Source organism: Microbacterium sp. bgisy189 (genome assembly GCF_965345345.1).
Taxonomy (GTDB): Bacteria; Actinomycetota; Actinomycetes; order Actinomycetales; family Microbacteriaceae; genus Microbacterium.
In genome coordinates, this window is sequence record NZ_CBDRMZ010000001.1 from 565,638 (window position 1) to 622,169 (window position 56,532).

Here is a 56,532-nt window from a genome sequence, read left to right on the forward strand (position 1 = left end):
GCGGCCAGCCGACGATGAGTCTCGTCCCGTTCGCGATCGGTGAGCACCCGTTCGGGCAGGACACGCTGGGCAAGGACGTGTTCGCGCAGGTGATGCGCGGTGCGCAGCAGTCGATCACGGTCATGTTCCTGGTCGGCGCCGTCTCGCTCGTCCTCGGCGTTGTGGTCGGCGCGCTCTCCGGGTTCTTCCGCGGCTGGGTCGATTCGGTGCTCATGCGCATGACCGACGTCGTGATCATCATCCCGATCATCGTCATCGGCTCGATCATCGGCAAGCTGCTCGGCGGATCGCCCGCCTGGGTGTTCGGCCTGTTCCTCGGGATCCTGAGCTGGACGGGCCTCGCGCGACTGGTGCGCGGTGAGTTCCTCGCGCTGCGTGAACGAGAATTCGTGGATGCCGCTCGCGTCGCCGGCGCCTCCAACAGCCGGATCATCTTCCGCCACATCCTGCCCAACGCGGTCGGCGTCATCATCGTCAACACGACGCTGCTGATGAGCGCCGCGGTCCTCATCGAGGCGGCTCTGTCCTTCATCGGCTTCGGGATCACCTACCCCGACGTGTCACTCGGTCAGATCATCTCGGAGTACCGCGAAGCGTTCCGCACGCGGCCATGGCTGTTCTGGTGGCCGGGCTTCTTCATCATCATCCTGGCCCTCTGCATCAACTTCATCGGCGACGGCTTGCGCGACGCGTTCGACCCGCGCCAGCAGTCGAAGGTGAGCAAGCGCAAGGCCGCCAAGGCGGTTGCGGCTGTGCCGTCGGTGCAGCCCGGTTCGGTGCTCGTGTCGGAGACCAGCGCTGACGACCCGCGCGGGGTCGCCTCCGATGCGCCCCCGGCGGCGCGCCGCGGGAAGGACGATCAGGCGTGAACGGACAGCACGAACAGCGACGCGATCGCCGCTCCCACCAACAGCACGGTGGTGCCCGCGGGCAGGACCGCCCAGCTGGTCACGGTGCCACCTGGCAGGCCCGGAGCGCCGGAGCGACGGTGACGCTCGAGACCGCGGTGCACAAGGGTCGCCGCGTCACCGGAGAGGGTGCCCTCGGCATCCGACGGCCGGCGCGTGTCGCCGTCTCCGGGCGCGCGGTGCACGTCTTCGCGCCGCGTACGCAGCGCCTGGCGGGCGCCGGGCGCAGGTGCCGCCCAGGCGCGCAGGATGCGACCGTCGACGGTGCGCACCGTGAGGGCGTAGCGCGACTCGACATCGGTGATGTCGCCCCACGGCACCCGATGCGTGCGCAACGGGTTGCGGATCTCGATGAAGCCCTCAGAGATCGTGACGGTCGGGCGGATGTAGAGCAGCCACGCCAACCAGCCGAACGCGATGATCGGCCAACCCCACTGCAGCACCGCCACGGGTCCGTCGGTGACGGCGAGCCAGATGAGGGCGACAGCGCAGACGGACATGGCGACGGCGGCGAGAACCACGCCGCCGCGCGGGCGGAAGACGACCGGATCGGGCATCTGCCCATCCTGACACGGGAGGGATCGCGATGAGCGCGACGGATCGGACGCCGAACAAGAAGCGCACCTACGTTCCCGGAGAGGCCTATGACGGCCCGGCACTGTCGGTCTCGGACCTGAGTGTCGAGTTCTGGGTCGGCGAGAAATGGGCGGCTGCCGCGAAGCGCATCTCGTACGACCTCATGCCCGGCAAGGTGCTCGCGATCGTCGGCGAGTCGGGTTCGGGCAAGAGCACGAGCTCGATGGCGATCATGGGCCTGCTCCCCAAGAACGCCCGTGTCACCGGCAGCGCGAAGCTCGCCGGGCGTGAGCTCGTGGGCGCACCGCCGGAGATGCTGCGGAAGGTGCGCGGTGAGGGGATCTCGGCGATCTTCCAGGAGCCGATGACGGCGCTGAACCCGGTGTTCACGATCGGGTTCCAGATCTCGGAGACGCTTCTCACCCACCGCCCCGGCATGACGCGCAAGCAGGCGAAGGCCCGCTCGATCGAGTTGCTCGGCCTCGTGGAGATGCCCGACCCCGAGAAGGCGTTCAACTCCTACCCGCACCAGCTCTCGGGCGGGCAGCGGCAGCGCGCCATGATCGCGCAGTCGATCGCGCTCGACCCGCGGGTCCTCATCGCCGATGAGCCGACGACGGCGCTGGATGTGACGGTGCAGGCCGAGATCCTCGATCTGCTCCGCAACCTCCACACCAAGCTGGACTCGGCCATCATCCTCATCACCCACGACATGGGCGTCGTCGCCGACATGGCCGACGACGTCATGGTGATGAAGGACGGCGACGTGGTGGAGCACGGACCCGTCGCGCAGATCTTCGGCGAGGCGAAGCACCCCTACACGCGGGCGCTCATGGCATCCGTGCCGCACCTCGGCCTCGGCGAGGCGACACCCGAGGAAGACCGGATCAGCGACGACGCCACGGCTGCGCTTCGTCTCGAGAACGTCTCGATCGAGTACCCCAAGCGCGGACGCGTCGCGGCGTTCCGCGCCGTCGAGGGTGCGAATCTGTCGATCCAGCCCGGTGAAGTCATGGGTCTGGTCGGCGAGTCCGGGTCGGGCAAGACGACGATCGCCCGTGCTGTGGTCGGCCTCGTGCCGATCGCCGAAGGCACGATGCGGGTCGCCGGTCAAGAGATGGTCGGGGTGGATGCCAAGCAGCTTCGCGCCGTTCGACGCAAGCTCGGCATCGTCTTCCAGGACCCGGGTTCCTCGCTGAACCCGCGCTGGCCTGTCGGCGTGTCCATCGGTGAGCCGCTCGAACTGTCGGACTGGGAGAAGGGCACCATCGGCAAGCGCGTCGAGGAGCTGCTCGACATGGTCGAGCTGCCGCGCGACTTCCGCAACCGCTACCCGCACGAGTTGTCGGGCGGTCAGCGGCAGCGCATCGGCATCGCCCGCGCGCTCGCCCTCGACCCCGAGGTGCTCGTCGCCGACGAGCCGACGAGCGCGCTGGATGTGTCGGTGCAGGCGCGCGTGCTGGAGTTGCTGCAGCAGATCCAGAAGGAGAAGCAGTTCGCGACCCTGTTCGTGACGCACGACCTCGCCGTCGTCGACATGCTCGCCGACCGGATCGCGGTCATGCAGCACGGCAAGATCGTCGAGCAGGGCACGAAGGAGCAGATCCTGCGCAGCCCGAAGGATCCGTACACGCAGCGACTCATCGCGGCGGTGCCGGTGCCCGACCCGGCCGAGCAGCGTGAGCGCCGCGAGGCTCGAGCGGCCCTTCTGGCCAGCCAACAGTAGCCTGACCTGCCGAAGCGGCTTCGGCTTGTAGAATGGGATGCACCCGGCTCCGGGTGCATCCCCTTCTCATTTCTCACAAGGAATCCTCATGGCGCGCGCCCTCCGTCCCGACCTCCGCAACGTGGCGATCGTCGCGCACGTCGACCACGGCAAGACGACCCTCGTCGACGCCATGCTCCGCCAGACCGGCTCGTTCGGCGAGCACGCGCACGTCGAAGAGCGCGCGATGGACTCGAACGACCTCGAGCGTGAGAAGGGCATCACGATCCTCGCCAAGAACACGGCGATCACCTACAACGGCGCGCACACCGACGAGCCGATCACGATCAACGTGATCGACACCCCCGGTCACGCCGACTTCGGCGGCGAGGTCGAGCGCGGCCTGTCGATGGTCGACGGCGTCGTGCTGCTCGTCGACGCGTCGGAGGGCCCGCTGCCGCAGACACGCTTCGTGCTGCGCAAGGCGCTCGAAGCGAAGCTCCCCGTCATCTTGCTCGTGAACAAGACCGACCGGCCTGACGCGCGCATCGCCGAGGTCGAGGAGGAGGCCCACGACCTGCTGCTGGGTCTGGCCTCCGACCTGCAGGACGACGTGCCCGACCTCGATGTCGATGCGTTGCTCGACGTTCCGGTCGTCTACGCCTCCGGTCGCGCAGGTGCCGCCTCTCGCACGCGCCCCGCCAACGGTGAACTGCCCGACAACGACGACCTCGAGCCGCTGTTCGCCGCGATCCTCGAGCACGTTCCCGCTCCGGCATACGACGACGACGCGCCGCTGCAGGCGTGGGTCACGAACCTCGACTCGTCGCCGTTCCTCGGCCGTCTCGCGCTGCTGCGCGTCTTCAACGGCACGCTGAAGAAGGGGCAGACTGTCGCCTGGGTGCGCCACGACGGCTCGCACACCAATGCCCGCATCACCGAGCTGCTGAAGACCCGCGCCCTCGAGCGGTACCCGGCGGAGTCCGCCGGCCCCGGCGACATCGTCGCGATCGCCGGCATCGAAGAGATCACGATCGGTGAGACGATCGCCGATCCCGAAGACGTGCGCCCGCTGCCGGCCATCACGGTCGACGACCCCGCCATCTCGATGACGATCGGCACGAACACCTCACCACTGGTCGGCAAGGTCAAGGGTCACAAGGTCACCGCACGCATGGTGAAGGACCGCCTCGACCGCGAGCTCATCGGCAACGTGTCCCTCAACGTCGTCGACATCGGCCGTCCCGACGCGTGGGAGGTGCAGGGCCGTGGTGAGCTGGCCCTCGCGATCCTCGTCGAGAACATGCGCCGTGAGGGCTTCGAGCTCACGGTCGGCAAGCCCCAGGTGGTCACCCGCAAGGGCGAGAACGGCCAGGTCCAGGAGCCCTTCGAGCACCTCACGATCGACGCGCCCGAGGAGTACCTCGGCTCGATCACGCAGCTGCTCGCCGCCCGCAAGGGCCGCATGGAGACGATGGTCAACCACGGCACCGGCTGGGTGCGCATGGAGTTCGTCGTGCCCTCGCGCGGTCTCATCGGCTTCCGCACCGAGTTCCTCTCGGTCACTCGCGGCACCGGCATCGCCAACGCGATCTCGCACGGCTACGACGACTGGGCCGGGCAGATCGTCGCCCGCCAGAACGGCTCGATCGTCGCCGACCGCTCCGGTGTCGTGACGCCCTTCGCGATGATGGCGCTGCAGGAGCGCATGAGCTTCTTCGTACAGCCCACCGAAGAGGTGTACGAGGGCATGGTCGTCGGCGAGAACACCCGCGCCGACGACATGGACGTCAACATCACCAAGGAGAAGAAGCTCACCAACATGCGTTCGTCGACCGCCGACGAGCTCGAGCGTCTGACCCCGCCGCGACAGCTGTCGCTGGAGGAGAGCCTCGAGTTCGCCCGTGAGGACGAGTGTGTCGAGGTGACGCCCGAGAAGGTGCGCATCCGCAAGGTGATCCTCGACGCGACCGAGCGCGGCCGCGCCGCGTCGCGCCTGAAGCGTCAGGATGCCAACGCCTGACCCGCGCCGGCATCCACCGCGAACCCTCACACTTTCCGCGAACCCTGACGGTTTGCTCGTGCAAAGTGTGGGGGTTCGCGCATTCTCTGAGGGTTCGGCGGGGTGTGTCAGCGCAGAATTTTCTCCATCGCCTTGCCGCGTGCCAGTTCGTCGACGAGCTTGTCCATGAAGCGGATCTTCTGCATGAGCGGGTCTTCGATCTGCTCGACGCGGATGCCGCAGATCACGCCCGTGATCTGGTCGGCGCGCGGGTTGAGCGTCGCGGCGGCGAAGAAGTCGGCCAGGGTCGTCTTGGCGTCGAGGTGTCCGCGCAGCGCGTCAGCGTCGAATCCCGTGAGCCACGTGAGGACTTCATCGAGCTCGGCTTGCGTACGGCCCTTCTTCTCGACCTTCTGGATGTAGAGGGGGTAGATCGATGCAAAGGGCATGCCGAAGATGCGGTGCATGCCAGCAGGCTAACCCGTCAGCGGACCTCGGACAGCAGCACCGCCGAGGTGCCCGGCTCGAGCGCCTCGAAGACATGACCCGCGTCGCCCGCATAGCGCAGGTAGTCGCCGACGTGCAGTGTGAACGGCTCGTCGGCGGGGCCGACGTTCGCGCTGCCGGTGATGATCACGACGTGTTCGGTCGTGCCGTGGCTGTGGGGTGCCGAGCGCCTGGGGGAGCCGGGTTCGGCGCGCAGCACGTACAGGTCGCTTCGGGCGTTCGGTGCACCGGCGGCCAGCAGCAGTGCCTCGTACGGTGCGTCCGCAGCCCGGACCGCGGAGCCGTCGGAGGCTCGGATGAGCTGCGGCGCGTCCAGGCGGTCCTCCACGAACACCGAGAACGGCACGTCGAGTGCGGTGGCGATCGCCCACAGCGTCTCGACGCTCGGGTTGCCGCTGCCGCTCTCGAGTTGCGACACGGTCGCCTTCGAGACGTTCGAGCGCCGGGCGAGCTCGGACACGCTCAGCCCCGCTCGCTCGCGTTCGCGTCGCAGCGCGGTGGCGATCCGGGGTCCGAGAGCATCCATCTGTTCATTATGACAAACACCCGGCAGGTTTGACGAACGACGTCACCTCGTTCATCATGTTGATCATGCGTTCGTCAGATCAGCCGGGGGAGACGCGTCGCGCGTGGCGTGACGCGATCGGCGTCGCATTGGCGACGAGCGCGTACGGGGTGTCGTTCGGCGCGCTGGCCGTCGCGGCAGGGCTCGACGTGTGGCAGACCTGCGTGCTGAGCCTGCTCATGTTCACGGGCGGCTCGCAGTTCGCCTTCGTCGGCGTGATCGCCGGCGGGGGACTGGCGGCGGCCCCCGCCGCGATCGCCTCGTCTGCGCTGCTGGGCGTGCGCAACGTCGCCTACGGGCTGCGGATGTCGCCCGTGATCGGCCCGGGCGCGCTGCGTCGTACCGCCGCCGCGCAGTTCACCATCGACGAATCGACCGCGGTCTCGCTCGCCCAGACGACGCCGCGGGCCCGACTGGTGGGCTTCTGGGCGACCGGGCTCGGCATCTACCTGGGCTGGAACCTGTTCACCCTCGTCGGCGCGCTGCTGGGCGACGTGCTCGGCGACGTGCGGGCGTATGGACTGGATGCCGCCGCAGCGGCCGCGTTCCTCGCGTTGCTGTGGCCACGGCTGCGCGAACGGCAGGCGATCGCGGTCGGGATCGCCGCCGCTGTGGTCGCCACGGTCACCACCCCGCTGCTGATGCCGGGGATGCCGGTGCTGGTCGCCGCGCTGGTCGCCGTCGTCGTCGGCTGGACGAACTGGCTGGGACGCCGCGAGGCACCGGCCCCGGAACCGGACGACGTCCCGGAGCGGGAAGGACTGCCGTGACCCTGTGGAACGCCGTGCTGCTGGCGTCGATCATCTGCGTGGGGCTGAAGGGCGTCGGCTACCTGATCCCACCGGCCTGGTTCGAGCAGCCGACCCCTGCGCGCATCACCGATCTGCTCACGGTGGCGCTGTTGGCGGCCCTCGTCGCCGTCCAGACGCTCGGCGTCGGGCAGGCCGTGGTCGTCGATGCCCGGATGCCGGCTCTGTTGGTTGCGGCGGGGCTGTTGTTGCTGCGAGCACCCTTCCTCGTCGTGGTCGTCGCGGCAGCCGCCGTCGCCGCACTGTTGCGCCTTTGGGGCTGGGCGGCGTGACGGGCGACCGCACGGCGCGCCGCGTACGATGGCAGGCGTGAAGGGTTCGTGGGCGAAGGTCGTGTCCTGGGTCGTCGCGGCCGTGATCGGCGCGGTGTTCGGCGTGGCGGGCACGATCGGGCAGTCGTCGTTCGTGGGCCCAGTTCCCGTCGGCCTGCTCGTCGCGATCATCGGCACGGGGGCGCTCCTGCTGGCAGTGCGGCTCCTCACGGAAGATCGCTGGGCCGCAGTCGCGACCGGTGCCGGGGCGATGCTCGCAACGCTCGTCTTCTCCGGCCGAGGGCCGGGCGGTTCGGTCGTCGTGCCGGCGCCCGAGTCGGGTGAACTGTCGACCGGCGTCATCTGGACGATCGCCGTTCCGCTCATGGTCGGCATCATCGCCGCATGGCCGTCGCGGGCGACACCCGCACCGGAGCGCACGAACTAGACTGGCCGGGTGACGTATGTGATCGCCCTGCCGTGTGTCGATGTGAAGGACCGTGCGTGCATCGACGAGTGTCCCGTCGATTGCATCTACGAGGGTGAGCGTTCGCTCTACATCCACCCCGACGAGTGCGTCGACTGCGGTGCGTGCGAGCCGGTGTGCCCCGTCGAGGCGATCTACTACGAAGACGACCTGCCCGACGAGTGGCAGGACTACTACACCGCCAACGTCGACTTCTTCGACGACATCGGCTCGCCCGGCGGTGCCGCGAAGGTCGGCGTCATCAAGAAGGACCACCCGATCATCGCCGCCCTCCCGCCCCAGGGCGAGTAGATGGGCGTCCGCGACCTCGCCGACTACCCCTGGGATGCCGTCGCGCCTTACGCGGAGCGCGCGCGCCGTCACCCGGACGGCATCGTCGACCTGTCGATCGGGTCGCCCGTCGACGCGACGCCGACGATCGTCGCCGAAGCGTTGAAGGCTGCGACCGACGCGCACGCCTATCCGCAGACCGTCGGAACCTCGGCGCTGCGAAGCGCCATCGTCGACTGGTTCGCCCGGCGCCGCGGCGTCCACGGACTGCAACCGGCCAACGTCCTCCCGACGATCGGTTCGAAAGAGCTCGTCGCGCTGCTGCCCCTGCTGCTCGGGCTCGGCCCGGGCGACACGGTTGTCCACCCGCGAGCCGCCTACCCGACGTACGAGGTCGGTGCGCGGCTGGTCGGGGCGCAACCGGTCGCGGCCGACGATCCCTCGTCGTGGCCGGACGGGACGCGGCTGGTCTGGATCAATTCGCCCGGCAATCCCGACGGCCGCGTCCTGTCGGTCGATGAGCTGCGTGCCGCCGTCGCACGGGCCCGCGAACTCGGCGCCGTGATCGCCTCGGACGAGTGCTACGCCGAGCTCGGCTGGGACGGCCCCTGGGCGCACGAACCCGTGCCGAGCATGTTGGATCCGCGCGTCGTCGGAACCGACCTCACGGGTGTGCTGGCCGTCTACTCGCTGAGCAAGCAGTCCAACCTCGCCGGTTACCGCGCCGCGTTCCTCGCGGGCGATGCGGCGATCGTCGCCAAGCTGCTGACCGCCCGAAAGCACCTCGGCCTCATGCTGCCGGCGCCTGTCCAGGCGGCAATGGCGGTCGCGCTCGGCGATGACGCGCACGTCGAACAGCAGAAGGAGCGCTACCGGACGCGCCGCGACATCCTTCGTCCCGCTGTCGAGGCCGCGGGGTTCCGCATCGACCACAGCGAAGGCGGCCTCTACCTGTGGGCGACGCGCGGCGAAGACGCGTGGCAGAGCCTCGATGTGCTCGCCGACCTCGGCATCCTCGCCGGTCCCGGCCACTTCTACGGTGAGCACCACCCGCAGCACGTGCGGTTCTCGCTCACGGCGACGGATGAGCGGATAGCCGAGGCGGCCCGCAGGCTGTCGGCATCCTCCTAAGGATCCTGCGATCCTTTGGCGTGGATCTGCATAGGACGATCGGCCCGATAGGCTGTAATCGCACCAATACGGACGACCGCAAGGAGGCTTCGTGAGCGACACGGGCACCCCCCAGATGGCTACCGTCGCAATCGGCGACAAGCGCGCCGAGTTGCCGATCGTTCCCGGTACGGGCGGCGTCCCGAGCGTCGACTTCTCGACCTTCACCCGGCAGACGGGCCACACTGCGCTTGACTACGGCTTCGTGAATACGGCGGCGACCAAGTCGGCGATCACCTACATCGACGGCGACCAGGGCATCCTGCGCTACCGCGGGTACCCGATCGAACAGCTCGCGAAGAACTCGACCTACCTCGAGATCGCGTGGCTGCTGCTCTACGGCGAACTGCCCACTGCCGACGAGTTGGCCGCGTTCGACGAGCGCATCCGCCGTCACACCCTGCTGCACGAAGACCTCAAGCGCTTCTTCTCGGCGCTGCCGTCGACTGCGCACCCCATGTCGATGCTGTCTGCGGCGACGGCCGCGCTGTCGACGTACTACGAGCACCAGTCAGACCCCAACGACCCCGAGCATGTCGAGCTGAACACGATCCGCCTGCTCGCGAAGCTGCCGGTGATCGCCGCGTATGCGCACAAGAAGAGCATCGGTCAGGCCTTCCTGTACCCCGACAACTCGCTCAGCTTCGTCGACAACTTCCTCAAGCTGAACTTCGGCGTCCTCGCCGAGCCCTACGAGGTCGACCCGGTCATGTCCCGCGCGCTCGAGCGACTGCTGATCCTGCATGAGGATCACGAGCAGAACGCCTCGACGTCGACGGTGCGACTGGTCGGCTCGACCGGTGCCAACCAGTTCTCGTCGATTTCGGCCGGCATCAACGCGCTCTACGGGCCGCTGCACGGCGGCGCCAACGAGGCTGTCCTCGACATGCTCGCGCGCATCCGCGACTCCGGCGAGAGCGTCGAGCGGTTTGTCGAGCGGGTCAAGAACAAGGAAGACGGCGTGAAGCTCATGGGCTTCGGGCACCGCGTCTACAAGAACTACGATCCGCGGGCCAAGCTCGTCAAGGAATCGGCGGACGAGGTGCTCGAGGCGCTGGGCGTCAGCGACCCGCTGCTCGACCTCGCCAAGCAGCTCGAAGAGATCGCGCTCAACGACGACTACTTCAGGGAGCGTCGCCTCTACCCGAACGTCGACTTCTACACCGGCGTCATCTACAAGGCGATGGGCTTTCCGACGCGCATGTTCACGGTGCTGTTCGCGATCGGCCGCCTGCCTGGCTGGCTCGCCCACTGGCGCGAGATGCAGAACGACCCGCAGACCAAGATCGGCCGGCCCCAGCAGCTCTACACGGGTGCCGCCGAACGCCAGTACCCGGGCGCCTGACCGCCCGGATTTCTCACGGTCCGAGACCTGATCCTCCGCACGCAGGCGTCGATAGCCTGTGCATGACGGCGCCGCCGTGCGTCGAGTGCGGGGGAGACGATGTGGGTTGCGCAGACTGATCCGCTCGGGAACGCGTGGCTGTCGGCCCTGCTGGCCGCGGCCCCCATTCTCGTGTTCCTGCTGTGCCTGGTGGCGCTGCGCATGCGCGGACTCTGGGCGGGAGTCATCGCTCTCGTGGTGCAGGTCGTGGTCGCAGCCGCGGGGTTCGGCATGCCTGCCTCTGCAATCACCGGTGCCGGCTTGCTCGGGCTGCTGACGGCCCTCTGGCCGATCGCGTACATCATCGTCATGGCGGTTTGGCTGTACAAACTCGCTGTCGCCAGTGGCCGTTTCGATGTGATCCGATCATCGATCGCCGGCGTCTCGCCCGACCAGCGCATCCAGGTGCTGCTCATCAGCTTCGGTTTCGGCGCGTTCCTCGAAGGCGCGGCCGGATTCGGCGTGCCGATCGCGATCTGCGCGGCGCTGCTCGTGCAGCTCGGCTTCCGCCCCGTGAAGGCGGCGATGCTCTCGCTCGTGGCCAACGCGGGTGCCGGCGCGTACGGCGCCATCGGCATCCCGGTCATCGTCGGTGCGCAGGTGAGCGGCATGGACGTGCAGGAACTGTCCCGCGCCCTCGTCGTCATTCTGCAGCCGCTCACGCTGCTGATCCCGTTCGTGCTCGTGCTGATCCTCGACGGGTGGCGCGGGCTTCGCGAGACGTGGCCTGCGACGCTGACCGTGACCGTGGTCTTCAGCGGGCTGCAGGCGGGTGTCCTGTGGTTCCTGGGCCCGGAGCTTGCAGACCTGAGCGCAGGCCTTGGCGCGATGGTCGCCGTCTTCGCGCTCGGCCGGGTCTGGCGTCCGAAGCGGATCTTCCGCGAGCCCGGCGCGCCGGAGCCTTCGGTTGCGAGGCACACGTTCCGCGAGGTCGTGACGGCGTGGAGCCCGTTCTACGTGCTGACCGCCGTCATCCTCGTGTGGAGCCTGCCCGCCTTCAAGACACTGTTCGCGGCTGGGGGAGCGCTCGGGTGGGCTGTGGCAGCGGTACCGGTTCCGGGGCTCACCGGCGCGATCGCGTCGGCGGCGGGGGAGACGGTCACAGCGACGTGGGCGTTCACCCCGCTGAACGCAACCGGCACCGCGATCCTCGTCGCGGCGGTGATCACGGCGCTCACGACTGCGACGATCACGTGGCGCATGGCGTGGCGCGAGATGGTGGCGACGGTGGGGGAGCTGTGGCAGGCGGTCGCACTCATCGCGATCATCCTTGTGCTCGCGAACATCGCCAACTACTCCGGCGGCTCCGCCACGATGGGGACGGCGATCGCCGCCGTCGGTCCGGTGTTCCCGCTGATCGCGTCGATCATCGGGTGGATCGGGGTCTTCCTCACCGGATCAGTGGTCAACAACAACACCCTGTTCGCCCCGCTGCAGGTCGTGACGGCGGGCGAGCTGGGCGTCGCGCCGGCGACCCTGGTCGCTGCGAACACGGCGGGCGGCACGACCGCCAAGGTGATCTCGCCGCAGTCGATCGCGATCGCCGCGGGCGCCGTCGGCCTCTCGGGCCGAGAGTCCGAGATCCTCCGAGCCGCGATCGGCTACAGCCTCGGCATGCTCGCGTTCCAGTGCGTGTGGACGTGGGTGCTCAGCGGCCTGGTTTGACGGCGACGGTCCCGCTCAGGCGTGGAGCGCTTCGTTGAGCGTGACGCCCACGCCCTGACGGCGGACGGCCTCGATGGCGCCGGTGAGCGAATTGCGGCGGAACAGGATGCCGGACTGCCCCGACAGCTCGCCACCCTTCACGACCGGGCGCGAACCGTCGGCGCGCACTGGCTCGTCGGCGAGGACGATCTTCGACCCCGCCGTGACGTACAGGCCCGCCTCGACGATGCAGTCGTCACCGAGCGAGATGCCGATACCGGCGTTGGCGCCCAGCAGCGTGCGGGCGCCGATCGCGACACGGTGGCTGCCGCCGCCCGAGAGCGTGCCCATGATGGAGGCGCCGCCGCCGATGTCGCTGCCGTCGCCAACGACGACACCCTGTGAGATGCGGCCCTCGACCATCGAAGACCCGAGGGTGCCGGCGTTGAAGTTCACGAATCCTTCGTGCATGACGGTCGTGCCGGGGGCGAGGTGGGCGCCGAGGCGCACCCGCGAGGCGTCGGCGATGCGCACACCGGCCGGCGTCACGTAGTCGACCAGACGCGGGAACTTGTCGAGGCTGTGCACCTGGATGCCGGCGCGCACGAGCGCCGGGCGGAGCCGCTCGGCGTCGGAGGGAAGGATCGGTCCGGCCGTCGACCACGCCACGATCGGAAGGTGCCCGAAGATGCCGTCGAGGTTCACCTCGTTCGGGGCGACCAGCAGATGCGACAGCGCGTGCAGGCGGAGGTAGGCGTCGGAGGTGCCGGTGGGAGCGGCATCCAAATCGATCTCGACCGTCACCACCTGCACGGACACGTTGCGTCGCTCATCGGCGACGGCGAAGGCGTCGAGCGCCGTCGTGTCGGGATCTGCAGGGGCTCGTCCCACCGTCGGAGCGGGGAACCAGGTGTCGAGGACCGTCCCGTCGCCGCTCGTCGTCGCCAGACCCGTACCCCACACCCAACGCTGCTCACTCATCCCTCCAGATTATCGGCCCGGGCGCCCTGGCTAGACTCGATGACATGCGCCTCGATCTCACCGCTTCGGCCGTCGACCTCACCCGCGCGATCTGCGACATCCCGAGTGTCTCGGGCGATGAGCAGGTGCTCGCCGATGCCATCCACGAGGCGCTCGCACCCCTCGCGCATCTCGAGGTGTATCGGGACGGCGACACGATCGTGGCCCGGACGTCGCTCGGGCGCGCGCAGCGCGTCGTCATCGCCGGCCACATCGACACCGTGCCGATCAACGCGAACCTGCCGCTCCGTGACATCGAGATCGAGGGCGTTCCGCACCTGTGGGGGCGTGGCACCGTCGACATGAAGGCGGGGGTCGCGGTACAGCTGAAACTCGCCGCCGAACTCACAGACCCCGTCGTCGACATCACCTGGATGTGGTACGACCACGAAGAGGTGGATGCCGAGCTCAACGGGCTCAACCGACTCTCCGCGGCCCGACCTGACCTGTTCGAGGGAGACTTCGCAATCCTCGGCGAGCCCTCCAATGGGGAGGTCGAGGGAGGCTGCAACGGCAATCTGCGTGCCGTCGTGAGCACGACCGGCGTGCGTTCACACAGCGCGCGGTCGTGGATCGGTGAGAACGCCATTCACAAGGCGGCGCCGATTCTCGCGCGCCTCGCCGAGTACCGTCCCCGCGAAGTCGATGTCGAGGGACTGGTCTACCGCGAAGGTCTCAACGCGGTTCGCATCAGCGGCGGTGTCGCGGGCAACGTCATTCCCGACGCGTGCGAGATCGAAGTCAACTACCGGTTCGCGCCCAGCCGTGACCTCTCCGAGGCCGAGCAGCACGTTCGCGACGTCTTCGCAGGGTTCGATGTGCGAATCACAGACCGCGCCGCCGGTGCGCGTCCGGGGCTCGATGCCGAAATCGCGAAGCAGTTCGTCACCGCAGTCGGCGCCCAGCCTCGACCCAAGTACGGCTGGACGGATGTCGCGCGCTTCTCTGCGATGGGTGTTCCTGCCGTCAACTATGGTCCGGGTGACCCCCACCTGGCGCACCACGACGAAGAGCGCGTGCCGATCGCGCAGATCGACGACGTCGAACGCGGTCTGCGCGCGTGGCTGAGCGGCGCCTGACCCCGCAGGTCGTCCTGCGCATCGCGCTCGTCTACCTTTCGGCGCGACTGGTCACGACCGGCTTCTTTCTCCTCGCGGCGAACCTTTCGGGGCCTGCATCCCGCTTCGGCGAGCACGCCACCCTCGGCGATCTGTTGATGGGATGGGATGCGCAGTGGTACTGGCTCGTCGCCGAGTCCGGCTATCCGTCGGAGCTGCCCAGATCGGACGACGGCGTCGTCGAGCAGAACGCGTGGGCGTTCATGCCGCTCTACCCGTATCTCGCGAAGGCCCTGTCGCTGCCCTTCGGAGGGTTCTACCCGCCCGCAGCCATCCTCGTCTCGCTCGTCGCGGGATTCCTCGCATGCCTCGCGCTGTATGTGCTGCTGCGCGACAGGCTCGACGCCGACGCGACCCTGTGGGCGGTCGTGTTCTTCGCCGCCGGTCCGCTTGCGGCGCTGTTCCAGGTGGGGTATGCCGAGTCGCTGTTTCTGCTGTGGCTGCTGCTCGCCCTCATCGCGCTGCGTCGCCGCAGCTGGTGGTGGCTGTATGCACTGATCCCGCTCATGGGATACACACGCCCGGGTGTGCTCGCGTTCTCACTGCTGTTGGCGCTGTACGGCATCTGGCGGTTTTTCCGGCGCAGCCGTGACCCCCTGCCGGTTCGTGACGTCGTGCACATCGTCGCGCTGGGGTTGCTCGCCGCAGCCGTCGGCTTCTCATGGCAGGTGATCGCCGCTGTCGTGACCGGCGACCCCGGGGCATATCTCGAGACCGAGCTGTCGTGGCGTCGCGCGTGGACGGGTGCCCACGAGGCGGGCTTCGTCCCATTCGAGGGGTGGATCCAGGCCGCAGGCATCTGGTTCCCGCTGTGGGGTCTGCCCGCCTGGCTCGGCGTCGTCTTGCTTGTCGTGCTGGGCGGTGGGGCGGCGGCCCTCCTGCTCTGGCACCGTGACGTGCGGCGCCTCGGCGTCGTCATGAGATTGTGGGCGGCGTCATATCTGATCTACCTGCTCGCGGTGTTCTTTCCCCAGTCGAGTCTGTTCCGACTGCTCGTGCCGCTCGCGCCCTTGAGCGGTGCGCTCGCCGCGCCGCGCCATCCGGCTTGGCGGATCGGCGTGCTCGTCGCGTGTCTCGGCGCGCAGTGGTGGTGGATCTTCAACATGTACGCGCAGGGGAACACGTACATGCAGATACCGTGATCTGACAGCGTGCGTCATCGGCTGCGCGACGATGCCCCGTGAACCCGGGTAAACTTGAAATGCAGTCCGAAGACGAAAGGGAACGCTATGGCAGCCATGAAGCCGCGCACGGGGGACGGACCTATGGAGGCCGTGAAGGAGGGGCGCCTGATCATCGTTCGCGTGCCTCTCGAGGGCGGAGGCCGTCTCGTCGTTTCGGTGAACGATGAGGAAGCCAAGGAGCTCCACGGTGTCCTCGGTGAGGTCGTCGGCGCAGCCTGACGATGACCCACCAGGTGGCGGCCGGTCTTCGGACCGGCCGTTCGTCGTTTCCCGGCGACGGCTGGAGCGGATGCCGCAGACTCAGCGGCCGCCGACGCTCGTCAGCTGCAGCAGCCCCTCGCCCGTGATCGACAGTGCTCCGAGGACGGCAGGCGATGCCTGGGTCTCGTGGATGAGGGAGCGGTAGGCGCTCACGATGGGGTCGCGCTTGACGGGATCGGCGACGGCGCCGCCGGCGAGCACCCGCGGCACGAGCACGGTTCCACCGACTCGGGCCAGCCGCAGGCCGTGCTCGACGTATTCGATCACGTTCTCGGGGTCGGCGTCGACGAGCACGATGTCGTACGACGCCTCGTTCATGCGGGGGAGGACGTCGGCGGCGCGCCCCGTGATGAACCTGGCGCGTGCCGGTGCGATCCGAGCGTCCTGGAAAGCCTTGCGGGCGGCTGCGAGGTGCTCGGGCTCCTTGTCGATCGTCGTGAGGGTTGCGCGGGGCGAGCCGTGCAGCAGCCACAGGCCTGAGACACCGCCGCCGGTGCCGATCTCGACGATGTTCAACGCGGCCGTCGCGGCCGCCAGCACGGCGATCTGGGCGCCGACGGTCGGGCTGACCGGATCGGCGCCGAGCTCGAGCGCGTGGGCGCGCGCTCGACTGATCGCGTCGGGTTCGACCGTCGCCTCGTCGGCGAAGCGCCGGATCGCGTCGTGTTCGCGCATGAGAACCTCCACGCCCAGCGTACGGCCGAGTGCGGCATCCGCACGCCAGGCGCACGGGTAACCTGGACGCATGTTCTTCGGTCTCGATGGGGAGAAGCTCATCCTCATCCTCGTGGTGGCCGTCCTGCTGGTCGGCCCCGAACGGCTGCCTCGCTATGCCGAGGCGCTCGGCCGCTTCACCGTGCGCGCACGCGACTGGCTCAACGGAGCGAAGACCCGGGTCCGAGATGAGATGGGCGACGACATCGAGTGGCGCAAACTCGACCCGCGCCAGTACGACCCGCGTCGCATCATCCGCGATGCGCTCCTCGATGACGCGCCCGTTCCGACGGTGCAGGCGGCAGTCGTCGGCACCGCCGTCGCGAAGACCTCGACGCACCCGCCGAAGGCCGAGGTCGCGGAGGGCTCGGTGCCCTTCGACACCGAGGCGACCTGATCAGCGGGGGGCGACGGGAAGGGAGCGGCCCGCGAGGCCGCGGGGGCGCGTCGTCAGCGCCGTCGCGATCGCGGTGATCGCCCGCGCCGCCGGATCGTCGGGATCGCCGACGACGATCGGCACGCCGGAGTCACCGCCCGCGCGCAGGCCGGGGGAGAGCGGCACACTGCCCAGCAGCGGCACCTCGGCATCGGGTGACGACAGCGAGCGAGCGACCTCGGCGCCGCCACCCGAGCCGAACAGGTCGAGCACGGTCCCGTCGGACAGGGTCATGGCTGCCATGTTCTCGACGACGCCGATGACGCGCTGTCCCGTCTGACGGGCCACCTCGCCGCTTCGCACCGCGACGTCGGACGCCGCCGATTGCGGCGTCGTGACGACGAGCACATCGGCATGGGGGAGCAGTTGGCCCACCGAGATCGCGACGTCACCGGTTCCCGGCGGCATGTCGATCAGCAGCAGGTCGAGGTCGCCGAAGAACACATCGGTGAGGAACTGCTGCACCGTCCGGTGGAGCATCGGGCCACGCCATGCGACGGCCGAGGCGGTGGCGTCAGGCGGCAGGAACATGCCGATCGAAATCGTCTTCACGCCGTGCGCGACCGGCGGCAGCATGAGGTCATCGATGCGTGTGGGCTGCGGCGGTCTCCCGTCAGGACCGTTGAGACCGAGCAGCCCAGGAATCGAGAACCCGTGCACGTCCGCGTCGATGAGTCCGACGCGAAGTCCGGATCGAGCAGCCGCGACGGCGAGCCCTGCCGTCAGTGTGGACTTGCCGACACCCCCCTTGCCGCTCGTGACCGCCACGACGCGAGTCAGCGAATCAGGTCCGAACGGCATCTGGCGGGCGGGTCGGCCATCACGCAGCTTCTCGGTGAGCGCGCGGCGCTCCTCGCCGGTCATGACGCCGACCTCGACCTCGACGTCGGTGATCCCGTCGACGGATGCCGCGGCATCCCGCACGTCGCGCTCGATGCGGTCGGCGGCGGGGCAGCCGACGATCGTCAGCACGATGCCGACGTGTGCGACCGCGCCATCGACCCGGATGCCGCGCACCATGTCGAGTTCGCCGATCGGGCGGCGAAGCTCGGGGTCCGTCACGGCCGCGACGGCGCGCCGGACGGCTTCATCGGCGGTCACGACGGCGATTCCCCGGCGTCGTCGCCTTCGCGACGCACGTTCTCGATGAGCTCTCGCAGCTCTTCACGCAGCATGTCGCGGGTCACGAGGTGTTCCGACACCTCGGTGAGCGCCATCCGCAACGCGACGACCTCGCGTGCCAGGTACTCGGTGTCGGCGAGGTTGCGTTCGGCTCGTTGTCGGTCCTGTTCGATCTGCACGCGGTCGCGGTCGTCCTGTCGGTTCTGGGCGAGCAGGATGAGGGGCGCGGCGTACGAGGCCTGCAGCGACAGCATGAGCGTGAGCGCCGTGAACCCGAGCGCGGCATCGTCGAAGCGCAGGTTCGCCGGGGCGACCGTGTTCCACAGGATCCACGCGACGCAGAAGCCCGTCAGGATCAGCAGAAAGGCTGGGGTGCCCATCGCCCGTGCAATCCACTCCGTGAAGCGGCCGAACCGGTCGCGACTGGGCTGTGATGTGCGGGTGAGCACACCGGCTCGCCGACGACCGCGGGGCGCGTCGAGGGCGACTTTCGGTGCCCGGGCCATCACGAGCGTGCACTCCGCGTCGGGGCGGCCGGCGCCGGGGAGCCGTCATGGGAGCGCCAGTCCTTCGGCAGCAGGTAGTCGAGCATGTCGTCGACACTGACGGCGCCTACGAGGCGGTGCGCCTGATCGACGACGGGCAGTGAGACGAGGTCGTAGCTCGCCAGCAGGCGCGCGACCTCCGCGGCCGGTGCGGTTGCCTGCACGGCGTCGACGTCGTCGTCGATGATCGCACCCAGCCGCTCGTGCGGCGGGTAGCGCAGCATCCGCTGGAAGTGCACGGTGCCGAGCAGTCTGCCGGTCGGTGTCTCGTACGGGGGCAGCGTCACGAACACCGACGCGGCCAGGGCCGGGTGCAGTTCGTGACGGCGGATGAGCGCGAGCGCCTCGGCGACCGTCGCATCGGCGGGAAGGACGATCGGCTCGCTCGTCATGAGGCCGCCCGCGGTGTCGGCGCCGTACTTCAGCAGTTCGCGGACATCTTCGGCCTCTTCGGGCTGCATGAGCTCGAGCAGCTCCTCGCGCTGCTCCTCGGTGAGCTGCGCGAGCACATCGGCGGCGTCGTCGGGCTCCATCTGGTCGAGGATGTCTGCTGCGCGCTCATCGCCGAGCGCTTCGAGGATGTGGACCTGCTCTTCTTCGGGCATCTCTTCGAGGGCGTCGGCGAGACGGTCGTCAGGAAGCTCTTCGGCGACCTCGAGCAGCCGCTCCTCGGGCAGGTCGAGCAGGGTGTTCGCGAGGTCGGCCGGCTTGAGTTCGGAGTAGGTCGCGACCAACTGCTCGGCTGACTGCGCCTCGCCGGGAGCCTGGTCCTCGCGCACCGCAGACCAGGCGGCGAACGTCGTCGGCCCCTTCGCGAACGGGGCGCCGCTGGTCTTCGGCCGTCGCAGGAAGAGCTGTCCGATGTCCCATTCGCCGAGCCGGTTGCGCTCGATCGCGACGTCTTCGATGACGGCCTGACCGGAGCCGTCGTTGAGGTAGACCTTGCGGCCGATCATCTCGGCCATGACGCGCACCTCACCGCCGCGCTGCTGGAAGCGGCGCACGTTGATGAGACCCGTCGTGATGACCTGACCGGTGGCGATGGAGGTGACCCTGCCGATGGAGAGGAACACATGACGTCGGCCGGGAATCTCGACGACGAGACCGACGACGCGCGGCGGGTCGTCTTTTCGATAGATGACGACGACATCCCGGACCTTGCCGAGCCGGTCGCCCGCGGGGTCGAAGACCGAGCACCCTGTCAGGCGCGCGACGAAAACCCTCTGCGTACTCACCCGACCAGCGTAGTCCGCCCGTGATCGCCTGGCGGGTGCGTGACACAATGGTGCCGTGAGCATGATGGGCGGCGCGCCGCAGGACCACGGCGAGACGATCGCCGACTTCGCCTCGTACGAGGGTGCGCAGCAGGCCGTCTCGAAGCTGATCGAGGCCGAGATCCCCGCGAAGGACATCGCGATCGTCGGACGGGGTCTGCGATCGGTCGAGCGCGTGACCGGACGTCTCGGCTACGCCGCGGCGGCGCGGTCGGGTGCGATCAACGGCATCCTGCTGGGTCTGCTGTTCTCGGCGATCTTCGTGCTGGGCACGCCGAACGCTGCGTTGCAGGTGTTCATCGGCGTCATGCTTGTCGGCATCGCCCTCGGCATGCTGATGAGCATCATCACGTACTCGATCATCCGGCGTCGTCGGGACTACACCTCGATCACGCAGATGATCGCCGAAGACTACGAGGTCACGGTGCTGCCGCGCAGTCTCGCTCGTGCGCGCGAGGTTCTCGGGCGGGCACAGGCGGCCGCGCAGCCGGCCGCGCCCGCACCCATCGACGACGCACCGCCGCAGTACGGGGAGCGGATCACCGACGCACATCCGGCACCGGAGCCCGCGCCCGACGAGGACCGACCGGCGTGAGCGAGTACTCCGAGCCCACCCACACGCTTCCGGTGCCGTTACCGGCCGGCGTCGTGGAGGTGCCGGTCACGACCTACGTCGCCGCCGACTCGTGGGCCGTGCTCGCGCTCGCACATGGCGCGGGAGCCGGACGCAACCACCCCTTCATGGTCGGATTCGCCCGGGCCGCCGCCGAGGCCGGAGTCACGACCGTGACGTTCGACTTTCCGTACCGCGTCGCGGGTCGCCGGATGCCGGGCCCCGCCGCCCACGCGATCGCCGCCTGGGACGCCGTCGCCGGACACGCCGCGTCGCTCGCGGAACAGGGTGTCTGGTTCGCCGCGGGCAAGTCCTACGGCGGGCGGATGGCGTCGATGGCGGCCGCCGAGGGGCGGATCGCTCCCGCCGGCCTCGCATATCTCGGCTACCCCCTGCACCCGCCGGGCGACCCCGAGAAGGCGCGAACGGCGCACCTGCCCGACATCACCCAGCCGCAGCTGTTCGTCGAGGGCTCGAACGACCCGTTCATTCATCCGCTCACCCAACTCGAGGAGGCGGTCGCGGCGTGCCGCGACGCCGAGATCTCGTGGGTGACCGGCGGCGGCCATTCCTTCGAGATCAAGGGTGCGAAGCGCCCCGCCGACGAGGTCGGTGCCGGGCTGGCCGTGCGCGTCGTGGAGTGGATGCGCGCGATCGCTCAGCGGCCCGCGGCGTAGCCGGCGCTCCCGCGAGGGCTCGCCGCCGAGCGCGGTCGCCTCGCTTCTGCGTCACGGCGCGGCGTTCGCCCGCGCGATCCAGGCCTCGACCTCGTCGGCCGTGCGCGGGATGTCAGCCGACAGGTTCACTGGGCCGTCCACCGTCATGAGGATGTCGTCCTCGATGCGCACCCCGATGCCGCGGTACTCCTCGGGCACCGTGAGGTCGTCGATCTGGAAGTACAGTCCCGGTTCGATCGTGAACACCATGCCCGGTTCGAGCAGGCCGTCGTAGTACATCTCGCGGCGTGCCTGCGCGCAGTCGTGGACGTCGATGCCGAGGTGGTGACTCGTGCCGTGCACCATGTAGCGGCGGTGCTGCCCACCCGCATCGGCATCGAGTGCCTCCTCGGCAGTCACCGGCAGCAGCCCCCACTCGGCCACGCGCGCCGCGATCACCTGCATCGCGGCTTCGTGCACGGCGCGGAACTTCACGCCCGGTACGGCAGCCGCGAACGCGGCATCGGCCGCTTCGCGCACCGTCTCGTAGATGCGGCGCTGGATGTCGGTGAACGTGCCCGACACCGGCAGCGTGCGGGTGATGTCGGCGGTGTACAGGCTGTCGACCTCGACGCCGGCGTCGACGAGGATCAGGTCGCCGGGCACGACGGCGCCGTCGTTGCGCGTCCAGTGCAGGTAGCAGGCATGCGGGCCCGAGGCGGCGATCGTGTCGTAGCCTTCGCCGTTTCCGTCGGTGCGCGCACGCAGGTGGAAGACGCCTTCGACGGCGCGTTCGCCGCGCGGCGTGGCGACGATGCGGGGGAGGTCGGCGACGATGTCGTCGAACCCGCGCCCGGTGACCTCGACGGCGAGGCGCATCTGCTCGATCTCGTACTCGTCCTTCACGAGCCGAAGCTCGGACACGAATCCGGTGAGCGCGTCGTCCTCGTCGAGGACGACATCGCCCTCACGCGACTCGAACGCGTCGAGATGGGCCGTCGCGATGCCGAGGTCGGAGGCGACGCCCTCGAGGGCCGGGCGCGGACCGATCCAGAACTCGCCGACGGTGGCATCCGCGTAGAACTCGGGTGTCGTGCGGTCGGCGCGTTCGCGCAGATAGAGGGTCACGTCGTGGGCGTCGCCGTTCGGTTCGAACACGAGCACCGAGTCGGGGACCGCGTCGGCACCCCAGCCGGTGAGATGCGAGAACGCGGAGTGCGCGCGGAACGGGTAGTCGGTGTCGTTCGAGCGCTGCTTGAGCGAACCTGCCGGCAGGACGAGGCGCTTGCCGGTGAAGGCGGCCGAGACCACGTCGCGTCGCGCTGCGGCGTACGGAGCCTGCTCGCGCGGCGGCGGAAGCTGATCGGGACGTTCGGCCCATCCGGTCGAGATGGTGTCGAGGAATCCCCGGGGGAACGGCTGCCGGCGGTTCGTGTTCTCCTGCGGCGCCTGCTCGGTGTCGGCGATCGTGTCGCTTTCGCTGGTGCTCATGAGACCAGTCTCGCACCCCTGGCGTGCGCGGTCAGCCGGATGCCGGCTCGTACTGCACGATGAGCGGGCGGTGGTCGCTGCCCGCGGCATCTTGCGACCGCAGCACCACGGAGCCGGTCGCCACCCACGCATCCGTCGCCATCACGTGGTCGATCGGTGTGCCCAGCAGCGCGGGCACTTCGGTGGTCCACGTGCCGACGGCGCCGTTGCCCGTGTGCGCGGCGGCGTCGGTGCATCTGCCGAGCGTGCCGCCGTCGCTGCCGAGACGGTCCATGTGATCGACCGTGGCGTTGAAGTCTCCGGCGAGGATCACATTGTCGCTCGCGCATTGATCGGCGACCCACTGCAGGTCACCGCGCCACTGCGACATCGCGTCCTGCCGCGGAGCCACGGCATGCACCGCCACGACGATCGGACCTTCGCCGTCGACGGGCATCGCGACGACGCTCGGCACCGTTGACGTGTTCGTCGTGCCGGATGCCACGGACTCCACGACCGCGTAGTCCCCGAGGTCAGGAGAAATCAGCAGGGTCGTCGAGTTCGCGTCCCACTGCGCCCAGTCCTCGCGGTTGCGGTAGTCCTCGTGGTGGGCCCACATGGGGCGACCCATCTCGCGCATCGTGATCGCGACGGCCTCGCCGGTTTCGATCGTCGTCTCGGGCAGTGCCACGATGTCGGCCTGCATGGCGACGGCCGTCTGCGCGATCTCGGCAGGGTCGGTGGCTGCACCCGCCGTATTCCAGGTCATGACGCGAAGACTCGTGTCGGTGGCCGCAGGCAGCTCTTCGGTGCCGAGGCCACGCGCGACGAGGATGGCGGCGTTCGCGACGGCCGCCAACACGCAGATCGCGGCGATCGAGGCCGCGAAGGCGCGCAGCGGGCGCGCGATCGACAGCAGGAGTGCGACCACGAGGACGATCGCGAATGCGGCGAGCACGGCTGCGCGCACGGACACGATCTGGGCGAACGGCAGCGTGCGTTCCAGACGGAAGAACTGTGGCCAGGTCACGATCGCCGCGCCGATGGCGAACACCACCGTGACCAGGATCCCGAACAGCCGCAGCACGTGGGCGAGCCTATGTCAGCAGGCTGGGAGATCGACGCATGCGCCCGCCGCGATACGCTCGGCAGATGGCAGCGAACGCGCGGGGACGATTCCACGCTCCGGCCGATCTGCACCTGCACTCGGACCACTCCGACGGCACCGAACCGCCGGCGCAGGTGATGGCCTCTGCGCATGCCCACGGCATCCGCACCGCTGCGCTCACGGACCACGACACGACGTCTGGATGGGCCGAGGCGGCCGAGGCGGCCGCGTCGCTGGACATGACCTTCCTGCCCGGCATGGAGCTGTCCGCGCGACACGAGTGGCGCAGCGTGCACGTCCTCGGGTATCTGTTCGATCCGGATGACGAGGCCGTCCGTGCACTCACGACGCGAATCCGGGAGTCGCGCCTGACACGGGCGCGTGAGATGGCGGCGCGTCTTTCGCGTCACCACGATCTGACGTGGGAAGACATCGTGGGTCAGACCGCCGTCGGTGCGACGGTCGGCAGACCGCACATCGCCGACGCGCTCGTGGCGAAGGGCATCGTCCGCAATCGCGAAGACGCCTTCGCCACCGTGCTGCACCCCGGCAGCGAGTACTACGTCGCGCTGTACGCCCCCGATCCCGTCACTGCGGTCGCAACGATCGCTGAGGCCGGGGGCGTGCCGATCATCGCGCACCCTGCGGGACGCGCGGGTCTGCTGCCGTCGCGGTTGCTGTCGCGCATGCTCGATGCGGGGTTGGCCGGGTTCGAACTCGGCCACCGTGAGAACGTCCAACCCGCCCTCGGCACGCTGCAAGCGCTGGCACGAACGCGCGACCTCATCATCACCGGCTCCAGCGACTATCACGGCGCTGGAAAGCCGAATCTGCCGGGGGAGCACACCACGAGCGAGGACATGGTCGCGCGCATCATCGCCCGGGCCTCAGGCACAGCGCCGGTCTTCCCGTGAGTGCGCCGAAGACTCCGGATTCAGATCCGGTGCCGTCGGCTCAGGCGCCCGCTGCCGCGGCTTGACCGCCGCCACCACCGCCGCGACGACGGCGGCGACGACGCGCCGGTGCCGGCTTGCCGTCGTGGTGCTCCTTGCCTGCGCCGTCGTGCGTTCCCGCACCGTCCGCGCCGCGATCCACGTTCGCATGCTCATCCGACCCGGAAGTCGTGGCATCCGCACCCTCGGCGAAGGTCGCACCGACCTTGTCGCCGCCCGAGCGACGACGACGCCGGCGGCGCGAGCCGCCCGGTTCACCTTCCTGCGCCGCGTCTGCCGCGCGGCCGGGACGCGAGGACTTCACCGTGGCGGTGGCGGGCGCCTTTGTGATGCGCCCCTTCGTGCCCGCCGGGATGTCGAGGTCGGTGTACAGGTGCGGACTCGACGAATAGGTCTCGACGGGCTCGGGCTGACCGAACTCGAGGGCCCGGTTGATGAGCGCCCACTTGTGCAGATCGTCCCAGTCGACGAAGGTGACGGCGATGCCGGTCTTCCCGGCGCGACCGGTGCGGCCCGCGCGGTGCAGGTAGGTCTTCTCGTCGTCGGGGATCGTGTGGTTGATCACGTGCGTGACGTCGTTGACGTCGATGCCGCGCGCGGCGACGTCGGTCGCGATGAGCACGTCCTTCTTGCCCGCCTTGAACCCGGCCATCGACCGCTCGCGCGCCTCCTGGCTCATGTCGCCGTGCACCGCGCCGGCGTTGAAGCCGCGGTCGTTCAGCTCGTCGACGAGCTTCTGGGCGGCGCGCTTCGTGCGCGTGAAGATGACAGTCTTGCCGCGACCTTCGGCCTGCAGGATGCGGGCGATGACCTCGTCCTTGTCGAGCGAGTGCGCGCGGTAGACGAGGTGACGGATGTTTGCCTGCGTGAGCCCCTCGTCGGGGTCGGTCGCGCGCATGTGGATGGGGTTCGACATGAACCGGCGCGCCAGGGCGACGATCGGGCCCGGCATGGTCGCCGAGAACAGCTGGGTGTGCCGCACCGCGGGCACCTTGGAGAAGATCTTCTCGATGTCGGCGAGGAAGCCGAGGTCGAGCATCTTGTCGGCCTCGTCGAGGACGACCTCGGTCGCATTCGACAGGTCGAGCAGACGCTGGTTGTTCAGGTCGATGAGACGGCCCGGCGTGCCGACGACGATCTGCGCGCCGGCCTTGAGCTGGTCGATCTGCCCCTCGTACGCCTTGCCGCCGTAGATGGCGACGACGCTCGTGGAGCGGTTCGAGGTGAGCATGTCCATGTCTTCGTAGACCTGCACCGCGAGTTCGCGGGTCGGAACGACGATGAGCGCCTTCACCCCGGGCTCGGGGTCGAGGCCCAGTCGCTGAACGACCGGAATGCCGAAGCCGAAGGTCTTGCCGGTGCCGGTCTTGGCCTGGCCGATGATGTCCTGGCCCGGCAGACCCAGGGGGATGGTCTGCTCCTGGATGGGGAACGCATCCACGATGCCCTTGGCCGCGAGGGCGTCCACGATGTCCTGGTCGACGCCGAGCTCGGCGAAAGTCGTCACGATTGTCTTGCCTGTCTGGCGGCGTGCGGCCGCCGGGTGAGAAGGTCCACGCCCTCTTGCTGACACAGGCGCGGTGGTCCCGTTCCATCGCCGGGACCGTCCCAGCCTACCGTCGTGCGCGGGAATCACCGGTAGCGAGGGCGCGCACCTCTAGGCTGGGGGCGTGGTGAACTGGTTCTGGCAGCGCGGCAAACGGCCCGAAGAGCGCGTGCTCCGGCTGCGTTCACGCGGCGACTATGGGGACGTCAGCCGCGTCGACTTCGAAGAGCTCGCGCCCGATATCGACACCTTCCTGGGGCAAGCCGCCTACCTGCAACTCGGATACTTCGAGACGCTGAGCGCGCTGATCGCGCCGACGCCGGAGCTCTCACAGAAGGAATCGATCTCACGCGCCGCCGGCGCGGCGTTGAACAAGCACGCCGCCCTGGTCGCCGTCATCCGTGAACGCGGCGACGACCCACTCGATCTGATGCTCCCGTTCCGCGAGCCGCTCGACGCGTTCCGGCGCGCGACGCACGGCGCCAGGCCGCTCGAGACCATGCTGTCGGTGCACATCACGGCGGGGATGCTCGACGACTTCTACCTCGCGCTGTCGGCGAGCTACGGCGACACTGGGCGGCGCGTCGCGCAGATCCTGGGCGCGGACGACGACCGAGAAGCCCTCGTCGGCATCCTCACCGATGCGATCGAGGCCGACGTCGAATGGCGTTCGCTGCTCGCGATGTGGGGGAGGCGCCTCGTCGGCGACACGCTGCTCATCGCGCGCGGTGCACTCGGGCCGAGGTCGTTGGACGCCGCCGAGGAGAAGAAGGTCGAACCCGTCTTCACCGACCTGATGGCGGCGCACTCGCGCCGGATGTCGGCGATGGCGCTCGACGCCTGAGAGGCGTCGTCAGATCCCCAGGCGCGCGCGCTCGCGCTCATCGTGTCCCGTGCGCACCCGCGTCAGCGCGATCAGCGCGATCGGGACCACCACCACGGGTACCGCGATGGATGCCAGCCAGATCCACGGCTCGGTGATCGGCGCACCCGCCCACGTGAAGGCGAGCCACGTCACGCCAGCCACGGCGGCACCCAACAGGGGCGCCAGTGCCGCACCGCGCAGGTCGCGCCCGGCCATCAAGAAGTGCAGCAGCGCACCGTAGGACGCGCCGATGATGAGCGCGATCAGGATCTGCATGTCAGGCCACGAAGCCGACGCGTCGCGATTCTTCGGTGCCGACCTCGACGAAGGCGATGCCCGCGGTCGGGACGAGGTAGGCGTTGCCCTTGCTGTCGACGAACTCGACGAACGGTGCACCCGACTCGAGCGCGTGCGCAACCGACTTCTTGACGGCGTCCGCCGACTCGACGGACTCGAAGCTGAGCTCGCGTGCGGTGTTGGTGATGCCGATGCGGATGTCCACGGTTGCCTGCCTTTCGTTGCGCCCGTCGCGGCGCACTCACGACTCTACGGCACCGTCCGGACGGGGGTCGCGATGCGCGCACGCTGTGGGCGAACGGACGTCGGACCCGCCGGATAGCGTGTGTGCATGCCCCCTGCGCCCTCCGCCTCGGCGTCCACCCCCGAGGTCGAACTCGATGCCGCCCAGCGCGCCATCGTCGACCTGCCCGATGATGCGTCCGGCGTCGTCGTCGGGGCGTCGGGCGCCGGCAAGACCGAGGTCGTCGTCGCACGCGTCGTCCACCTGCTGCAGGGGGGCTTCGCACCGCACGAGGTGCTCGTGCTCACGCCCACTCGCCAAGGGGCGACTGAACTGCGCGACCGCCTCGCCCTCGCCGTCGAGGTCGCAACACCGGGACCGCTGGCCAGATCGGTCGCGGCGTTCGCCTACGCGCTCGTGCGGGCCGCCGCCGTGCGTGCCGGCGCAGAACCGCCGCAGCTGCTCACGGGGCCGGACGAAGACCAGATCCTGCAAGACCTGCTGACGGGCGACGCCGACGACGAGCGTCATGGTCGCTCGCGATGGCCGGACTGGCTCGGTGCCGACATCAGGGCCACGCAGGGCTTCCGCGCCGAGCTGCGGGCGTTCCTGGCCGAATGCGTCACCCTCGGCGTCGAACCGTCCTCACTCCCTGACATCGCTCGCGACGAGTCGTTGCCGGTCTGGGAGTCGGTCGCCTCGTTCGCGGCCGAATACCAGCGTGTCCGGGCGCGCATGCGCGGTGCGCACCGCGACGCCGCGGGCATGGTCCGCGAAGCGCTCGGCATCGTGCGCGGCGGCGTACCCGAGCGGCTCGACGTGCGGGTCGTGCTCGTCGATGACGCGCAGGAGCTCACCGCGGGCGGCGTCGACCTGCTCGGCGCACTTCGCGAACGCGGCGTCGCCGTCCTGGCGTTCGGCGACCCCGACGTGGGGTCGGGTGCGTTCCGCGGGGCGAGCCCCGAGAACTTCGCACGGCTGGCAGCCGGCTCGACGCTGCATGTGCTCGACGGTGCACATCGGGGCACGCCCGCCCAGCACGATCTGCTGGCGCAGGTGACCGCGCGCATCGGCGCGGCCGGCGTCGTGGCGCACCGCCGTCGCCCGACCGGCGATGCGACCGTCGCGACCGACGCGAGTGTGCGGGCCTTCGCACTGCGCTCCGCCGCCGAACAGTACGACACGATCGCGCGACTGTTGCGCGAACGGCACGTGCACGACGGGGTGCCGTGGGCGCAGTGTGCGGTGATCGCGCACGACACCCGGCAGGTGACGGCGCTGGAGGCCGAACTCGCCGCCCGCGACGTGCCCACCGGCGGTGTGCAGGGGCGCACGCTGGGCGATCGCAGCGCCATCCGCGATGTCCTGCGCACGGTCGAACTCGCCGCACTTCCGGTCGAGCAGTGGCGGCCGGACGACGTCACCGACGCGCTGCGCGGTGCAGGGTTCGATCCGATCGCGCTCCGGCGACTGCGCACCACGCTTCGCCACGCCGCAGCACGGGCGACGGATGCCGATGATGCGCCGCTGCCGTCGGGGCGCGAACTGCTCGCGTCGGCGATGGCGCACCCGATCGAGTTCGAACTGCTCGACACACGAGAGGGCCGTCAGGCTGCCCGTGTGGCCGGCACCGTCGCGGCACTTCGCACGCAGCTCGCCGAGGCCGCCACGGCGCACGAATTGCTCTGGACGGTCTGGGAGTCATCGGGCAGGCAGCGGGTGTGGACCGAAGCCGCAGCCGGGCACGGACCCCTCGCCGAGCAGGCACGGCGAGACATCGAGGCACTTGTCGCGCTCTTCCAGGCCGCCAAACGACACGGTGAACGCGAGGACAACACGTCGGCGCTCGCCTTCATCCGCGGCGTCCTCAACTCCGATGTCGCCGAGGACCGTCTGTCCGCACCGCCGCCGGGTGACGCGGTGCGCATCATGACGCCGGCTGCGGCGCTCGGGGCAGAATTCGACACCGTCGTGATCGCGGGCGTGCAGGACGGCGTCTGGCCGAACCTCCGCACCCGCGGGTCGCTGTTGGAGACCTGGCGCCTGGCGACGATCGGACAGCCCACCCCCGACGTGGTCGACCGGCGCCGTTCGGTGCTGCACGATGAGCTCCGGCTGTTCGCGCGTGCCGTCTCGCGTGCCCGCACACACCTCGTCGTGACGGCCGTGGACGACGACGACACCGGCCCGAGCGCGCTGTTCGAGTTCCTTCCGCCCGCGCAGCCTGCGCCGGTGTCGGCGGAGCATCCGCTGTCCTTGCGCGGGCTCGTCGCTCGGCACCGTCGCACCCTCACCGCCGGACGCGCGAGCGCGGTGGAGCGGCAGCATGCCGCCGGTCAACTCGCGCTGCTCGCGGCCGCCGAGGTCGACGGTGCCGACCCGACACGCTGGTACGGGATCGCAGAGGTCACCTCGGGCGGCGCCCGCGACACCGAGGAGGTTGTCCGCGTGTCGCCGTCGAGGCTGGAGGCGATCGAGACCTGTCAGCTCGATTGGCTCATCGGCGATCTCGGCGGCGATGCGGGGAGCACCGTCGCCGGCATCGGCACGATCATCCACGCGGCCCTCGAACACGCCGCCGGTGCGGACGAGGACGACCTCTGGCGCACCGTGGAGGCGCGGTGGGGTGAGCTCGAGTTCGAGGCGCCGTGGCGCGATCGCGCCGAGCAGACGCGTGCGCGCGATCTCATCCGCCGTCTCGCGCTGTACCTGCGACGCTTCGAGGCGTCCGGCGGTGCGTTGCTGGGAGCGGAGCCCCGCTTTGAGGTGCCGCTGCCCGATCGGGGCACCGGACCGGCTGTGCTGTCCGGATTCATCGACCGGGTCGAACTCACGCCGGAGGGGACGGTCGTCATCGTCGACCTGAAAACCGGCAAGCGCGAGCCGCAGACCGATGCGAAGGTCGCCGATCATCCGCAGCTGGCCGCCTACCAGCTCGCCTTCGAATCCGGCGCCATCGAGGCTGCCTCCGGCAAGCCGTCCGGGGGAGCGAAGCTGTTGGTGCTGCGCCCGACTGCGGCCTCGAAGGACTACGTCGAGCCACGGCAGCTGCCCTTCGACGAAGAGACCCGCGCGGCCTTCCTCGGTCGCGTCGCCGACGCGGTCGCCGTGATGCGCGGTGAGACCTTCCAGGCGCCGTACGAGGACCACTGTCGCGACGACCACACCTACGGACTGTGCCGCATCCACACGATCGCGGCGGTGAGTGCCTCGTGATCTCGCCCGAGACGCTCGCCGCCGCACTCGGCCAGTTTCCGCCGACGGCCGAACAGGCCGCCGTGATCGCGGCGCCATTGGCGCCCGCACTCGTCGTCGCCGGAGCAGGCAGCGGCAAGACCGAGACGATGTCGGGTCGGGTCGTATGGCTCGTGGCGAACGGACTCGTGCGGCGCGACCAGGTGCTCGGCCTCACCTTCACCCGGAAGGCCGCCGGCGAACTCGCCGAACGCATCGCGAAGCGCCTGCAGCGACTCGCCGAGTTCGAGCGCCGCGGACTGCTGCCGCACCTCACCCGCCTGCACGAACGCGGCGCCCTCGACGCGTTCGGCGAGCTCGAGCGTTCCGGCGGTGCGGAGGGTGCCCGCCGCATCCTGCTCGACGACCTCGCGCGCGACCTCGAACCCGTCGCCGATGACCCCGACGCGCTCCTGCACCGGCCCGAGGTGTCGACCTACAACAGCTTCGCCGACCAGATCGCGCGCGAGCACGCCGTGCGGATCGGACGCGATCCCGAGGCTGCGGTGCTCAGCGAATCTGCCGCGTGGCTGCTGATGCGGCGGGTCGTGTTCGCCTCCGATGATCCACGCCTGGAAGGACGGGAGGAGGCGCTGTCGTCGATCATCGATGCGGCCCTTCGCATTGCGCGTGACGGGGTCGACAACCGCGTCGACCTCGACCTGCTCGCCTCGTTCCCCGACGACTTCGCGCACGTGCTGGAGCGGCCCTCGACCTCGGCGCGCGTCACCGTCTACGCCGACATCCAGAAGGCGGCAGACAAAGTCGGCGGTCTCGGGGTGCTCGTCGCGCTCGCACGGGACTATGAGCACGCCAAGCGCCGCCAAGGCGTCATGGACTTCGCCGATCAGGTCGCCGGCGCACTCGACGCGGTCGGCGCCCACCCGGGCATCGCCGCCGAGCTTCGGCAGCGCTACCGTGTCGTGCTGCTGGACGAATATCAGGACACCTCCGTCGTGCAGACGCAGCTGCTGTCGGGCGTCTTCGCCGACGCAGCGGTCATGGCCGTCGGTGATCCGCACCAATCGATCTACGGCTGGCGCGGCGCGAGTGCGGGGAACCTCGGCGACTTCGCCCAGGCGTTCTCATCCACAGGTGAGAGCGCTCGCTTCACGCTGCTCACGAGCTGGCGCAACAGCGCACGCGTGCTGGCGGCGGCCAATGCCGTGCTGGCGCCGTTGGCGGCGTCCAGCCCCGTCGACGTCGGAGCGCTGCGCCCGCGCCCCGGGGCGCCGCAGGGTGACGTACGCATCACGATCACGACCGATGTGGATGCCGAGGCCGCCGCCGTCGCGGAATGGTTCGCGCATGTGCGCGACGAGCGCCGCCGACACAGTCAGGAGACGAGCGGCGCCGTGCTGTTTCGCAGCAAGAAGCACATGCTGCGGTTCGCCGACGCGCTCGGGCAGCGCGGCATCCCGCATCGCATCCTCGGCCTCGGCGGGCTCCTCGCGACGCCCGAGGTGGTCGACGTCGTCGCCGCGCTGCGCGTCATCACCGACCCGCACGCCGGATCAGCCCTGATCCGACTGCTTGCCGGTCCCCGCTGGCGGATCGGGCTGCGCGATCTGCGTGCGCTCCATGCGCTCGCCCGACGGGTGGGGCGGCACGATGTCTCGTTGCAGCCCCTCGATGCGCACGCATCGGCACGGTTGCAGGGTGGCGACGACGCATCGCTGGTCGACGCCCTCGACTTCTTTCTGCGACACCCCGCCGACCACGGTTGGCTCGACGGGTTCACGGCGGCCGCCAGGACGCGCCTTCGCGAAGCAGCGGGAGTGTTCGCGGCGCTGCGTCAGTCCGCCGGCATCCCGATTCCAGAGCTCGTGCGGCTCGTCGAGCGCGAGCTGCGCCTCGATATCGAGCTCGCGGCGAACGAGTCCAGGGGGCCGGCCCGCACCGCGACCGACCAGCTGCGCGCCTTCGTCGACGAGCTGCACGGCTTTCTCGCGACCGACGAATCCGGATCGCTCCCGAGCCTGCTGGCGTGGCTCGACCGCGCCGAACGGCTTGACGAGTTCGCGCCCCGCACCGAGCCGCCCGAGGAAGACGTGGTGCAGCTGCTCACGATCCACGGCTCCAAGGGGCTCGAGTGGGATGCCGTCGCCGTCGTGCGCGGCGTCGACGACGAGCTGCCGGCGCGACTGCGTGACGGCCAGGGGTGGTTGTCGTTCGGTGTGCTGCCGTACGCGTTCCGAGGTGATGAGCGCTGGTTGCCGACGTTCGCGTGGGAGCACTCGCAGACGCAGCAAGAGCTCAAACAGGCGCTGGCGGACTACGGCGACGGCATCCGTACCCGTCACCTCGACGAGGAGCGACGCCTCGCCTACGTCGCGGTCACCCGTGCGCGCGACCACCTCCTGCTGAGCGGATCGCACTGGGCGGGGACGAAGAGCGCGCGGCGGCCGAGCATCTTTCTGGCGGAGATCGCGCAGACACTCGGCGACGACGTGACCGGCGCAGTCGACCGTGACGCCGACCCGGGGGACAACCCGTACGCGGACGCCGTAGAACTGCTGCGATGGCCGATGGATCCGCTCGGCGCGCGCCGGTCGCGGGTGGAAGCGGCATCCGCAGCGGTCGCCGCGGCGCAGGCCGCACCGCCGGTCGCGCCCGAGCGCGACCTCGAGCTGCTGCTCGCCGAACGCGCCGCCCGAGGGCGCTCGGCAGTCGAGACCGCACCGACACGCATCCCGGCCTCGCGATTCAAGGAGTTCGTCACCGATTACGCGGGCACCGTCGCCGCCATCGCGAGGCCACTGCCCGAACGCCCGTACCGCCAGACGAGACTGGGCACCGTCTTCCACGCATGGGTCGAGGAGCGCTCGGGACTCACCGGCGCGGGCACCTCACTCGACGACGCACTGTGGGAGCAGGACGACGACACACCCGATGCGGCGAGGGCCGACGATGCGGCCCTCGCAACGCTCAAGCGCAACTTCCTCGCGTCGGAGTGGGCGCAGCTGCAGCCGATCGAAGTCGAGACCGAGATCGATTTCGTCGACACCGACGCGTTCGGCGACGGCCGCGCGCACGTCATCATCTGCAAGCTCGATGCCGTCTACCGGCGCGGCGATCGCATCGAGATCGTGGACTGGAAGACCGGGCGGCCGCCGCGGGGTGCCGCGCAGCGCGAGGAGCGCATGCTGCAGCTCGAACTGTATCGCCGGGCATATCACGCACACCGCGGCGTGCCGCTGGAACGCATCGACGTCGTCTTGTACTACGTGGCCGACGACCTCATCCTTCGCGGCTGATCGCCCGGTTGGGCCCCGCCCCGCTCAGGCGGTGCCGGTCCAACGCCGCAGCGCATTGCGCGCGGCTTCGTCGGGATCGACAGCGGCGGACGCTGCGGCGGCCTCGTGGCGAATGTCGGGGTCGGCAGGCGTGCGGGCTGCCAGTTCTCGCGCGGCCCATTCGCTCATCTCGAGCGGCTGCGTCGGCTGATCGACCGTCGATGAAGGTTCGTCGTCACCGAACGCCTCCAGATCGTCCGCATCGAACGCGTCGGTCTGCATCGAGGTGTCGATCGGGCCCGACTGGTTCCGCGAGACGCGGTCGCTCGCGGCGAACGCATCGTCGGCGCTGACGTGCTCGCGGACGAAGGCGGGCTCGTCGCGCACGTTCTCGTCGAGGGATTCGAGCAGGGCGACCGCGTCGGCGACGATCGACTCCGACCCGACGGTGTGCCCGTGGACGAGCCACGACGCGAACTCGAACTCCGCGTGCAGCCTGGCTCGCTCGGCCAGCAGTGCATCGGCGGTGCGATGGGTCTGATCGGCGTACGTGTCGAAGATGTCGTGGCGCGCCGCCGAAGCCGACGCCACCCACCGCAGGTCGACGGCGGGGTCGCCGACGCTCAGCCCGCGCCAGCCCAGCAGGCCGGTCACGGCGGGAACGCCCTCGACGTCTTCGAGCAGGAAGGACGACGGCTCTGCGCCGCCCAGCACGACCGTCGTCTCGAATCGCCACAGTTCCTCGTCGGCCAGAGCCGTGCTCCACCGGCGTAGCAACCCGAACGGCAGGCGCCCCGTGGCTTCGGCGCGATCGAGCAGTCGCTCGGCCTCGTCGCGCACCTGCTCGGCGGTGCGCACCGGCAGCCCCGCATCGCGGACCACGGAGTGCGGCAGGTTGTGCACGCGGGCAAGCGAAGCGGCGATCGAGGTCGCGACACCCTGCCCGGGCGGGATGTGCGCGGCATCCACGCGGTACCCGCGCAGGTAGGTTTCGACGAGCGCGCGGGGTCCACCCAGCGACGCCTCGCCGAGCACTTCGGGCGCCGCGAACGGCAGCACCGCGCGCACACCGGGGGTCAGCGCCCGTAGGGCGTTCGCCTCGGCGTGCAGTTCGGCCGCCGCCTCGTCATCGCGGGGCGCACGCACGACCACGCGTCGGCCGTCGTCGAGGGAGACGACCGCGCTGTCGAACCGTCCCGCGCCGCCGTCGCTGAGGGGCGCCACACCGACCGCGGTCACACGGGGCAGGGCGGCTGTCACCGACGCGGCTAGAGTGAGAGGTGAGCGTGCCATGCCCCCAGGGTAGGTCGGGCACGCCCCCGCGACACCGCGCCACGCCCGGCAAGAGAGGTCCTCGATGCCCGCGAACGACAGCGCGCCGCCGCCCGCTCTCGCGCGGGGCCGGTTCGACCGCGCCGCCGACGAACGAACCGACCCCGCATTGATTCGCCGACTGCGGGAACGGTCGGATACCCGTGTGCTTGTCGTGGCGGGCGACCGCATCCGTACCGACGGCGATCAGCTTCACCTCGACGCGCCCGCAGGTCTCGCAGGTGTCGAGATCGAGCACTGGGCCTTCCTCGGCCGCACGCAGGCGGGTGCGCCGCTGCTGCTCGCGGCCGTGTTGGACGCGCACGAGTCCGATGACTCGCGCTGGGCCTCGTTGCGCACCGCCGGCGCGGTGCTGCCGGCCGAAGAGGCGACCGCGCTGGTCACTGCGGTCGCGCTCGCCCGCTGGTTGCGAGAGTCGCCGTACTGTCCCGCGTGTGGGGCGCTCACCGACGTGATCCAGTCGGGGTGGGCGCGCCGTTGCCCGTCGTGCGGGCGCGAGCACTTTCCGCGGACGGACCCCGCTGTCATCGTCGCGGTGACCTCGGCGGACGACCGGCGTGTGCTGCTCGGGCGCAACGCGCAGTGGGGCGACCGTGCGATGTACTCGACGTTCGCGGGCTTCGTCGAGGCGGGGGAGTCGATCGAGGCGACGGTCGCGCGCGAGGTGGAGGAAGAGGCGGGCGTCCGCCTGCACGGCATTCGCTATCGCAGCTCGCAGCCGTGGCCGTATCCGCGGTCGCTGATGCTCGGGTTCCACGCGACGGCGGTCGACGAGACCGCTGCGCGACCCGACGGTGAAGAGATCGTCGACGTGCGCTGGTTCGATCGGCAGGAGCTGCGAGCCGGATTCTCCGGCAGGGCAGACTTCTCGTTGCCCGGGCCGGCGTCGATCGCGCACATGCTCATCCGGGAATGGCTCGACGCGGACGGCGGCTCCGGTGAGTGATCGCTCGCTGGTCGGCCTCGATGAAGCCCAGCGCGAGGCGGCCTCGACACTTCGTGGACCCGTGTGCGTGTTGGCCGGTGCGGGAACGGGAAAGACCCGCGTCATCACCCATCGCATCGCCCACGGGGTCGACACGGGTGCCTACTCGCCGTCGCGCGTGATGGCGGTGACGTTCACGAGCAAGGCGGCGGGGGAGATGCGCGGCCGCCTGCGCGCCCTCGGCGTCGAGGGGGTCGCCGCGCGGACGTTCCACGCTGCCGCGTTGGCGCAGGTGAATTTCTTCTGGCCGCAGCTGGCCGCGGACACGGCGCCGACCATCGTCGACAGCAAGATCCGCCTGCTCGCCCAGGCGGCGGACGCGGCGCGCGTGCGAACCGACAACACGACGCTGCGTGACGTGGCCTCGCGTATCGAGCACCGCAAAGTGACGATGCGCACGATCGATCAGGATGCCGCCGATCGCCCGCACGGAGTGGGCGGGCTGGAACTGTCGGCTCTCGTCGACCTGCAGCGTGCGTACGAGAAGCTCAAGGACGAACGGCGACAGATCGACTTCGAAGACGTGCTGTTGGCCTGCGCGGGGATGCTGGAGTCCGAACCGCGGGTCGCGGCGGCCGTGCACGAGCAGTACCGACACTTCACGGTCGACGAGTTCCAGGACGTTTCGCCGGTGCAGAACCGACTGCTGGAGTTGTGGCTCGGCGATCGTCGCGATCTGTGCGTCGTCGGCGACGCCAGCCAGACGATTTATTCGTTCGCGGGCGCCGACCCGCAGTACCTGCTCGGCTTCGCCGGGCGGTTTCCCGATGCGCGGGTCGTGCGGCTCGAGCACAACTACCGATCCGATCCCGCCGTGCTCGACGTCGCGAACGCGCTCATGCGTGATCGCCCTGGCGCCCTGCGGCTGGTCTCGGACGCCGCCCGGGGACCGCAGCCGACGGTCGCCGCTTACGCAGACGACGCGGCCGAGGCGGACGGCATCGCGGCAGCGGTGGCGGCCCAGGTCGCCCGCGGCGTCGATCCGCGGCGCATCGCGGTGCTGTACCGCGCGAACGCGCAGTCGGCTCCGATCCTCGCGGCCCTCGCCGGTCGCGGCATCCCCGCGACCGTGCTCGGCGGTACCCGCTTCTTCGACCTTCCGGAGGTTCGCCAGGCGGTGCTCGCGCTGCGCGGTGCGGCCGTCGCACCCGGCGAGGCGGGCCTCGTGCGCGCGGTGCGCGATGTGCTGCGCTCGCTCGGGCTCACCGAGGAGCCGCCGCCGGCGGGCGGCGCCCTGCGCGACCAGTGGGAGGCGCGGGCGGCGCTCCTGCGACTGGCCGAGGAGGCGCCCGACGGGACGTCGCTGCGGGCCTTCGCCGACGGCTTGCTGGCCCGCGCGAAAGATCAGCATGAGCCCTCGATGCGCACCGTCACGCTCGCAACACTCCACGCGGCGAAGGGCCTCGAGTGGGACCACGTGCATCTTGCGGGAATGTCCGAGGGGCTGTTGCCCATCTCGTACGCCTCGACGCTCGAGGGCGTCGATGAAGAGCGACGCCTGGCCTACGTGGGCGTCACGCGGGCTGCTCGGTCGCTCTCGCTGACGTGGGCGCGATCGAGCGGACATCGCGATCGGCAGCCGTCGCGATTCCTGCGGGAACTCGGCACCAGCATCGAGGATGCGGCCGGTGCACGCGCCAGGCGCGCCGCGCCGAGTCGGCCCTGAGCGTCACTGCGGCGCCGGCGGGAAGCTCGCGTGAGGTGAGCATGCGCGCGGCGATCGCCGCGGCTTCCAGCAGCAGCGGCCCTGCTGTCGCAACCGGCGCGCGACCGAGCAGTTGCGCTGCGAGCGCCGGCCACGTCGGATCGGCGTCGGTGCGTGTCGCGTGGATGCACGCGAGGCAGGCGGTCGCACCGGGCACGATGAGCGGCCCGACCTCGACGCGGTCGCCCGCGAGGTGAACCGGCAGGTGCGCGATGTCGCGCGCGACGAGGGCTGCGGCGTGGCGCGGTTCGACCAGCCGCGCGGCGACGATGACCAATGGCGCCGTGTCGTCGACCCCATCGTCCAGCCCCGCGTGTCGCAGGCTCGACGCGAAGACCTCGGCATCGCGGTCGGGTACCCCGTCGGCGGCGGCGACGCGCGCCGTGACCGGCGGGTCGTCAGCAGCGAAGGCGGGACGGAGATCGGCGATGAACGTCGCTGCGTCCGCGCCCGACGCACCGAGACAGCGTGCCAGCGGATGGAGCATCGCCTCGGGGACGCCCTCGATGAGCGCGTCCAGCAGTCGCTCCTGCCACGGCTGCACGGTCTCGACGCGCACGTCGCCGTCGATACCGAGCTGCAGTGACGTCGGAGACCGCCACAGCGGTGCGTTCGACGGGGTCAGTCTGGGCATGCCCTGATCCTCGCGCGCCGCGCGCGTGTGCCCACCGGGTTGTCCACAGGCGTAGCCGCCCGGGGCACGTGGTGCTCAGACCGGGCGGGGTCCTTCGGGACCTTCAGCGCCGTCGTCGGGCTCCGACCCTGCCGCGTCGCCGCCCGCATCCGACGCCTGCGGAGCGTTCAACAGGGCATCGAGTGCGTCGTCGATGGCGTCGCGCGCCGGCGCTTCACCACGCTCGTGGGCCTGCAGCCGGGCGACGAGCGCGTGCGGATCGTCGATGTCGTCGGCCGTCGGTATGAGGTCGGGGTAGTCCCACAGGCGGTCGCGCGCCTCGGCGCCCACGGCATCCGTGACGGCGCGCCACATGGCGGCAGCTTCTCGCAGGCGCCGCGGGCGCAGTTCGAGGCCGACGAGGGATGCCATGGCCTGCTCGGCGGGACCGCCGACGGCGCGGCGTCGGCGCACGGCTTCACTGATGCGGTCCGCCGCCGGCAGGCGGCTCGTGGCGTCTGCTGTCACGACTTCGACCCAACCCTCGATCGTCGCGAGCAGGTTCTCGAGCCGTGTCAGTGCGAGCGTCTGCGCCTCGGTCCGCTGTGGCAGCAGGGCGCCGCTTTCGAGGGCCTCGCGAAGTTCGTCGGTCGAGGAAGGGTCGAACCGTGACGCGAGCTCTTCGAGTGCATCGGTGTCGACGCGGGTGCCGCGGGCGAACTCGGTGACCTGCGAGATGACGTGCAGACGCAGCCACCGTGCGTGGCGGAACAGTCGGGCGTGGGCGAGCTCACGCGTCGCGAGGTACAGGGCGAGCTGGTCGTCCTCGATCTCGAGGTCGCGACCGAAGTCGTCGAAGTTCTGCGGCAGGATCGCCGCTGCGCCGTCTGGCATGACGGGGATGCCGACGTCTCCGCCGGAGACGACCTCGAGCGAGAGGCGCCCGATGACGCTGCCGAGCTGCGCCGCGAACAGGGCGCCGCCGATCGTCCGCAGGAACTTGCCCGCGCCGGCGATCATCGACTGCATCTCTTCGGGGGTCTGGGTCTGCAGCGCCTCGGTGAGGGCGTCGGCGATCGAGGTCGCTACGGGCTCGGCGAGCTCCTGCCACACCGGGAGCGTCGCCTCGACCCATTGCCCGCGGGTCATCGCTGCCGGTGGTGCGGCGAGATCCGAGATGGTGGTCGCTTCGCTCAGCCAGAGGGTGGCGAGCGCGAAGGCCTGGTCGAAGTCCTGGCGTGCGCCCGAGGAGATGCCGTGCCCGTCCTTGTTGGCCAGGTGCAGCGCCTGGGTGCGTGCCGAGGACCAGTCGATCCCGTCGGTGCCCGCGGCGAACGCGCCCTGCAGGTTGCGCATCATGTTCTGCATCATCGCGGGGTCGATGCCCATGCCCGAGAGCTGCTGGAGCTGTTCGGGATCGAGTCCGGCGCCGCCACCCAGGAGGTTGCGCAGCATCTCCTGGAACTCGTCCTCGGGGGAACGGTCCTCGTCTGCCATGTCGGTGGCCTTTCAGCGGAGTGATGACGTCCCGTTCTACGCTAGTCGCACGGCTTCACCGCACGGCCCGAATCCACCCGGCGGACCGATGTCCGGTGTACGCCGGCCGCGAACGGCGGTCGAAGGAAGGGCTCCCGTGGCAATGTTCGACGAGAACGTGACGATCGTTCCGACCCCTCGGCGACGGATGTCGCGCGGCACCGTCGCCGGCATCTGGGCCGTCTCGGTCGCGCTCATCGCGCTGTTCGCACTGACGGTGCTGCCCACGCCGTTCGTCATCCAGCAGCCCGGCCCCGTCTACAACACCCTCGGCACAGCCCAGGGACCCGACGGTGAGGAGGTGCCGCTGATCGCCGTCGACGGCGCCGAGACCTATCCCACGGGTGGCGCGCTCGATCTGCTGACGGTGCAGGTCGTCGGCAACCGCGACCGCACGCCGTCATGGTTCGAGCTCGCGGGTGCGTGGTTCGATCCTTCGCGCGCGGTCGTGCCGATCGAAGAGGTCTTCCCGGAGGGCGTGACCACCGAACAGCGCAACGAAGAGAGCGCGCAGCTCATGGTCGACTCGCAGCAGGAGGCGACGGCGGCTGCCCTGCGTGAGCTCGACTACGACGTGCCGTCGTCGGTGCGGGTGTTCGCGCTCACCGACGAATCCGCGGCGCAGGGGATCCTCGAACCCGACGACGTCATCATCGCGGCCGAGGGCACCCCCATCGAGCAGACGCAGCAGCTGCGCGACATCATCAACGCGGGTGAAGGTGCACCGATCGAGCTCACCGTGCTGCGCGACGGCGAGGAGCTGACCGAACAGATCACCCCCCGTCAGACCGACGTCGACGGTGAGACGCTGTGGCTCATCGGCGTCAGCACGCTGCACGAGTACGACTTTCCGATCGACGTGACCATTCAGCTCGACAACGTCGGTGGGCCGTCGGCGGGCATGATGTTCGCGCTCGGGATCATCGACACGCTCACCGAAGGCGAGCTCAACGGTGGCGAGCAGGTCGCCGGCACGGGCACCATCGACGCCGACGGACGGGTCGGAGCGATCGGCGGCATCCGTCAGAAGCTGTACGGCGCGAAGGATGCCGGAGCCGCGTACTTCCTCGCACCCGCGAGCAACTGCGACGAGGTCGTCGGACACGTGCCCTCGGGCCTCCAGGTGTTCGCCATCGAGACGCTCGACGATGCACTCGACGTCCTCGATGCGGTGCGGTCGGATGGTGACCTCGCGGCGCTTGCGACCTGCGATTCCTGAGCGTTCGCCGGGGGCGTGATCCCCGAGGCCCGATCCCGGTCGTGGTGACCTGCATCGCGCCTAGGATGGGAGGGTGACCTCGACCTCAGCGCCGACTCCGGCCACACCAAGTCCCGCCCGCCGCGCCGTCAGCATCACCCTGGCAGCGCTTGCGGCCCTCGTCGTGGCGTTCTTCGTCTTCGCGAGCCTGTACGCGGACTGGCTGTGGTTCCGCCAACTCGGGTTCGACGGGGTGCTGATCACCCAGTGGGTGGCGCGCGTGGTGATGTTCGTCATCGGGTTCCTCGCGATGGCGGTGCCCGTGTTCGTGGCGATCCAGCTGGCGTATCGCCTCCGCCCCGTCTACGCGCGGCTGAGCTCCCAGCTCGACCACTACCAGGAGGTCGTCGAGCCGCTTCGTCGCCTTGCCATGTGGGGCATTCCGATCTTCTTCGGCTTCTTCGCCGGTTTCGCCGCCTCCGCGCAGTGGCAGACGGTCTGGCTGTGGTTCAACCGCGTCTCGACCGGTCAGACCGACCCCGAGTTCAACCTCGACACCGGCTTCTACCTGTTCGAGCTGCCGTTCTACTCGGCGCTGCTCGGCTTCGTCTCGGCGACGCTGCTCGTGAGCCTGCTCGTCACCGTCGTCGTCGCGTACCTCTACGGCTCGGTGCGGGTCGGTCAGCGCGAGCTGCGCATCTCGAAGTCGGCCCGCATCCAGCTCGCCGTCATCGCGGGCCTCTACCTGCTGGTGCAGGCGGTGAGCATCTGGCTCGACCGCTACAAGACCCTCACGACGCAGGGCGACCGCATCACCGGTGCCAGCTATGTCGACGTCAACGCGATCATCCCCGGGCAGACCATTCTCGCGATCGCCGCTGCGCTGGTCGCGGTGCTCTTCTTCGTAACCGCCGTGATCGGCCGCTGGCGCTTCCCGCTGATCGGTACCGCGCTGCTGGTGGTCTCCGCCCTCGTGGTCGGTGTCGCGTACCCGTGGTTCGTCACAACGGTGCAGGTCATCCCCAACCAGCGCACGATCGAGTCGACCTACTACGACCGCAACCTCGAGGCGACGAAGTTCGCGTACGGCATCGACGGTCTCGAGAAGAGCGACTTCCAGGCGGTCACAGACGCCGAACCCGGACAGTTGCGGGCAGACGCCGACACCACGGCGTCCATCCGCATCATGGACCCGGCCATCATCAGCCCGACGGTGCGTCAGCTCGAGCAGTACCGCTCGTACTACCAGTTCACCGACCCGCTCGATGTCGACCGGTACGAGATCGACGGACAGTCGCAGGATGCCGTCGTCTCGGTGCGTGAGTTGAACCTCGACCAGCTCGGTTCGGGCGCGTCCTGGTACAACACGACCCTCGTCTACACGCACGGGTACGGCATCGTCGCCGCGAAGGGCAACGAGCGCACGAGCGACGGCAACCCCGTCTTCTTCGAGCGCGGCATCCCCGCGACCGGCGAGCTGACCGCGAGTGAGGACGGCCTCGAGCCGCGCGTGTACTTCGGTGAGAACTCGCCCACCTACTCGATCGTCGGCGCCCCCGAGGGCGCAGAGGACATCGAGCTCGATTACCCCCGTGGGCAGGACGGCGAGTCGCAGACGACGACGACCTTCGACGGCGACGGCGGACCGAGTGTCGGCAACATCTTCAACCGACTCATCTACTCGCTGAAGTTCCAGTCGACCGACATCCTCTTCTCGGATGCCGTCAACGCCGAGTCGCAGATCCTTTACGACCGCGACCCGATCACGCGTGTGCAGAGCGCAGCGCCGTATCTCGAGCTCGACAACGACCCGTACCCGTCGGTCGTCGATGGGCGGATCGTGTGGATCGTCGACGGATACACCCTCAGCGCCGACTACCCGTATTCGCAGGTCGTGAGCCTACGCGACGCGATCTCGGACACGACGAACACGTCGCCCCGGGTCGCGCTCGACGACGTCAACTACATCCGCAACTCCGTCAAGGCCACGGTCGACGCGTACGACGGCACCGTGACGCTCTACGCGTGGGACGACGAGGATCCGCTGCTGCAGGCGTGGCAGAAGATCTACCCGTCGACGCTGAAGCCGGTCTCCGAGATGTCGGCCGACCTGATGAGCCACGTGCGGTATCCGACTGACCTCTTCAAGGTGCAGCGCATGATGCTCGGCACCTACCACGTCGATGACGCGGAGTCGTTCTACTCGCGCGACAACGCGTGGCTGACGCCCGAAGACCCGGTGCTCGCCAACGACGTGCTGCAGCCGCCGTACTACCTGACGATGCAGATGCCCGGGCAGGATGCGCCGACGTACTCGATGTTCACCTCGTTCATCCCGTCGTCCTCCGCGGGCACCGAGTCCCGCAACGTGCTCATGGGCTATCTCGCCGTCGATTCGAACGCGGGGAACGAAGCGGGCGTGGTCAGTGAGGACTACGGCAAGCTGCGCATGCTCGAGATCAACGCCGACACCACGGTTCCGGGCCCCGGCCAGGTGCAGAACACGTTCAACTCGAATGAGACGATCGCGCAGCAGGTGAACCTGCTTCGTCAGGGGCAGTCACAGGTGCTGAACGGCAACCTGCTGACGCTCCCGGTCGGTGGCGGATTGCTGTACGTGCAGCCCGTCTTCGTGCAGGCTTCGGAAGGCACGAAGCTGCCGACGCTGCGAAAGGTGCTCGTCGCGTTCGGCGACGAGGTCGCCTTCGAAGACACGCTGCAGGAGGCGCTCGACTCGATCTTCGGCGGCGACTCGGGTGCCAGCACGGGCGACGACGAGGTGGCCCCGACGCCTGGGCCGTCTCCCACGCCGACCGATCCGGGAACCGAGGACCCTGACCCCGGCACTGAGACGCCCGGCGGCGATGCGTATACGCAGGCGCTCGAAAACGCACGACAGGCGATGGCCGATCGTGACGCGGCGCTGGCCGAGGGCGACCTGACGAAGTTCGCAGAAGCGGACGAGCGACTGACGGCTGCCGTCGAGAAGCTGCTCGAGCTGTCCGAGGAGTGATTTCTCGGCCGGGGCGGTGCCGCGCAACGCGTCAGGTGGCGCCCCGGTTCAGCTCGTCAGCATCCACCACCAGATGAGCAGCAGCGTCACGGCGAATCCCGTGCCCTGATTGAGCCACAGGAAGCGCCGCCACCCGACAGTCGCGCGCTCCGCATCACGGTCTGCGAGTGCGCGGTAGGGCCAGATCGTGACGATGTACGGCATCGCGAGCAGCGCCGCCAGCGGGCCGGGCCACGCGGTCGGCAGCAGCAGCAGTCCTGCGGCTGCGTAGGCGACGAGGGCGAATCGGACCGTCCACGCCGCCCCCCGCACGGTCGCGATCGAGGCGATGCCCGCCTCGCGATCCGAGACGACGTCCTGTACGGCGCCGAAGGCGTGCGATGCGACACCCCACGCGGCGAAGGCGAGGATCACCGTGACCAGCTCCCAGGTCCAGGTGGCACCGGCGAGCACGAGGCCGTAGACGGCCGGTGAGAAGAAATGAATGCTGCTGGTGACCGAATCGGCGAACGGGCGTTCCTTCAGTCGAAGCGGAGGAGCGCTGTAACCCACGACGAACAGCAGGCTGAGCGCGAGCACGAGCCACGACGCGGGGGACCCGAGTGCGACGAGGGCGACCACGAACGGCAGGCACGAAAGTGCCGCGGCCCACAGGGTGACGCGGTGGAGACGACGATCGAGCACCGCGCCGTGCGCGCCGCCCTTTCGCGGGTTGCGCAGATCGGACTCGTAGTCGAAGACGTCGTTCACGCCGTACATCGCGAGGTTGTACGGCACGAGGAAGAACACCGTGCCGATGATGAACGCGGCGTCGACCTCGCGGGTCGTGAGCAGGTACGCTGCGGCGAACGGATAGGCGGTGTTGACCCAGCTCACCGGGCGCGACGCCAGCAGCAGCTGGCGCGCGGTCGTCTGCGTGCCGGCGCTCACGAACTGCCTTCCTGGGGCTCCACCCGCGCCGGGGGGAGCAATGCGAGAACCGCCGGTGCAAGGAAGGCGATGCAGATCGGGTAGGAGAAGTCCTCGATCGGCGCGAGTCCGATGCGCAGCCCGGACAGTTGCGCGGGCGGGTAGCTGAACAGGTCGAGCGCGATCATGAGATTGTCGAAGACGGCCGTCAAGACGCACAGGGCCAGGGCCGTCAGTGCTGACGCGCGAAGGCGGCCCGTGAAGCCTGGGCGAAGTGCGCTCAGGGCGGTCACGAGCACCGTGACTGCCGCGAACGGGAGGATCAGCAGGGCGTAGCTCACCGTGATGGCCTCCCGTCCCGCTCGTCCCCGCGGGCTCTCGCGCCTTGTCCACGGAGGAGAGCCGCGTGGACCACGAGCGCAAGGTAGGTGAGGAACAGCAGGAAGAGGGGCTCTTCAAGCGGCAGGTGCGGAGCGAGATCGATGCCGAGGAGCAGATCGCTGCCGCCCTTGATGAAGATGCCCGATGCGATGCCAGCGGCATCCCACACGAGCAGGAACGCCGCCCCGATCGCGGTCGCGACCGATGTGCGTGCAGGGGAACGCCACAGCGCGAGGCGGAAGCGGGCGTCGAGGGCCGCGACACCGGCCGCAGAAGCGACGATCGCTGCCAGATATGCACCGGGCATGCTCACACCGAAGCCCGCTCGGCCAGGCGCCCAGGGGAGCGGTCTCCACGCACGAGCTTCGTCACGAGTTCGGCCGAGATCAGGCACATCGGCAGACCGATGCCCGGTAGCACCGAAGCACCCGCGTAGAACAGGCCCTTGACCTTCGCAGACGTATTGCGCGGGCGGAACATCGCACTCTGTCGCAGCGTGTGCGCCAGGCCAAGGCTGTTGCCTCGCCATGCGCTGAACTCCGATGCGAAGTCGCCCGGCGCGATCGTACGCCGCACGACGATCCGTTCACGCAGATCCGGGATGCCGGCCCACGATGTGAGCTGGTCGATGGCGCGATCCGCCGCCGCTTCGACCGCCTGATCGCCCGCCCCACCGATCCCGCCGTGGCCGATCCCGGGATCAGCCGGGATCGGCACGAGCATGAAGAGATTCGTGTCACCGGGCGGCGCGACGCTCTCATCGGTGCGGCTCGGCGCGCACACATACAGCGAGGCAGGATCCGGCAGGCGCGGGCTGTCGCCGAAGATCGCCTCGAAATTCTCGCGCCAGTCGTCGGTGAACAGCAGGGTGTGATGCGCGAGCTGCGGCACGTCGCCCCGTACGCCGAGCAGCACGAGCAGTGCTCCGGGGCTGGGGCTTCGATCCCGCCACCACGATTCGGGGTACGTCTGCAGGTTGCGCGGCAGCAGGTTCGTCTCGGTGTGGTGGAGGTCAGCGGTCGAGACGATCGTGTCGGCTTCGAGCATCCGCCCGTCGGCCAGCTCGAGCCCCGTCACTGCGGCATCGGCGGTCACGATCCGCGCCACCCTGGCATCGGTCTCGACGGTGGCGCCGGCCCGCTGGGCGCACCGCGCGATCGCCGCGATGAGCTCGGCGAACCCGCCGCGCGGATACCGCACGCCATCAGCGAGGTCGAGGTGGCTCATCAGGTGATACAGCGCGGGCACGTCATACGGCGACCCACCGAGGAAGACGGCCGGGTAGCCGAGGATGCGTTGCAGCAGCGGATCGTCGAAGCGGCGTTCGACGTGACGGGCGAGTGAGCGGGTCAGCAGTGGTGCCAGGGTCGGCAACCGGCGGAGCACCGCGGGGTCGCGCAGCCCCTGCATCGTCGCGTAACCGTCGTAGAGGAACCGGTCGACGGCGAGGCGGTAGGCGTCTCCAGCCGAGTCCAGATAGGTGTCGATGCGGCGGCCCGCGCCCGGTTCGCGCGACTCGAAGAGGGTGCGGACCCGATCCCGCCCGCTGAAGACGTCGACCGGATCGGGGTGCGTCGTCGGGTCGCCGTAGACGCGGAACGCGGGATCGAGCGGTGCGAGGTCGAGTTCGGCATCCGCCGAGGTGCCGAGCAGTCGGAAGAAGTGGTCGAAGACCTCGGGCATCAAGTACCAGCTCGGCCCGGTGTCGAACCTGAAGCCATCGCTCGACCATGAGCCGGCGCGCCCGCCAACCTCGGATCGCGCTTCGACGACGTGTACGCGGTGTCCGTCGGCGGCCAGCAGCGCTGCCGATGCGAGCCCGGCGATGCCGGCGCCGATGACGATGACGTTCATGTACCGCTCGATTCGTGGTGGGCCGTTCGGCGTCTGCGGACACGGGGGGCGGCGCCCGTTGCTGCACGCAACGCGATCAGCGCTTTCGTGGGATTGGGAACCCGTACGCGACCACCTGCCGCGTCGCCGTCGCGCAGTCTGTGGGCGAGGTCGGCGAACAGGTCGTGGGTGGCCGCGACGGCGCGGCGGCAGTCGGCCGGCAATCGGGGGATCACCGCAGCGGCCGCTGCGAGGTCGGCATCGACGCGGTCGAGGACCGCGCCGCGACTCTCGTCGAGGTACTCGCGACCGAGCCGCGTGGCGTCGTCGCGGCGGTCTCGCAGAAAGTTGACGTCCTGAAAGGCGGCGCCGAGTCGGCGTGCACCGTGCACGAGGTCGTCCGAGGCGACCGTTCCCGCCGGGGCGTCCGCGCCCACGAACACCTGCAAGCACATGAGTCCCACGACTTCTGCAGAACCGTACACGTAGCGGTCGTGCGACCCGCGATCGTGCTGCGCGACGTCGACATCGGTGCGCATCGAGGCGAAGAACGGCGTGATCAGCTCGGTTGTCACCCCGCACGATCGCGCGGTGTGCGCGAACGCATGCACGATGAGGTTCGTCGAGAAGCCGGAGGCGACGGCGGCGAGCGTCTCGGCTTCGAGCGCATCAACGGCCGCGAGCACGGCGTCCCGATCCGCGCCGGACTCGGCCGCGGGGCCGTCGACCACCTCGTCGGCGACGCGGACGAGCGCATAGATGTTGCGGATGTGGCGGCGCACTCGTCCGCCGAGCAGCCGACTCGCGAGGCCGAACGAGGTGGAGTACGCCGCGATGACGGTGGCTGCGGCCTGCTCGGCGGTGCGCGTGTACTGGTCGAGCCCGGTCACGGGATGCGCTCCTGAACGCGGTCTGCGAGGGCGTGGAGGAGGTCGCGTGGCGCGACCGGCAATCCCGAGGCAGCCGTGCGCGCATCGCGCAGAAGCTCGCCCACAAGGCCGACGAGTCGGTCCCTCGCGCCGCTGTGCTGCAAGACGCGCTGGGCGCGTCGCACGGCGACAGGGCCGGTGGGTGCGCGTTCCAGGGCCTCGTCGACGGTCGCCTGCTGCGCGCTCGCGCGTGCGAACGCGATAAGTGCGGTCTGCTTTCGGGCGCGGAGGTCGGCGCCGGGCGCGCGACCGGCCTGCGTGCGCGTCCCGAACGTGCCGATCAGGTCGTCGACGAGCTGGAACGCCAGTCCGATCGATGAGACGGCGGACACGGCGATCGCCCTGTCGCTGTCGTCGGCTCCGGCCAACACTGCACCCGCGGCCAGCGGTGCCGCGAACGAGTACACCGCGGTCTTGTCGTGCGCGGTGGCGACCAATTGCGCGGCGGGGGAGGGCCGTTCTGCGACGGCATGCTCGACATCTGCGAGTTCGCCCGCCGCAGAGACGAGCACGGCTTCGTCGAGGATCCCGAGGAGGGAGTCGCGTCGGTCGGGGTCGGTGGGCGCCATCGCGACGAGACGGACGGCTTCTGCCAGCAGCAGGTCGCCCGCGAGTACTGCGGCCGCATCGCCGAGCTCGGCCGCAGCCTGTGCGGTCGCTCCGCGATCGAGTGCGCGCTGACGGAACTCGCCGCCCACGTTCGGCGCGCCGCGACGTTCGAGATCGCGGTCGATGAGGTCGTCGTGGATCACGAACGCGGTGTGGAGCAGTTCGAACGCGGCGGCGACGGGCCACAGTTCAGGTGTGTCGTCGCGAGTGCCGCCGAACGCGTCGAAGGCGGCGATGGTGAGTGCCGGGCGGAACCGTTTTCCACCGGAGGCTGCCCGTCGCGCCGCGGTGACGAGTTCATCGAGGTGCGGAGCCCGCAGCGCGGCGCGGGCTGCGAGTGCGGCCAGCGATGCTTCGACGGCTTCGTCGATGCGATCAGCCGTGTCTGATGCGAGAGCGATCACGATGCGCGTGTTGCAACGGGTTCGAGGTCGAGTGCCACGTCGGCCGCACGTGCGGAGGCACCGTCGAACAGGTGCAGCTGAGCCGCCTGCAGCACCAACCATGGGCTGAACGCCCACGGCGTGGTCCGCAGCGACCTGGCGAGGTCGGCAGGGTCGACCCATCGGGTCTCCGCGACCTCTCGCGGGTTGGGGTCCGGCTCGTCATCGGTCAGTGCGGTGTAAACGGGGCAGATCTCATGCTCCACGATGCCCGCTGCATCGGTGGCCCGATACCGGAACAGCGGCAGCGCGAGTTCGAGGGTGTGGACGCGGATGCCGAGTTCGTGCTCGGCGTGTCGGTGCACTGCCGACAGGACCGGCTCTGCAGGCCGCGGGTGCCCGCAGAACGAGTTCGTCCACACGCCCGGCCACGTCCGCTTGCCGATTGCGCGACGCGTGACGAGCACCTGCCCGTGCGCATTGCGCACGTGGCAGGAGAAGGCGAGGTGCAAGGCGGTGTCGGTGCCGTGCACGCTGCTCTTCGGCGCCGTGCCGATCTCGTTGCCCTGATCGTCCAGCAGGACGACGAGGTCGAGGTCTGTCATTGTCCCCTCCATTTCGCTAGCTTAGCTAGCAATATAATCGCATCGTACAGAATCGGAGACGGAGGTGTCCATCGATGGCCGAGCGATGGGTGCCGCGCACGGAACGCGACCGACTGGTGATGGAATCGATGCTGGCCGTGCGCGCGTTCAGCGATGCGATGGATCGCATGCACGGAGGAATGCGCGGCGACATGGACATGAACGCGACCGACTTGGCGGCGTTGCGCATGCTCATCATCCGCGAACAGCGCGGTGAGACCGTGGGGCCACGCGACATCGCGACGCACCTCGCGATATCGACGGCATCAACGACGAAGCTGCTGGATCGCCTCACCGAGAGTGGACACCTCGAGCGCCGCCCGCATCCGGCTGACCGTCGCGCACGGATCGTGGCGCTCACCGAGCGGGCGCGCAGCGAGTTCTTCGCGCATTTCGGTGAGCGGATGGCGAAGATGCGGGCCCGCATGGAGTCGTACACCGACGAGGAGCTGGCAGCGGCTGCGCGGTTCCTGCGCGACATGGCCGATACGCTCGCACCCGAAACGACGCCGGACGGCGTCCGTACATGACAGAAGGTCCCGTCCGAAGACGGGACCTTCTGAGTGGTTGCGGGGACAGGATTTGAACCTGCGACCTCTGGGTTATGAGCCCAGCGAGCTACCGAACTGCTCCACCCCGCGGCACGAGAATCAAGCCTAGCACGGGTTTGGAGTGCTCGACGCCACGCGGTTGCTCCGGGCACGTGAGACGGGTGAGGATGGGGGCGGAGAGGAGCGCCATGAACCCCGATGCCGTCGCCGTCGCCGTCGCGCAGTTCGCGCCGACAGCCGATGTCGAGGACAACCTCGCCGCGATCGACGAGCTCGTCGCCCGAGCCGCCGCGCGGGGTGCCCGCATCGTGCTCCTGCCCGAATACTCCAGCTTCTTCGTGCACCCGTTCGACGAACGACTCGCCGCGCACGCCGAGTCGGTCGACGGCCCGTTCGTCGATGGTCTGGTCTCGATCGCCGCCTCGCGGGGAGTCCACGTCGTCGCGGGTTTGTTGGAGCGGGCCGATGATTCCAAGAAGGTGCGCAACACCGTCGTCGCCGTCGACGGGCACGGCGTGCAGGCGGTCTACCGCAAGCAGCACCTGTACGACGCGTTCGGGCAGCGTGAATCGGATTGGGTCGAGCCCGGTGAGCTCGCGCCACCGCAGACGTTCGTCGTCGACGGCCTGCGATTCGCGCTCATGACCTGCTACGACCTGCGGTTCCCCGAAGTGGCTCGCACGCTCGCCGATGCGGGCGCAGACGTCATCCTGATCGCCGCCGAATGGGTCCGCGGCCCGCTCAAGGAGCACCACTGGCGCACCCTCCTGCACGCGCGCGCGATCGAGAACACCCTCTTCGTCGCAGCGGCAGACCACCCGCCGCCCCTCGGCGTGGGGGCGTCGATGATCATCGACCCCCAGGGGGTCGAACTGGCAGGGGTCGGCATCGCCAGCGACGTCGCCGTCGCGCACCTGGATCCTGACGACATCGATCGCGTGCGCCGCGTCAACCCGGCCCTCGCACTGCGCCGCTTCTCGGTCGTTCCGGGGACTGCGTCGGGCTGACTGGGGTTCGCGTCAGCGACCGGCCAGCCGCGCCGCGGCGTCGCGCAGCACCTCGTCGCGCTTGCAGGCGGCGAACCGCACGAGGGTCGCGTACTGCTGGCGACGCTCGGGTGTGACGAATGCCGTGAGCGGGACGGCGACCACCCCCGACCGGGCCGGGAGTCCGCGGCAGAACTCGTCGGCATCCGCAGCACCGAGCGGGGCGGCATCCGCCACCGTGAAGTAGGTGCCCGCCGACACCGAGACGTCGAAGCCGGCCGCGCGCAAGCCTTCCACCAGCACATCGCGCTTGCCGCGGAGCGTGCTGGCGATGCCGGTGAAGAATTCGTCGGGCAGACGGAGACCGGCGGCGATGGCCGGCTGGAACGGCGCGCCACCGGAGTAGGTGAGGAACTGCTTGACCGCGAGCACGGCATCGATCAGCGGCGCCGGCCCGGTCACCCAGCCGATCTTCCACCCCGTCGTCGAGAAGGTCTTGCCCGCGGACGAGATCGAAACGGTGCGCTCGAAGGCGCCCTCGGAAGTCGCCAGGGGCACGTGGGTCGCGTCGAAGACAAGGTGCTCGTAGACCTCGTCGGTCACGATGATCGCATCGTGCTGATGCGCCAACCGGACGATCTCGGTGCGAACAGCCGCGTCGAAGACGGCACCGGTCGGGTTGTGGGGATCGTTGACGAGGATCACCCTGGTTCGATCCGTCACAGCCGCGCGCAGCTCGTCGAGGTCGGGCTGGAACTGCGGCCACCGCAGGGGCACCGTCACGCGCTTGGCCCCGACCAGCGCGATGAGTGCGGCGTAGGCGTCGTAGAACGGCTCGAACACGACGACCTCGTCGTCCGGACCGTCCAGCAGCCCGAGCAGGGCGGCGGCGAGCGCCTCGGTCGCGCCCGCCGTCACGAGCACCTCGTGGTCCGGGTCGAGGTCGATTCCGTAGAAGCGTCGCTGGTGCTCGCAGATCGCTGCGCGCAGGTCCGGCGACCCCATGCCAGGCGGGTATTGGTTCACGCCGTCGGTGATGGCGGTGCGGGCGGCGTCGAGCACTGCCTCCGGGCCGTCTTCGTCGGGGAATCCCTGCCCCAGGTTGATCGCACCGGTGCCCGTGGCGAGTGCGCTCATCTCGGCGAAGATCGTCGGTGTCGGAACACCGTTCGCGCCGAGCAGCCCCGCGCCGCGCGCGGCCCGCGTCCACGCACCGGGGATGGGGTTCGGCGCCGACGGTGCGGCGAGGCGATCGTCCATCGCGCCAACGGTACACGCATAGGGTTGTCGGGGCGGCGACATAAGAAAACCACAGGATCGCGCGTCAAGCTGTGAACGCACATTGTGGAAGGAGCAGCGATGAGCGACAACGACAACACCGAGTCGTCCACATCCGAACCCCAGGGCACCGAGCCCCCTCAGACGCCGCCGGCGGCGACGCCGAGCGCGGCGCCGCCGCCCGTCCCCACGACGCCCGCCGCTCATGCGGCTGCCGCGCCGGCACCGCACCACCGCCCGTACACGCCGCCGTCCCCGCCGTACGCCGCCGTTTCGGACGCCCAGCCCACGACGCCCTACCCGACATCGGCGTTCGGCGCCGGCGCGACGACGGCAACGGCCCCCGCGACGGAAATCGCGCAGACGAAGGATGCCGAGCCCGAGTCCGGCAAGGTCGGCGCGGGCAAGATCGTGGCGATCATGGTCGCCGCGGCCCTCGTGGGCGGCGCTGCCGGCTTCGGTGGCTCCGCGATCGCCGACACCTTCCTGTCGGCGAGCGGTTCCACCGTTGTGCAGAACAGTCCCACGACGGTGACCGTCAACGATCCCGACTCGGTCAACCAGACGACGGGCATCGCCACCAAGGTGCTGCCGTCGGTCGTCACCATCAGTGCGAGCTCCGGGTCTTCGGGCGGCACGGGTTCAGGTGTCGTGCTCAGTGAGGACGGCTACGTCGTGACGAACACGCACGTGGTCACCCTCGACGGCGCCACCGGCGACCCGAACCTCACCGTCACCACCTCTGACGGCAAGGTTTATCAGGCGACGATCGTCGGCACCGATCCCGTCTACGATCTCGCCGTCATCAAACTCGAGGACGCGGAGGGGCTCACGCCGATCGAATTCGCCGACTCCAGCGCCCTGAACGTCGGCGACACCACAGTCGCCGTCGGAGCCCCGCTGGGACTGTCGAACACGGTCACGACCGGCATCGTCAGCGCACTCAACCGCTCCATCCAGATCGCCTCCTCGGCTGTGCCCGAGACCGACGAGCTCGAAGAAGGCGACGACCCCGGGTCCGGGAGCCCGTTTCAGTTCGACTTCGGTCAGGGCGAGCAGCAGAGCGGATCGACCGGCACGATCTCGATTGCCGTCATCCAGACCGACGCCGCCATCAACCCCGGCAACTCGGGCGGTGCCCTCGTCGACGACGAAGGCAAGCTGATCGGCGTCAACGTCGCCATCGCGACTGCCGGCGGCACGTCGTCGGGCGACTCGGCGGGGTCGATCGGTGTCGGCTTCTCCATTCCCTCCAACGTCGTCCAGCGGATCACCGACGAGATCATCGAGGGCGGTTCCGCGAGCCACGGCCTGCTCGGCGCCATGGTCGGCAATGCCGCAGCGCAGGAGAACGCCACGATCGCCGGCGCGTACATCAGTGAGGTTACGCAGGGCGGCGCCGCCGCCGAGGCGGGACTGCAGGCCGGCGACATCGTGACGCAGTTCAACGGTGTGCCGATCTCGGACGCGACCGACCTGACTGCGCAGGTCCGTGCGGCGGCGGCGGGAAGCACCGCCGAGGTGATCTACGTGCGAGACGGTGAGACGGCGACCGTCGAGGTGACCCTCGGCGAACTCACCGACTGACCCGCCACGCTCGAAGAAGGACGCCACCACGCGCGATAGGCTCGCGGGGTGGCGTCCTTCTCGTTCGGCGCCGGGAACGCCGGCAAACTGCTGCGCATCCCGCTCTACGCGGCAGGCCGGCTCGCGACCGTCGTCATCCCTCGGGTGCGTGATCGCTGGGTGTTCGGCTGCGCGGTCGGGATCGCCGACGGTGCGCTGGCGCTGTGGCAGGTCGCGCAGGCTGCGGGGGAGCGTGGGGTCTGGCTCACGGCGGACGCGGCACAGGATGCCGATGCCGCAGCCCGCGGCATCCCGACGGTGCGTCGCGATTCGTGGCGAGGGTTCTGGGAGACCGCCCGCGCCGGTGTCACGGTCGTCACCCACGGCTTCGGTGACGTGAACCGGTATGCCGCGACCGGCGGGTTCGTCGTACAGCTGTGGCATGGCATCCCGCTCAAGCGCATCGGACTCGATTCGCCGGAGACGACCCGCAGTCCGATCGCGGCGCTTTCGCCCGTCCTGCGGGTGCTCTATCGGCGCACGCAGGGCCGCATTCGTCTGCTTCCTGCTGCATCGCATCTCGTCCGAGGCCGGCTCGAGTCCGCCTTCGGGCTGAGCGAGGCGCAGGTGCCGGTCACCGGCGAACCACGCACCGACGTGCTGTGCCGGGGTTCCGCGCTCGCACGACGCGAACGCGCGCGCGACGAGCTGCAGGCGCTGTCCGGGACGATCGAGGCGTCGCAGCAGGCTGTGCTGTACGCACCGACGTGGCGTGACGGCGAGATCGACCCCGCCGTGCCGACGGCCCAGCAGTGGCACAGCCTGCTCGAGATGCTCGAGGCGCACGACGCCGTGCTGTACGTCCGCTCCCATCCGCTGGGTGCCGGCGCGTACACCCCGCCGGTGCCGACCGCCCGGGTCCGCGCCCTCGGCAGTGACGTCCTCAACGACGTCACCCCCCTGCTTCCGGCGATGGACGCGCTGGTGACCGACTACTCGTCGCTCCTGTTCGACAGTGCCCTCGTGCCGCTCCCCGTCGTGCTGCTCGCTCCCGACCTCGCCGCCTACGGTGCTCGCCGCGGGTTCTACGGCACGTATGCCGACGTGTCGCACGAGGCCCACGCGCATTCGTGGGAGCAGGCGACTGCGCAGCTGGCCGCCGTGCTCGGCGATGACGAGGAGCGCGCGCGCCGACTCGACGCCGCCCGTGCGCTCAGCGCCCAGGTGCACGCCTTCCGCGACGGCAATTCGTCGCGACGCGTCTATGACGCGATCCGTATCGGCATCGGGGACAGCGCATGACGCCGATCACGAGCTTCGTCGCCGATGCCGGTGTGGCGTCTGAACCGGCCGCCACGATGGAGGTGGCAGGGGGTGACGCGATGCCGGCGAGCGTCCGTCTCGTCGGCCCGCGTGCGACGGTCGAGGCCACCATCCGCGCGATCGACGATGGCTGGATCGCTTCGCTGCCGCTGCGCGCCGCCCGCTGGGGCGGCCCTGCGTTGCCGTTGCCGTCCGGGACATACCGACTGCAGATCGACGACGTCGCGGTGACCCTCGCCGATCACCCCGTGGTCATGCTCGGCACCCTCCGCGCGGAGATCACCGAAGGCGCCGTGCGGGTCGCCGCGCCGATCGACCCCGCGTACGACTCGGGCGAGGGACAGGACGCGCTCGAGCGGCGCTATGCGACGCGTCCGGGCGGGCTCGAGAACGCCGTCTTCTTCGAGTCGTTCTACGGTCGCAACGTCAGCTGCAATCCCCTGGCCATCGACCGCGAACTCGCAGTCCGCGCGCCGGGGGTCACACGCTACTGGAGTGTCATCGACTTGTCGGTGTCCGTGCCCGATGGCGCCATCGCCGTCGTGGAAGGGTCTCCGGAGTGGTGGCGTGCGCGTGGGGCGGCACGCCTGCTCGTCGTCAACGAC

Annotated in this window: 52 protein-coding genes and 1 tRNA gene (2 of these 53 running past the window's edge); 29 read left to right on the plus strand and 24 right to left on the minus strand. The window is 69.6% G+C overall.

The features are described from left to right. Positions 1 to 869, plus strand: partial view of an ABC transporter permease gene (locus ACSF8R_RS02700; protein ID WP_434810290.1) — the 3' portion only. The gene continues 307 nt to the left of window position 1, outside the view; the window shows 869 of its 1,176 coding nt (coding positions 308-1,176); its start codon lies off the left edge, out of view; the stop codon is at positions 867 to 869. Here ACSF8R_RS02700 and ACSF8R_RS02705 read toward each other — a convergent pair. Further along, positions 860 to 1,465, minus strand: coding sequence for a PH domain-containing protein (locus ACSF8R_RS02705; RefSeq protein ID WP_434810291.1), 606 nt, complete (start codon positions 1,463 to 1,465; stop codon positions 860 to 862). The two genes, ACSF8R_RS02700 and ACSF8R_RS02705, sit on opposite strands and share 10 nt — an antisense overlap. A 29-nt stretch (positions 1,466 to 1,494) precedes the next feature. Between ACSF8R_RS02705 and ACSF8R_RS02710 the strand changes: the two genes are divergently transcribed. Beyond that, positions 1,495 to 3,210 (plus strand): ABC transporter ATP-binding protein, encoded by a 1,716-nt coding sequence (locus ACSF8R_RS02710; protein ID WP_434810292.1) that lies wholly within the window; start codon positions 1,495 to 1,497, stop codon positions 3,208 to 3,210. Positions 3,211 to 3,298: 88 nt separating this feature from the next. Next, entirely contained in the window at positions 3,299 to 5,212 is a 1,914-nt protein-coding gene (gene typA / locus ACSF8R_RS02715) for a translational GTPase TypA (RefSeq protein WP_434810293.1), read from the plus strand. Between the two features lie 107 nt (positions 5,213 to 5,319). Here the strand turns inward: typA and ACSF8R_RS02720 are convergent, their stop codons facing one another. Then, positions 5,320 to 5,658: a DUF2200 domain-containing protein gene (locus ACSF8R_RS02720; protein WP_434810294.1), complete on the minus strand. Its 339-nt coding sequence runs from the start codon at positions 5,656 to 5,658 to the stop codon at positions 5,320 to 5,322. Between the two features lie 17 nt (positions 5,659 to 5,675). Continuing rightward, positions 5,676 to 6,224 carry a helix-turn-helix domain-containing protein gene (locus ACSF8R_RS02725; RefSeq protein ID WP_434810296.1) on the minus strand — a complete coding sequence of 183 codons (549 nt, stop codon included), beginning with the start codon at positions 6,222 to 6,224 and terminating at the stop codon, positions 5,676 to 5,678. Positions 6,225 to 6,289: 65 nt separating this feature from the next. Here ACSF8R_RS02725 and ACSF8R_RS02730 point away from each other — a divergent pair, with 65 nt between their 5' ends. The 7 genes from ACSF8R_RS02730 (at position 6,290) to ACSF8R_RS02760 (ending at position 12,299) form a co-directional block, all read left to right on the plus strand. Further along, positions 6,290 to 7,033, plus strand: a complete 744-nt coding sequence (locus ACSF8R_RS02730) for an AzlC family ABC transporter permease (RefSeq protein WP_434810297.1) — start codon at positions 6,290 to 6,292, stop codon at positions 7,031 to 7,033. Next, positions 7,030 to 7,344, plus strand: a complete 315-nt coding sequence (locus ACSF8R_RS02735; protein ID WP_434810298.1) for an AzlD domain-containing protein — start codon at positions 7,030 to 7,032, stop codon at positions 7,342 to 7,344. Before ACSF8R_RS02730 ends, ACSF8R_RS02735 begins: the two co-directional genes overlap by 4 nt. A gap of 37 nt (positions 7,345 to 7,381) precedes the next feature. Next, positions 7,382 to 7,771, plus strand: a complete 390-nt coding sequence (locus ACSF8R_RS02740; protein ID WP_434810300.1) for a DUF6113 family protein — start codon at positions 7,382 to 7,384, stop codon at positions 7,769 to 7,771. Positions 7,772 to 7,780: 9 nt separating this feature from the next. After that, positions 7,781 to 8,101 (plus strand): ferredoxin, encoded by a 321-nt coding sequence (gene fdxA, locus ACSF8R_RS02745; RefSeq protein WP_434810301.1) that lies wholly within the window; start codon positions 7,781 to 7,783, stop codon positions 8,099 to 8,101. Further along, positions 8,102 to 9,211, plus strand: a complete 1,110-nt coding sequence (gene dapC, locus ACSF8R_RS02750) for a succinyldiaminopimelate transaminase (RefSeq protein WP_434810302.1) — start codon at positions 8,102 to 8,104, stop codon at positions 9,209 to 9,211. A 115-nt stretch (positions 9,212 to 9,326) separates the two neighbouring features. Continuing rightward, positions 9,327 to 10,595, plus strand: coding sequence for a citrate synthase (locus ACSF8R_RS02755; protein ID WP_434810389.1), 1,269 nt, complete (start codon positions 9,327 to 9,329; stop codon positions 10,593 to 10,595). 99 nt (positions 10,596 to 10,694) lie between these two features. Beyond that, positions 10,695 to 12,299, plus strand: a complete 1,605-nt coding sequence (locus ACSF8R_RS02760) for an L-lactate permease (RefSeq protein ID WP_434810303.1) — start codon at positions 10,695 to 10,697, stop codon at positions 12,297 to 12,299. A 15-nt stretch (positions 12,300 to 12,314) separates the two neighbouring features. On the opposite strand, the gene dapD is transcribed toward ACSF8R_RS02760, so the two are convergent. Further along, positions 12,315 to 13,259, minus strand: coding sequence for a 2,3,4,5-tetrahydropyridine-2,6-dicarboxylate N-succinyltransferase (gene dapD / locus ACSF8R_RS02765; protein WP_434810304.1), 945 nt, complete (start codon positions 13,257 to 13,259; stop codon positions 12,315 to 12,317). A gap of 44 nt (positions 13,260 to 13,303) precedes the next feature. Between dapD and dapE the strand changes: the two genes are divergently transcribed. The 3 genes from dapE to ACSF8R_RS02780 all read left to right on the plus strand — a co-directional run bounded on the left by dapE (position 13,304) and on the right by ACSF8R_RS02780 (position 15,819). Next, on the plus strand, positions 13,304 to 14,377 hold the full coding sequence (dapE, locus tag ACSF8R_RS02770) for a succinyl-diaminopimelate desuccinylase (protein WP_434810305.1): 1,074 nt from the start codon (positions 13,304 to 13,306) through the stop codon (positions 14,375 to 14,377). Beyond that, positions 14,359 to 15,558: a hypothetical protein gene (locus tag ACSF8R_RS02775; protein WP_434810306.1), complete on the plus strand. Its 1,200-nt coding sequence runs from the start codon at positions 14,359 to 14,361 to the stop codon at positions 15,556 to 15,558. The genes dapE and ACSF8R_RS02775 overlap by 19 nt, the downstream gene beginning before the upstream one ends. Before the next feature lie 87 nt (positions 15,559 to 15,645). After that, a complete protein-coding gene (locus ACSF8R_RS02780) occupies positions 15,646 to 15,819 on the plus strand; it encodes a DUF3117 domain-containing protein (protein WP_076690416.1) in 174 nt (57 codons plus the stop codon). An 81-nt stretch (positions 15,820 to 15,900) separates the two neighbouring features. Here the strand turns inward: ACSF8R_RS02780 and ACSF8R_RS02785 are convergent, their stop codons facing one another. Beyond that, positions 15,901 to 16,536 carry an O-methyltransferase gene (locus ACSF8R_RS02785; RefSeq protein ID WP_434810308.1) on the minus strand — a complete coding sequence of 212 codons (636 nt, stop codon included), beginning with the start codon at positions 16,534 to 16,536 and terminating at the stop codon, positions 15,901 to 15,903. A 70-nt stretch (positions 16,537 to 16,606) separates the two neighbouring features. On the opposite strand from ACSF8R_RS02785, the gene ACSF8R_RS02790 reads away from it, so the two are divergent. Continuing rightward, complete coding sequence (locus ACSF8R_RS02790; RefSeq protein WP_434810309.1) at positions 16,607 to 16,972, plus strand: twin-arginine translocase TatA/TatE family subunit; 366 nt, start codon at positions 16,607 to 16,609, stop codon at positions 16,970 to 16,972. Here ACSF8R_RS02790 and ACSF8R_RS02795 read toward each other — a convergent pair whose 3' ends face one another. Genes ACSF8R_RS02795 through ACSF8R_RS02805 form a run of 3 tightly spaced genes read right to left on the minus strand, consistent with a single transcriptional unit; the run spans position 16,973 to position 19,913 of the window. Beyond that, positions 16,973 to 18,112, minus strand: a complete 1,140-nt coding sequence (locus tag ACSF8R_RS02795) for an Mrp/NBP35 family ATP-binding protein (protein ID WP_434810310.1) — start codon at positions 18,110 to 18,112, stop codon at positions 16,973 to 16,975. Then, positions 18,109 to 18,639 carry a DUF1003 domain-containing protein gene (locus ACSF8R_RS02800; RefSeq protein ID WP_434810311.1) on the minus strand — a complete coding sequence of 177 codons (531 nt, stop codon included), beginning with the start codon at positions 18,637 to 18,639 and terminating at the stop codon, positions 18,109 to 18,111. Before ACSF8R_RS02800 ends, ACSF8R_RS02795 begins: the two co-directional genes overlap by 4 nt. Continuing rightward, positions 18,639 to 19,913, minus strand: coding sequence for a magnesium transporter MgtE N-terminal domain-containing protein (locus tag ACSF8R_RS02805; RefSeq protein ID WP_434810312.1), 1,275 nt, complete (start codon positions 19,911 to 19,913; stop codon positions 18,639 to 18,641). The genes ACSF8R_RS02800 and ACSF8R_RS02805 overlap by 1 nt, the downstream gene beginning before the upstream one ends. Positions 19,914 to 19,974: 61 nt before the next feature. Here ACSF8R_RS02805 and ACSF8R_RS02810 point away from each other — a divergent pair, with 61 nt between their 5' ends. Both ACSF8R_RS02810 and ACSF8R_RS02815 read left to right on the plus strand, forming a co-directional pair. Continuing rightward, positions 19,975 to 20,547 (plus strand): general stress protein, encoded by a 573-nt coding sequence (locus ACSF8R_RS02810; RefSeq protein ID WP_434810390.1) that lies wholly within the window; start codon positions 19,975 to 19,977, stop codon positions 20,545 to 20,547. Continuing rightward, positions 20,544 to 21,242 (plus strand): alpha/beta hydrolase family protein, encoded by a 699-nt coding sequence (locus ACSF8R_RS02815; protein WP_434810313.1) that lies wholly within the window; start codon positions 20,544 to 20,546, stop codon positions 21,240 to 21,242. The genes ACSF8R_RS02810 and ACSF8R_RS02815 overlap by 4 nt, the downstream gene beginning before the upstream one ends. A 51-nt stretch (positions 21,243 to 21,293) precedes the next feature. On the opposite strand, the gene ACSF8R_RS02820 is transcribed toward ACSF8R_RS02815, so the two are convergent. Together ACSF8R_RS02820 and ACSF8R_RS02825 are read right to left on the minus strand one after the other, a co-directional pair. Beyond that, positions 21,294 to 22,712: an aminopeptidase P family protein gene (locus tag ACSF8R_RS02820; RefSeq protein WP_434810314.1), complete on the minus strand. Its 1,419-nt coding sequence runs from the start codon at positions 22,710 to 22,712 to the stop codon at positions 21,294 to 21,296. 31 nt (positions 22,713 to 22,743) lie between these two features. Next, a complete protein-coding gene (locus tag ACSF8R_RS02825; RefSeq protein ID WP_434810315.1) occupies positions 22,744 to 23,778 on the minus strand; it encodes an endonuclease/exonuclease/phosphatase family protein in 1,035 nt (344 codons plus the stop codon). A 65-nt stretch (positions 23,779 to 23,843) separates the two neighbouring features. On the opposite strand from ACSF8R_RS02825, the gene ACSF8R_RS02830 reads away from it, so the two are divergent. Next, on the plus strand, positions 23,844 to 24,713 hold the full coding sequence (locus ACSF8R_RS02830) for a PHP domain-containing protein (protein ID WP_434810316.1): 870 nt from the start codon (positions 23,844 to 23,846) through the stop codon (positions 24,711 to 24,713). A gap of 40 nt (positions 24,714 to 24,753) precedes the next feature. Here ACSF8R_RS02830 and ACSF8R_RS02835 read toward each other — a convergent pair whose 3' ends face one another. Further along, entirely contained in the window at positions 24,754 to 26,259 is a 1,506-nt protein-coding gene (locus ACSF8R_RS02835; RefSeq protein ID WP_434810317.1) for a DEAD/DEAH box helicase, read from the minus strand. A gap of 163 nt (positions 26,260 to 26,422) precedes the next feature. On the opposite strand from ACSF8R_RS02835, the gene ACSF8R_RS02840 reads away from it, so the two are divergent. Then, positions 26,423 to 27,142: a ferritin-like fold-containing protein gene (locus tag ACSF8R_RS02840; protein ID WP_434810318.1), complete on the plus strand. Its 720-nt coding sequence runs from the start codon at positions 26,423 to 26,425 to the stop codon at positions 27,140 to 27,142. A gap of 9 nt (positions 27,143 to 27,151) precedes the next feature. On the opposite strand, the gene ACSF8R_RS02845 is transcribed toward ACSF8R_RS02840, so the two are convergent. Together ACSF8R_RS02845 and ACSF8R_RS02850 are read right to left on the minus strand one after the other, a co-directional pair. Beyond that, positions 27,152 to 27,439, minus strand: a complete 288-nt coding sequence (locus ACSF8R_RS02845; RefSeq protein ID WP_434810319.1) for a GlsB/YeaQ/YmgE family stress response membrane protein — start codon at positions 27,437 to 27,439, stop codon at positions 27,152 to 27,154. Between the two features lies 1 nt (position 27,440). Then, on the minus strand, positions 27,441 to 27,665 hold the full coding sequence (locus ACSF8R_RS02850) for a DUF3107 domain-containing protein (protein WP_434810320.1): 225 nt from the start codon (positions 27,663 to 27,665) through the stop codon (positions 27,441 to 27,443). Between the two features lie 126 nt (positions 27,666 to 27,791). Here ACSF8R_RS02850 and ACSF8R_RS02855 point away from each other — a divergent pair, with 126 nt between their 5' ends. Next, the gene (locus ACSF8R_RS02855; RefSeq protein WP_434810321.1) at positions 27,792 to 30,899 is read left to right on the plus strand and encodes an ATP-dependent helicase; all 3,108 of its coding nucleotides are present in this window, start codon (positions 27,792 to 27,794) and stop codon (positions 30,897 to 30,899) included. Beyond that, positions 30,896 to 34,174, plus strand: a complete 3,279-nt coding sequence (locus ACSF8R_RS02860) for an ATP-dependent DNA helicase (protein WP_434810322.1) — start codon at positions 30,896 to 30,898, stop codon at positions 34,172 to 34,174. The genes ACSF8R_RS02855 and ACSF8R_RS02860 overlap by 4 nt, the downstream gene beginning before the upstream one ends. Positions 34,175 to 34,198: 24 nt before the next feature. On the opposite strand, the gene ACSF8R_RS02865 is transcribed toward ACSF8R_RS02860, so the two are convergent. After that, positions 34,199 to 35,446, minus strand: coding sequence for a phosphotransferase (locus ACSF8R_RS02865; RefSeq protein ID WP_434810323.1), 1,248 nt, complete (start codon positions 35,444 to 35,446; stop codon positions 34,199 to 34,201). A 64-nt stretch (positions 35,447 to 35,510) separates the two neighbouring features. On the opposite strand from ACSF8R_RS02865, the gene nudC reads away from it, so the two are divergent. Together nudC and ACSF8R_RS02875 are read left to right on the plus strand one after the other, a co-directional pair. Then, positions 35,511 to 36,431, plus strand: coding sequence for an NAD(+) diphosphatase (gene nudC / locus ACSF8R_RS02870; RefSeq protein ID WP_434810324.1), 921 nt, complete (start codon positions 35,511 to 35,513; stop codon positions 36,429 to 36,431). Next, complete coding sequence (locus ACSF8R_RS02875) at positions 36,424 to 38,136, plus strand: ATP-dependent helicase (RefSeq protein WP_434810325.1); 1,713 nt, start codon at positions 36,424 to 36,426, stop codon at positions 38,134 to 38,136. Before nudC ends, ACSF8R_RS02875 begins: the two co-directional genes overlap by 8 nt. Positions 38,137 to 38,884: 748 nt before the next feature. On the opposite strand, the gene ACSF8R_RS02880 is transcribed toward ACSF8R_RS02875, so the two are convergent. After that, positions 38,885 to 40,285, minus strand: a complete 1,401-nt coding sequence (locus ACSF8R_RS02880; protein WP_434810326.1) for a zinc-dependent metalloprotease — start codon at positions 40,283 to 40,285, stop codon at positions 38,885 to 38,887. Between the two features lie 136 nt (positions 40,286 to 40,421). On the opposite strand from ACSF8R_RS02880, the gene ACSF8R_RS02885 reads away from it, so the two are divergent. Next, positions 40,422 to 41,543 (plus strand): YlbL family protein, encoded by a 1,122-nt coding sequence (locus tag ACSF8R_RS02885; RefSeq protein ID WP_434810327.1) that lies wholly within the window; start codon positions 40,422 to 40,424, stop codon positions 41,541 to 41,543. Positions 41,544 to 41,616: 73 nt separating this feature from the next. Then, the gene (locus ACSF8R_RS02890; RefSeq protein WP_434810328.1) at positions 41,617 to 44,535 is read left to right on the plus strand and encodes a UPF0182 family membrane protein; all 2,919 of its coding nucleotides are present in this window, start codon (positions 41,617 to 41,619) and stop codon (positions 44,533 to 44,535) included. A 48-nt stretch (positions 44,536 to 44,583) separates the two neighbouring features. On the opposite strand, the gene ACSF8R_RS02895 is transcribed toward ACSF8R_RS02890, so the two are convergent. The 7 genes from ACSF8R_RS02895 to idi are packed head-to-tail and all read right to left on the minus strand — an operon-like array spanning position 44,584 to position 50,184. Then, the gene (locus ACSF8R_RS02895; RefSeq protein WP_434810329.1) at positions 44,584 to 45,465 is read right to left on the minus strand and encodes a prenyltransferase; all 882 of its coding nucleotides are present in this window, start codon (positions 45,463 to 45,465) and stop codon (positions 44,584 to 44,586) included. Then, the gene (locus tag ACSF8R_RS02900; protein ID WP_434810330.1) at positions 45,462 to 45,785 is read right to left on the minus strand and encodes a lycopene cyclase domain-containing protein; all 324 of its coding nucleotides are present in this window, start codon (positions 45,783 to 45,785) and stop codon (positions 45,462 to 45,464) included. Before ACSF8R_RS02900 ends, ACSF8R_RS02895 begins: the two co-directional genes overlap by 4 nt. Further along, positions 45,782 to 46,132: a lycopene cyclase domain-containing protein gene (locus ACSF8R_RS02905; RefSeq protein WP_434810331.1), complete on the minus strand. Its 351-nt coding sequence runs from the start codon at positions 46,130 to 46,132 to the stop codon at positions 45,782 to 45,784. Before ACSF8R_RS02905 ends, ACSF8R_RS02900 begins: the two co-directional genes overlap by 4 nt. Before the next feature lie 2 nt (positions 46,133 to 46,134). Further along, the gene (gene crtI / locus ACSF8R_RS02910) at positions 46,135 to 47,679 is read right to left on the minus strand and encodes a phytoene desaturase family protein (protein WP_434810332.1); all 1,545 of its coding nucleotides are present in this window, start codon (positions 47,677 to 47,679) and stop codon (positions 46,135 to 46,137) included. Continuing rightward, the gene (locus tag ACSF8R_RS02915) at positions 47,676 to 48,548 is read right to left on the minus strand and encodes a phytoene/squalene synthase family protein (protein ID WP_434810333.1); all 873 of its coding nucleotides are present in this window, start codon (positions 48,546 to 48,548) and stop codon (positions 47,676 to 47,678) included. Before ACSF8R_RS02915 ends, crtI begins: the two co-directional genes overlap by 4 nt. Beyond that, positions 48,545 to 49,600 (minus strand): polyprenyl synthetase family protein, encoded by a 1,056-nt coding sequence (locus ACSF8R_RS02920; RefSeq protein WP_434810334.1) that lies wholly within the window; start codon positions 49,598 to 49,600, stop codon positions 48,545 to 48,547. Before ACSF8R_RS02920 ends, ACSF8R_RS02915 begins: the two co-directional genes overlap by 4 nt. After that, complete coding sequence (idi, locus tag ACSF8R_RS02925) at positions 49,597 to 50,184, minus strand: isopentenyl-diphosphate Delta-isomerase (protein ID WP_434810335.1); 588 nt, start codon at positions 50,182 to 50,184, stop codon at positions 49,597 to 49,599. The genes ACSF8R_RS02920 and idi overlap by 4 nt, the downstream gene beginning before the upstream one ends. Positions 50,185 to 50,258: 74 nt before the next feature. On the opposite strand from idi, the gene ACSF8R_RS02930 reads away from it, so the two are divergent. Continuing rightward, complete coding sequence (locus ACSF8R_RS02930) at positions 50,259 to 50,753, plus strand: MarR family winged helix-turn-helix transcriptional regulator (protein ID WP_434810336.1); 495 nt, start codon at positions 50,259 to 50,261, stop codon at positions 50,751 to 50,753. Positions 50,754 to 50,787: 34 nt separating this feature from the next. Here ACSF8R_RS02930 and ACSF8R_RS02935 read toward each other — a convergent pair. Beyond that, positions 50,788 to 50,864, minus strand: a tRNA-Met gene (locus ACSF8R_RS02935). A 98-nt stretch (positions 50,865 to 50,962) separates the two neighbouring features. Here ACSF8R_RS02935 and ACSF8R_RS02940 point away from each other — a divergent pair. After that, on the plus strand, positions 50,963 to 51,781 hold the full coding sequence (locus ACSF8R_RS02940; RefSeq protein WP_434810337.1) for a carbon-nitrogen hydrolase family protein: 819 nt from the start codon (positions 50,963 to 50,965) through the stop codon (positions 51,779 to 51,781). A 12-nt stretch (positions 51,782 to 51,793) separates the two neighbouring features. On the opposite strand, the gene ACSF8R_RS02945 is transcribed toward ACSF8R_RS02940, so the two are convergent. Further along, positions 51,794 to 53,020 (minus strand): aminotransferase class I/II-fold pyridoxal phosphate-dependent enzyme, encoded by a 1,227-nt coding sequence (locus ACSF8R_RS02945; protein ID WP_434810338.1) that lies wholly within the window; start codon positions 53,018 to 53,020, stop codon positions 51,794 to 51,796. 99 nt (positions 53,021 to 53,119) lie between these two features. Between ACSF8R_RS02945 and ACSF8R_RS02950 the strand changes: the two genes are divergently transcribed. The 3 genes in view from ACSF8R_RS02950 to ACSF8R_RS02960 are tightly spaced (at most 48 nt apart) and all read left to right on the plus strand, a layout consistent with a single transcriptional unit that may run on beyond the window. Next, positions 53,120 to 54,625 carry a S1C family serine protease gene (locus tag ACSF8R_RS02950; protein ID WP_434810339.1) on the plus strand — a complete coding sequence of 502 codons (1,506 nt, stop codon included), beginning with the start codon at positions 53,120 to 53,122 and terminating at the stop codon, positions 54,623 to 54,625. 48 nt (positions 54,626 to 54,673) lie between these two features. Then, complete coding sequence (locus tag ACSF8R_RS02955) at positions 54,674 to 55,906, plus strand: CDP-glycerol glycerophosphotransferase family protein (protein WP_434810340.1); 1,233 nt, start codon at positions 54,674 to 54,676, stop codon at positions 55,904 to 55,906. After that, positions 55,903 to 56,532: the start of a CDP-glycerol glycerophosphotransferase family protein gene (locus ACSF8R_RS02960; protein ID WP_434810341.1), read on the plus strand. It continues 831 nt past the right edge of the window; the window shows 630 of its 1,461 coding nt (coding positions 1-630); its start codon is at positions 55,903 to 55,905; its stop codon lies off the right edge, out of view. Before ACSF8R_RS02955 ends, ACSF8R_RS02960 begins: the two co-directional genes overlap by 4 nt.

Excerpts from the sequence above, each read along its gene's own strand:
- ACSF8R_RS02720 (WP_434810294.1), bottom strand. The coding sequence starts at position 5,658 with ATGCACCGCATCTTCGGCATGCCCTTTGCATCGATCTACCCCCTCTAC.
- crtI (WP_434810332.1), bottom strand. The coding sequence starts at position 47,679 with ATGAACGTCATCGTCATCGGCGCCGGCATCGCCGGGCTCGCATCGGCA.
- ACSF8R_RS02755 (WP_434810389.1), top strand. The coding sequence starts at position 9,327 with ATGGCTACCGTCGCAATCGGCGACAAGCGCGCCGAGTTGCCGATCGTT.
- ACSF8R_RS02810 (WP_434810390.1), top strand. The coding sequence starts at position 19,975 with ATGATGGGCGGCGCGCCGCAGGACCACGGCGAGACGATCGCCGACTTC.
- dapE (WP_434810305.1), top strand. The coding sequence starts at position 13,304 with ATGCGCCTCGATCTCACCGCTTCGGCCGTCGACCTCACCCGCGCGATC.
- ACSF8R_RS02780 (WP_076690416.1), top strand. The coding sequence starts at position 15,646 with ATGGCAGCCATGAAGCCGCGCACGGGGGACGGACCTATGGAGGCCGTG.
- ACSF8R_RS02705 (WP_434810291.1), bottom strand. The coding sequence starts at position 1,465 with ATGCCCGATCCGGTCGTCTTCCGCCCGCGCGGCGGCGTGGTTCTCGCC.
- ACSF8R_RS02725 (WP_434810296.1), bottom strand. The coding sequence starts at position 6,224 with ATGGATGCTCTCGGACCCCGGATCGCCACCGCGCTGCGACGCGAACGC.
- ACSF8R_RS02855 (WP_434810321.1), top strand. The coding sequence starts at position 27,792 with ATGCCCCCTGCGCCCTCCGCCTCGGCGTCCACCCCCGAGGTCGAACTC.
- ACSF8R_RS02710 (WP_434810292.1), top strand. The coding sequence starts at position 1,495 with ATGAGCGCGACGGATCGGACGCCGAACAAGAAGCGCACCTACGTTCCC.
- ACSF8R_RS02945 (WP_434810338.1), bottom strand. The coding sequence starts at position 53,020 with ATGGACGATCGCCTCGCCGCACCGTCGGCGCCGAACCCCATCCCCGGT.
- ACSF8R_RS02845 (WP_434810319.1), bottom strand. The coding sequence starts at position 27,439 with ATGCAGATCCTGATCGCGCTCATCATCGGCGCGTCCTACGGTGCGCTG.
- typA (WP_434810293.1), top strand. The coding sequence starts at position 3,299 with ATGGCGCGCGCCCTCCGTCCCGACCTCCGCAACGTGGCGATCGTCGCG.
- ACSF8R_RS02830 (WP_434810316.1), top strand. The coding sequence starts at position 23,844 with ATGGCAGCGAACGCGCGGGGACGATTCCACGCTCCGGCCGATCTGCAC.
- ACSF8R_RS02940 (WP_434810337.1), top strand. The coding sequence starts at position 50,963 with ATGAACCCCGATGCCGTCGCCGTCGCCGTCGCGCAGTTCGCGCCGACA.
- ACSF8R_RS02820 (WP_434810314.1), bottom strand. The coding sequence starts at position 22,712 with ATGAGCACCAGCGAAAGCGACACGATCGCCGACACCGAGCAGGCGCCG.
- ACSF8R_RS02905 (WP_434810331.1), bottom strand. The coding sequence starts at position 46,132 with ATGCCCGGTGCATATCTGGCAGCGATCGTCGCTTCTGCGGCCGGTGTC.
- ACSF8R_RS02730 (WP_434810297.1), top strand. The coding sequence starts at position 6,290 with ATGCGTTCGTCAGATCAGCCGGGGGAGACGCGTCGCGCGTGGCGTGAC.
- ACSF8R_RS02865 (WP_434810323.1), bottom strand. The coding sequence starts at position 35,446 with ATGGCACGCTCACCTCTCACTCTAGCCGCGTCGGTGACAGCCGCCCTG.
- ACSF8R_RS02930 (WP_434810336.1), top strand. The coding sequence starts at position 50,259 with ATGGCCGAGCGATGGGTGCCGCGCACGGAACGCGACCGACTGGTGATG.
- idi (WP_434810335.1), bottom strand. The coding sequence starts at position 50,184 with ATGACAGACCTCGACCTCGTCGTCCTGCTGGACGATCAGGGCAACGAG.
- nudC (WP_434810324.1), top strand. The coding sequence starts at position 35,511 with ATGCCCGCGAACGACAGCGCGCCGCCGCCCGCTCTCGCGCGGGGCCGG.
- ACSF8R_RS02790 (WP_434810309.1), top strand. The coding sequence starts at position 16,607 with ATGTTCTTCGGTCTCGATGGGGAGAAGCTCATCCTCATCCTCGTGGTG.
- dapD (WP_434810304.1), bottom strand. The coding sequence starts at position 13,259 with ATGAGTGAGCAGCGTTGGGTGTGGGGTACGGGTCTGGCGACGACGAGC.
- ACSF8R_RS02760 (WP_434810303.1), top strand. The coding sequence starts at position 10,695 with ATGTGGGTTGCGCAGACTGATCCGCTCGGGAACGCGTGGCTGTCGGCC.
- ACSF8R_RS02950 (WP_434810339.1), top strand. The coding sequence starts at position 53,120 with ATGAGCGACAACGACAACACCGAGTCGTCCACATCCGAACCCCAGGGC.
- ACSF8R_RS02800 (WP_434810311.1), bottom strand. The coding sequence starts at position 18,639 with ATGGCCCGGGCACCGAAAGTCGCCCTCGACGCGCCCCGCGGTCGTCGG.
- dapC (WP_434810302.1), top strand. The coding sequence starts at position 8,102 with ATGGGCGTCCGCGACCTCGCCGACTACCCCTGGGATGCCGTCGCGCCT.
- ACSF8R_RS02880 (WP_434810326.1), bottom strand. The coding sequence starts at position 40,285 with ATGGCAGACGAGGACCGTTCCCCCGAGGACGAGTTCCAGGAGATGCTG.
- ACSF8R_RS02785 (WP_434810308.1), bottom strand. The coding sequence starts at position 16,536 with ATGCGCGAACACGACGCGATCCGGCGCTTCGCCGACGAGGCGACGGTC.